This is a genomic window from Moritella sp. 36 (genome assembly GCF_018219415.1).
GTDB lineage: Bacteria > Pseudomonadota > Gammaproteobacteria > Enterobacterales > Moritellaceae > Moritella.
This window is the reverse complement of record NZ_CP056120.1, coordinates 1,672,475-1,730,145: the sequence shown is the minus strand read 5'-3', so window position 1 is coordinate 1,730,145 and position 57,671 is coordinate 1,672,475. Positions and strand designations below refer to the sequence as shown.

Below are 57,671 nucleotides of genomic sequence, written 5' to 3'. Positions count from 1 at the left end.
TTTTCACCACCGGAAATAAACATATTATCTTGTCGACCAAGAATAAATAATTCATCCGCTAACGCATCACCTTGCGCTATCATGCCTAAGTCCCCTGTGACAAGCCAACCGCTTTCGTCAGTAATGGGACTTAACGCACCTTGATAATAATAACCCATCCCTAAACTTCTACCTCGCACCTTAATTTGTTTATCAATCAAGGACAAACAGCGATGTGCGAGTAAAGTACCAACGCCTGCACTATCATCCGCAGGTTTAGCGGTGACAGTAGAGGCCATTTCAGTCATGCCATAGCCAGACCAGCAATCAATACCGAGGGATTTCGCTTTATCCGTTAATACGACGGGGATCACTGCACCACCTAACAAGATACGTTTAAGACTAATAACCTCTTGATCTGCACCCAATTCATTAAGGTAGCGTCGCAATTGAGTTGGTACTAAAGATGCGTGCGTTACTTGTGATAACTGTTCAACAAGACTATCTGCTAACGGTAACACCAGCTGCCCACCAGCAGATAACCAACGCCACACAATCGCTAAGCCAGATACATGAAACAAAGGTAACGACAATAACCAACTGTCTGACGCCGTATAACTGAACACTGATAACAAACCCGCAGCAGAATACAAATGATTTTCACCGCTATGTGCAACCGCTTTAGCTTTACCAGTTGAACCGGATGTAAAGACGATACTGGCTAGCCGCTCTGCTTGCCACTCCAGCTTAATACTATCCTCAGTACTCACGTATTTGGTTGCCGCTGTTATAGAAATAGTCGACCTTGTTGATGAAGTTTTCTCCGAGGGTGCAAGGGAGAGAGTAAACACTAACTCTCTCGTGTTATTAATACTTTGCAGACCTTGTGAGCGATTAAATGCAGGTGCTGATATCCAAATAAACTGTGCGGCGAGTGCTTCAAACTTGTCACTTAACTGTTCAGCACTTTGTTTCGGATCTAGTACCACACAGCAAGCACCGAGTCGTAAACAAGCTAAGTATAACCACAATACACCAGGGTCATTAACGCTCACAGCAGCAACAATATGATCTTGTCGTACACCTTGTGTATTTAACTGTTCGGCATATTCATCCACCAGTGAATTCACATGCTGCCAAGTAAATGAGTACTCACCATATACCAAGGCAATACCATCCGGATTAAGTGATGACCAATGCTGCCAAGGCCAACAACTAAAACTGACATCATGACACTCTATGTCATCAATTATAACGTCTATCATTTATAGGCTTCCATAATACGATGCTGCTTTGTATTTATATCTTGATATCTTATTATCTGTAACTTGAAAATAGGTACGACAAGGTAATGCAGTTAGTGCTAACAAAGACAAATTACAGCCCGGATAAGGTATTGCCACTTGCTGCTTAAAAACATGCATGGTATCTAATCCGGGGGTCGTATCAGGTGTTAACCACTGCGATAAACGAGCCAGTTGCAGTAAACCAAAACTAGATTCAAGACTTGAACTAATCACCACAGTTAAACCCAATTGATATGCCAGCTCAATCAAGTGACGGCAGTGAGTAATGGTGCCAGCCAGCATAGGTTTAATCACAATAGCGGCAATTGATGCGGTGTCAGAAGCATGACATTCAGCGATTGTAGACTTCAGAAACTCAACATCTCCCCGGTTTTTGCAAGCATCCCGTAAGCTTTCATCCCATGCGATGGCAATCCCAGTTTCACGCGTAAACAGGTAACTATCGCTTGAGTTATGACACGGCTCTTCGATGAAATCGATACGCTGGCGTAACGCCACGGGGATCTGCTTGGCAAACGCTAACGCATTCACAAGGTTCCAACGTCGGTTGGCATCTAAACGTAACCGTAATTGAGGGTATCGCTGTAGTAACTGTCGGGCAATCTCGCCGTCATGACAGGCACCTTTCGCAGTCGGTTGGGTCGCAATTTTCAACTTACATAAGGAACTCGCGGCAAGTTTTGCATGGTTACGGTTTATGATTCTAAGATCAGCAGCCAATAATAGCGCGCTGTTAATGTGATGATGACTATTACCGTTATGAAGCTTGTCGTTATGAATATCGTCGCAATAAGTCATTTGCGGTAGCTCGTCGTCTAGCTCCAAAAGAGCCATGCTAAAACCAAACGCCACTGAGGGGCAGCACGTACTCAGATCTACTGCGCCCTGCTCTAGCCAAATGTGGATCATGCTTTCGAGTTGCTGCTTTGCTTGCGTTGATGTCTCATCACTAAAGCCAGGTAAAGGCGCAATTTCGCCACGCCCTACTTTATTAACTTGAGTGCTTTTACACTGCTCATGCAACTCAACATTTTCCAATAATTCAGCATCCTCCTGCAATTCAACCCTTTCTTGCAATTCAACAAGCCAACCTTCACGAACACTAACAGACTGACCACGTAATATCATGGCACAGTCCAAAGGCAACTGATAATGGTACAACTTCACTTGACGTTGCATTAACAATATCTGCTTACTGATTAAGGATTACGTGGAAACTTAGAGAAATCAGGACGGCGTTTTTCATTGAAGGCATTACGTCCTTCTTGTCCTTCGTCTGTCATGTAGAACATCATAGTGGCATTACCCGCCAACTCTTGTAACCCAGCTTGACCATCACAATCCGCATTCAACGCTGCTTTCAAACAACGTAATGACATTGGGCTGTGTTGTAATACTTCACGACACCAACGTACAGTTTCACGTTCTAAATCTGCCAGTGGCACAACCGTATTCACCAACCCCATATCCAATGCTTCTTGTGCATCATAAAAACGACACAAGAACCAAATTTCACGCGCTTTCTTCTGCCCAACAATACGCGCCATATACGATGCGCCCCAACCGCCGTCAAACGAACCGACTTTAGGACCTGTTTGGCCAAATTGCGCATTGTCTGCTGCAACAGTTAAATCACACATCATGTGTAATACATGACCACCACCAACAGCATAACCCGCCACTGCCGCTATTACAGGTTTTGGGCAAGTACGGATCTGACGTTGAAAATCCAACACATTTAAGTGATGCATACCTTCATCATCTTGATAACCGCCATAGTCACCACGCACTTTCTGATCTCCACCAGAACAAAACGCATGCTCGCCAAGCCCGGTTAGAATAATAACGCCCACGCTTGAGTCATAACGAGCATCTGCTAAGGCTTGCATCATTTCTTGTACTGTTTGTGGACGGAACGCATTGCGTACTTGAGGACGTGCAATGGTGATTTTAGCAATGCCATCTAAGGATTTATGAAAATGAATATCTTGGTATTCACCGGTGCAATCTTGCCATTCTACGTGCGCGTATAGTTCTGCTTCTGTAATACCAACGGTTGTTGTCATAATAATTCCTAATCTGTTAAGTTTTTATTTAAAACGCGTTTAAGCCGCCTTCTTGTGCGTGGCTTTGTTAACCGCTATCTCACTCACGAAATCTCTCACTAACTGAATGAACTCATGTGGCTGGTCTGCATGTACGTTATGCCCAGCTCTTGATACCAGGCGATAATCCAATTGACTTGCTTTGGTTAACAGCACAAATTTAGGGTCTAATTCACCACAAACCATGCGCACAGGAAGTTCAGATTTTTGTAATTGTGGTAACAAATAACCTTGCTTAGATAATGAGGTCGCGGCCAACATTTTGCTTATCTGCATACCGCCGCTGAATCCATTTTTATCTGCTTGAATTTGACAACGCGTTTTAATTAAAGCGTTTTTTTGAGCCTGAGTAAGCGATGCAAATACCCCTTGCTGGTACCAATCAATAAGCACAGTAGGTAATGTGTCGTCGCTAAAACGTGTTACCCAACCCAAGTCATGTAATCCACGCTGTAATTGTTCAGCGCTACTGTTCAAACCTGGATTTCCACTTTCTAACAACACTCCATCGAGGGTATACGGCCAATTAGACGCTTGATCACTCGCGATCGTCATGGCAATCCGCGCCCCTAACGAGTAACCGACCAAAATAATATTATCGAGTTGATACTGGGCAAGCGTCGCTATGATTAGTTGTTGAACATGCTGAAAGTCATTAACAGTAACGGCTTGGCTACCCGCATGCCCTGGTAGGTCAATACAGATACACTGGTAATCCAGTGATAAGTCCGCAATTATCAGTTGCCAATCTGCCGTTGAACCAAGTAAACCATGCAAGAACACCAAACTTGGTTTCGCTGCGGAGCTTTGAACACTATGATTAGCAGGCTCAAATGAGACTGAATATAGAGGTGATTGCGTCTGTTTCGAGATAATCATATTAGATAAAACTTGCATTTTTCACCTCGCTAAACAACTGCTTGAGTTGCTTGGCAGCTTCCCCAGCTGGCGTTACTATTTCTACCAACAGCGTTCGCATCTCCCCAGCCACTTCACGCATTTGATTTAATCCATGATCAATAGCAGACAGTGCATCCGCCAGCGTTTTAGGTTGAACGTAATCCAGCCCAAACATCGCAGCCGCATGTTCAAATTTAAGTCCGTGTGGCATACGGTAAAGCTGTTCTTTTTGTTGCCCATTAACAGGTAACATATCGAAAATTGCACCACCGTCATTATTCAGTACCACAATCACACTCGGATATGTCGGATTAGAAAATAACGCCAGTGAATTTAAGTCATATAACAAAGACGTATCACCCAATAAACAAAGCATGCCTTGCTCCTGCCCTGCTTGCACTCCAGCAGCCGTCGCCAACAAGCCATCAATACCCGAAGCACCACGATTACTAAATACAGGCACATTCGGTAATGTTACAAACATATCAAGTAAACGAACAATCAAGCTATTACCAATAAATAAACTCGTTGGATTAGTTAAAGGCGGCATAGTCAGGCAAGCATCTAACGTGATAGCAAAACTAATTTCCGTTAGATTATCAATGTAACGCTTCTCTACCAACTGACGTACTTTACTGCTAGCAAACGTTAACATTTTAGCCCACTCATAACCGTTAGCATCATGATGACAAACACCAACATCTGCGAATATGCGGCTATTTGCTTCGAACGAGTAATTAGTTGATACCAATGGTTCGCTTAACTGACTATTTAAGTGGCCTTCAACAAAAGATGTTAACCAAGCCGAGATAGGACTAATGAATTGTTTACAAGTATGATGATAAGGGTCTAACTGCCCCGCTTGTGCTGCAATTAACCAATAGTCTTGCCAGTCATGCTGTGCGATAAACTGACCTAAACGCTTTGATACCAACCGCGCGCCAAATTGCACCAAGATCTCTGCTTCCGCTAACTTATCGTGACACGCTTGATTTTGTAACCAGACATCATAATGCGCCCATTCACTACTGCCACCAGCTTGCGGATCAACCAATACTGGCCAACCCAAAATAGCCGCCCATTGTTTGATCGCTTGCATCTCTGTAATTGCAACTGCGCCAATAACAACAAGTCCTTTTTTGTTTACAACGGGCATGCTGGTATAAGTAGCGGTATATAAGTCGGCAGACGCCTTCAAGTCTAAAGAATGACAATGTACGGAATGGCTATCGGACAAGTAAGTGTTTAGCCCATTAATGTCAATTGAATTGGTTCCTAATGAATTAATCGACAAATACGTTTTCTGTGAGGCTTTCCATCCTGCGATCCCAGTAAGGTAATCACTAAAATCAGCGTCGCCGCCATACAAAGGTTCAGGGTAAGGGCAGTTGATATGAACCGTACCACCCACTTGCTGCTGCACCGCTAAACTTTGGTCTATGGTACTCAACAACCACTGCGGTGTGATGCCCAGACTCGGGCTAGGTAATAATAATTCATGACAAACATGGCTTGAGAATAAGCCTGATTGTTGAATGGCCTGATTAGCACCACAATTAATTTGTTCGATGGGCCGATCGGCAGTTAATAGCACTAGTTTTTCTTTAGTTAAACCACTTTCGACCACAGCTGGTAATAGATTTGCCACCGCTGTACCTGATGTAACAATCACAGCAACAGGCGCTTGTAATGATTTAGCTAACCCCAGAGCATAGAAACCAAGTCCACGTTCATCAAAGTGGCAATGTAAGATCAGATTCTCATTCTCTTCAGCCGCTAAAACAAGGGGGGTTGAGCGAGATCCTGGTGCAACACACACATGACGAACGCCTAAACGACTCAATTCATCTAACATTAAGCTTGCCCATAAACGGTTTAATGGAGCTTGCATGTTTAAAAGAGACTGGTTTGTTATCATGCGCGTTGTAACTCAGGTAAAAATGAATTTAAGCGAATATCATCGCAGTCTATATCACAGTTAACAGTCGTATCAGGTTCAAGTAAGGTTAACAGTGTCGCGGTTTTACGTTCTAGCTCTTGCCATTCACTTACAGGGCTAGAGCCTGGTACAATGCCCGCCCCCGCAAAAAGCTGTACCTCATGCCCTAAAATTCGCGCGCTGCGGATCGCAACACAAAACTCACTTTGCTGCAGCCCAACATAACCAAGCGCACCGCTATACCAACCCCGTGTAAATGGTTCATTGTTCGCAATAAAATTTAATGCTGGTTGACGTGGTAATCCTGCTATCGCAGCGGTTGGTTGTAAGTTAGCTAATAACTCTGCATCATCAACATCTGTAGCAAGTATCCCTGAGATGTGATGTTTTAAGTGCTGAACTTTACGCAGTTTCACTAATTCTGGTTTCACAGATACCTGTAATGAATCACAACGAGGGTCTAAACGCGCCATTAAATCATCCACCACTAAACGGTTTTCATAACGATTTTTGCTGTCATTTAATAACCAATTGGCTAAACCACGGTCTTCCGCAGCATCATCACTGCGTGCCGCTGTACCCGCAAGCGCCTCGGTATGTAATTGACGTTGTTTTCGCGAAAATAATAGCTCTGGCGTAGAACCAACAAAATAGTCGTTAGCCTGAAGCGCAAATATAAAGTGGTAACACTGCTGATTAACCTGGCGACTTTGCTGTAAAAACTGAGCAGCAGAAATTGGACGATTTAGTGTTAATGCTGTCTTCCTCGCTAACACCACTTTCTCAAAATCTTGTTGTTCGATCGCATTTAAAGCTTTGGTGACAAGATGAGACCACTGGTTAAATTCAGGGTAATGACTGCGCGCTTCAATCTTATAAGATAACGGGAGAGGTGTCGGCGCAGGTGTAATTAAACTGGCGAGACTTTCAAGCAATGCAGCTTTGTCATAGGTTTGATCTGTACGCTTTATTCCAACATTCTCATGGATTGGCGCTGAATGAGCAGGCAAATTCACCGATAATAGCCAGTTATTGTTTTTACGTGTTAATTCAACTTGCGGTAAGAAATAATGATCTTGATGTGAAAATGCGCATCCGCCCCAGATCCGTTGCTGTTCGTTAAGCTGGCTTTTAGCCGTATCAAGATCATGAAAATGGCAACACTGACCTAAGGCGACGACTTCTTCATCACCGTCTCGAGATTGCCAATAAAATTGCGGGAATAAAATTTGCGCATCAAACCATTCAATTAGTTCGGTGGCATACAAGGGCTGTAATTCGACCGAAAGACGAGTTTGCTCTGGCTGAGCATGAATAATCAGTTGCTGTAATGCGTTAATCGCAGTTGTTAGTTTTAACAAAGCGGCCCCTTAGTAAACTACTACTTAGGGGATGAAATTAACATATTTTAGATAGAGCCTGTTACAAACCTATACTAAATGAGTACTTATTCGGACTATTCATAGCCTAGATCAATAAAATGTTCGTTTTAGAAAAAAATAAACTTCGAACCAACACCCAGTAATAACAAAGCAAAATACCGTTTTAGGATATGACTTGGTAATGAGTGCGCAAGTTTTGCACCTTGTTTAGCAAACACAGTACTGGTAATAATAATGCCAAAGAAAGCGGGTAAGTAAATATAACCCAAGCTGTACTCTGGCAAATCAGGATTATTCCAGCCCGTAATAATATAGGTGCACACGCCCGCCACCGCAATCGGCAAGCCACAAGCAGAAGACGTCGCAACCGCATTACGCATTTCCACACGACACCAAGATAAGTAAGGTACGGTGAGTGAACCGCCGCCAATGCCAAATAAAGCAGAAATAGCACCAATGACACCACCTGCAACACTCAAGCCAGCGCCTTTTGGTAGTTCATGCTCTGCTTTTGGTTTTAAATTAAAGCCCATTTGAACCGCAACAGTTAATGCATAAATACCGATAATAATTTGTAATGTATTACCCGGTAAATAATCAGCAAAAATACTACCAGCAACCGCGCCAATAACAATACCGATAGTCAGACGTTTAACCAAAGACCAATCAATTGCCCCTTTACTGTGGTGGGTTTTAATCGAACTAAGAGAGGTAAAGATAATCGTCGCGAGGGAAGTACCAATCGCCAACTGGGTTAAAACTATTGGCGAGAGTTCTTGCAAGGAAAAAGAGAAAACCAGTGCTGGTACGATAATTAAACCGCCACCAACACCAAACAAGCCAGCGATCAAACCTGCCGCAGCGCCTAATATTAAATATAAAACCACAATCATCTAAATAAGCCTTTTTACAACATACACCTATCTTTTAAGGTGAGGGTTTCAAGTTAAACATTTTAAGTGTCTAATTAGAGTATCAAAATTGTGGTTAAAATACTAAGAAAGTGACAACACACCTGTTGATAACAGATAAACCGCACCTGCAGCACCTGCTAATAACACGAATGAATAAGCATAATCTTGCTTGCTAAATTCCAGCTGTTTTTCAGCAAGTGCTTTCTTATAAACCAGTACACCCGGTAAATACAATAATGCACATAACAACATATACTCAGCACCAGCTGCATATACGAGCCAAGCACCATAAAATGATGATATTAATGCAATAACAAGGTCTTTCTTACGACCTTCAGTTACGCTATAACCTTCACCGCTTAACGCGACTTTCACACCATAAGCGCCCACTAAAAAATACGGTAACAAGACAGCCGAAGTCGCAATGTTTACCAAGGCTAAATACGAGCTTTCTTGTAATAACGTTAAGATTAGAAAGAATTGTACCAAACAAGATGAGAACCACAGTGACGTTGTTGCTGCACCTTTACTGTTTTCTTTCGTAAATGCTTTCGGGAATAACCCTTCTTTTGCCGCAATGAAAGGCACTTCAGCACTAACCACTGTCCAACTCAATAACGCACCGGATACCGAGATAATCAAACCAGCATTAATCAGCATTGCTCCCCAAGGACCAACGATCACTTCTAAAATATTCGCCATTGATGGATTTTGTAGTTGCGCAACTTCAGGTTGAGTCATTACACCTAAAGTAAACAAGCTAACAGCAATATAGAGTAATAATGCCGAGAACAGCGCAATACCCGTTGCTTTCGCCACGTCGCATTTATCTTTAGCACGGTTAGATAAAATAACCGCACCTTCAATACCAATGAATACCCATAATGTCACCATCATAGTGGCTTTAACCTGATCTAATACCGAGCCTAATTCAGGTGTTTTTTCACCCCAAAAATCAAGGGTAAACTTATCAAAACTAAACGCCATCACAACCAAACAAACGAAGGTTAGAATAGGGATTATTTTCGCCACCGTCGCAAATACATTAATCAACGCAGCACGTGTCACACCACGTAATACTAACGCATGCATAAACCAAATTAATAACGAACCACCCAACACTGCAATTGGCGTATTACCCTGTCCCATCATTGGGTTTTCAGGGGTATCAACAAAGTAGCCAATCGCACTAAAAAAGACCACTGCATACGATACGTTCGCTAATAAGTTACAGATCCAATAACCCCAAGCCGACATAAAACCAATGTAGTTACCAAAGCCTGCTTGGGCGTACGAGAAAATACCACCGTTTAAATTAGGGAAGCGAACCACCAAATTACGTAATACCGTCACGAGCGCGAGCATACCGCAGCCCGTGATCAACCAGCCTAGCGTGATTGCACCGGGTGCAGCTGATACGGCAACGTTTTGCGGGAGACTAAATATTCCAGCGCCGACCATGGTACTGAATACCAACGCAACCAACATACCTAGTCCAAGTTTGTTTTCCATCAATAATTCCTTAATCAAGCCAAATGTCGACATAAAATGCCACACCAACCATCATTTCAGCTTGTTAATATAAATAATTTAGCGAATTGTATTGCATTATTATATATATGCAAGAATATTCACTAAATTTGCATAAATCCAACGGCAAACACAAAGTTGCTGATAATCTGAGCAGAACCGCTCATCACCCGACTAAACTTATCTTTTTTCTTACATCTTGTGCGTCATTCAGTTAAAATATGGGGTTCGATTTCTTGCAAAATAATGATAATGACTGATTCTTCACAACAATATCTTTGTCGCACAACTTACCTTATTGATAGCTTTTGGCCGGGTAAATTACTTGAGTTAAATAACACGGGTAATATTAAAGTTGCGGGGACCAATGGTGCCGGTAAAACGACACTACTTAAACTGCCTATGCTGTTTTGGGGTGCGCGACCTGGACGTATTGTTGAACGAAATGCCAACAAGAAATCATTTGCCGCGTATTATTTGCCGCGTAAAACCAGCTACATCATTTTTGACTATCAACGTCCGAACGGCACCGACACACCGCAATTATGTCATGTATTAATTAAAAGCGATGGCGATAAACTGCTATATCGCTTTATTGATCACCCGTTCGATATCAAAATGTACCTGGATGAAAGTGGCAATATTTTTGGCGATGACGAAATTAAACGTAATTATCGAACTCAACATCGTTGTGAAATCAGCAGCCTGTTAAGTGTCGATGAATATGCAAAAGTCATTCAGAATCATCGTGATCTCGGCGGCAAGAAATCACTGCGTACACTACAACAACGTTTTTCAATGAGCCAATCACCGATTAAGCACATTGAAAAAGTCGTTACCTCGGTATTTAATAAGATCTCTAACTTCGACGTGATCAAACAAATGATCATCGAGATCTCGCAAGACGCGATCAGTTCAGAAATGCTCAGCCACAATGTGACTGACATGGTTAACATTGATAAAACCGATATTGATAGCTGGCTAGCCGACCTGCATTCATCACAAGCCATTCTCAATCTAGAAGACAAGATCCTATCGTCATTAACTGACATTGATTCACTTATTGAAATCAAAAAAGATCTACAGCACCTACATCACCTTGCTGATATCTACCAACAGAAGTGTAGTCAAGATCAAGACACTGCAGGTACACGTTTAAAAGATGTATTGCTTGAGTTGACCGACTTAAAAGAAGCACACAGACAGCAAGTATTAACGATTGAAGATGCCTGTCACGATGAAGAAAAAGCCCATCGTGAAATTAAACACGATCTTGATAAATTAGAACAAGAAAAAATTGATTTTGAAGATGATGAAGCCGCGACCTATGAGCAGCGCGGTTCTGAGTTATCTGATTTTACCTTACGCTTAATCAATCTGAACAACGAAAAAACCCAGTTAAGTGAAAAGTCTGCCGATCTTAGTCGCACGTTTACCGAACAGCAGCAAAAACAAGAGCTTGATTTTAACAAGCACGAGCAACAACTAACGAACGAAATCAGCTCTCAGCGTCAACAGTTAACAACCGCGTTAAGTGAAAACAAGTTACGCTATGCAACGTTAGAAAGTGAATTAAGAACGCAAACACAAACGCTGATTGATCAGTTAACCGAAAAGAAAACACCGCTTGAACATACTAAGATCTCACTTAACCTACAGCTGAAACAGCCGCAGATTGATCCAGAACTTGCTGACCAATCTCTGCAATTACAACAGAATCTAAGCCAGTGTCGTCGTCGTATTAGCGAGCGTCAAGAAGCCTACAACCGTGTTAGCAGCGAGTCTCAAAGTTTACGCCAAAAACAACATCAAGCGCTGCAAACCAACGATCGCTTAAAAATCGAATTAAACCATTTAGCGCAGCAGCAGCGAGATGTACAAACACTATTAAGCCCAGCCAAAGGGTCATTACATGCCTTCCTTGTTGAGCACGTGCCAAACTGGCAAAGCAACATTGGTCGTGTCATTAACCCTGAGCTATTAAAACACCTGCATCTTGAACCAGAGTTATTAGCCGCATTTACTGACGCAGCGAAACAATCCGATACCGAAACAGCGCTAACCCAAGTTCAAGATTTTTATGGCATAAAAATCAACCTTAATGCCCTAGAACACGTCTCGTTCACAGACAGCGCACTGGCAGAAAAAGAACAGCATATTTCAGCGCAAATTGGGGCTAAAAAATCGGAACTAGAGCAATTACAACAAGCATTAGAGCGGCTCAATAAAGACGTTGAAGAGCTTGATAAACAATTAATGTCGAGCAAGCAATTACTGTTTAAACAAACTCAATTACTCACTAGCCTAGTAAATGAAGAAGATGAATTAAATAGTAAATTAGAACAACATAAAACCTTAGCTATTGCGCGAGTGCAAACTGAATTAGCGGATACAGAACTACTCTTAGTTCAAGCGCAACAAGCATTAAGCCAAGCAAAGGTTGATTATCAAAGTCGTCATAACGAGCTAAACAACGAACGTTTAAGCGTACATTGCCAGCTAGAAACTGACTATAATCAGCGTATTGATAGCTACCAGTCATCACTCGACAATCTGCGCAATGAAGCACAAGTTGAAGCGCAACGCATTGCCGATGCACTCCAAGCCGCATTAAGCGACGCAGGGATTAATGCCAGCATCTTCAACGCCCTTGAAGCTAAAATAAAACAAACGATGAAAGCCGTTGAGAATGCCAAAGTATTCCAACAAAAAGCGGATAAATATAATAGCTGGTTAGAAACATCATGGTCGCAAGTGGAACCAGGCCGTGAACGTTTACGCCGCTTAGATGCCGCTATCCAACGTTTCCAACAGCAATTAAAAGATAAACATCAAGATTATCAGCAGTCAACCGACAAGCTAGAGCAAGAGAAAACCCAGCTCGATAAGCTCGTTACTGACTTAGTATTACAATTAAAAGGCTTAGATAACAGCCTTGTAAAACTAGCAGACTATCCTGTGATTAAACATGATGATTTACCAGAATACACCGTCAACAACATCTCTAAGCTAACGAACAGCCAAATAAGTCTGTTAGGTAAACAACAAAGTAATGTATTAAGCTCTGTGAGTAAAATTAGCAGTGAATTAAAACGTTACTCAAAAAGTACACTGCAAATTGGTTGGTTAGAAAACCGCATTGAAAGTGACCCTGAGATGGTGAACTACCGCCTTGAAGAAGCAATCAACAGCGGCGAACAGCTGAGTTATGTATTGAAAAATGCAAAACTATTGCAAACATCGACCACGCACGAAGTTGAATTACGTGCTAACGATATTTTATCTATCTATACCCATTTAAGTAACTTTGATCGCAACATTACCCGTACTGGCCGTAAACTGTCTAGCCACATGAATGGTAAACAATTCTTCACTGCCCTCGGTGATATTAAAATTGCCATTCGTACTAAGATGGACAAGTTAGGTTACTGGAAGCAGCTTGAAAATGTAAACGAGGCGTTTGAAGCATATCAAGCTAATACCGAACTCACGCATGATCGCAGTATTCCACAAAACTTAATTGATAGCTTGGATGAATTATCAGCGGTATTACCGAAAAACAATAACATGCAGCACAATGAGCTATTTGATATTGAATTTACCATTGTTGAAAACGGTCGAACGACTCGTGCAACAACACCAAAAGAACTGGAAGATGTCTCATCAACGGGCCTATCTTACTTAGCCTTAATTACTTTCTTTACCGGTTTAACAACCATGTTGCGCCCCGATGCAAGTACCGTGATCACTTGGCCAGTCGATGAATTAGGTGAATTGCATTCTGAAAACATTCAGGCAATGCTCGAAATGCTAAATCAACACGGTATTCAGATCATTACAGCATCACCGTCAACCGATAAATCAGTATTGCAGTTATTCGATCACCTATATGAAATTGATAGCCGTAATAAACGTCTGATCCAGATGAATGTTGATGACGATCCACTCATGGCTCTGTTAAATGGTGATGCCAAAAAAACCTTAGTATCAGAACCAGAATTAACATCGTCGGTGGAAACAAAGACGTCGTCTACAAGTACAACATCAATCATAGCTGCAGATACTACGCCAGCAACTATGCAAGAAGAGGGTTAACCCATGTTTCAAACTACCGTTGAATTATTGTTACAGGGTCATACCATTTGTCAGGTCAGTCAACCTGATGCATATCGCTACCTGTCTGAGCAGAGCTTATTTGAAAAGGTAAATGATTACCTGCGTTTGATTAACCGTAAAGTAAAAGTGATTGAGGATGGTTTAGCCTTTGTCGCTTGCTACTGCACAATTGAAGAAGAGAACCGCACAGATATTCGTCAGCAGCTACGCCAAGTACGTGATATCTTCCGCCCATTAGTTAATTTTTTAGATCTCGCCATGACAGCCCTTGTACATGATTGCGCCATGCGCGCAGGCGATACTATCCGCTTGTCTGAACTATTACGTGGTATTGAGCACGAACCAACGTTAAAACAACAGTTAGCGCTATTAACCAATAAAGGTATTTTCAAAACTAGCCGTAATGATATCTCGGAACAGCTTAACTTTATCTTAAAAAAGTTAGATGAAGCTGGCTACGTACAACGTTTAGAGACGGGTAGTACCATTTATCAGATCACCGCTAAAATGAACTATATTCACGAGTTAATTGATTTTATTAATGACAGCGAATCGTTGAAATTAGAAACACAAAATAACCATATCTTCGATGACTCACAGTCGGAGATGTTTTAATGTCACAGCTGCAAAGCGCTTCTGAAGTCGAAAAAATTGCCCAGATAATACGCACTTCATTTGCTAAAACAAACAGCAGCATGTTGGCCCAAGCCTATTTCGATGGCAGCATTATTGATAATGGCGAGAATAGCGCCTTATTAGAAATGCTCACCAAGAATGGGCTGATCCGTCCAAGTGAAGAAGATGGCACCTATATGCTGGCCATCAACTTAAAGCGTATTTTAGACAAACTATTATTACGTCATGCGTCTTACCGTAAACGTACTGATATCGCTAAAGTCATGCAACACATTGATGGTGATATTAAGTCATATAAACGCGCGTTATTAACTGGTCAGCACAATGAAGTTTCTTTCTATTTAAGTCAAGTTGACGAAGAGCTTTACGGCATTGTTTATGAATTAGAAGACAGTGTCAGTGGTTTGTTCGCAGCAATCACCAGTAAGTTCGGTTTTGTGGATAGCTTAGAAAGTAAGATCCATGAAAATGAAAAAGCCATCGCTTATACCGAGGGCTTACTTAATGCGTTAGCCGATATTAATCTTAATGACGTATATAGCTGGTTAGATTGGGATGATGTGCCTGCAGAACTCAGCCGCAAAGTTACTTTCTTTATTGATGGTTATCGTCGTATTAACCGTCAGTTAGAAGGCGCAGTTCATCGCATGCGTCAATTGCTAATGACCCTGCGTAAGCAAAATGAACAAGTGGCCCGTCTTAAAGCCATGTCTAAATTTCTAAAAGACAATCCTATTTGGGAGTTAGACGACTACGCTGAACGTGAACAAGTACCGGCTATCTTCAATCGCGTTGCGCCACTGCAATTATCAGCCAGTGTTGATATTAGCAATCAGGTACAGCAAGAAGAACTCACCGACATTTACCACTCATTACGTAAAGAAAGTAAGTCAGATTCTGAAACCGTTGATTTCCGCAGCAGTGGTCGTATTGATGACTTACAGCAAAAAGCGCGTCAACTCGAAGCCGACTATGTATTGTCACAGTGCGAAGCGTTATTTACCCGAGTATTGAGTAATAAAGGCGACCCCTTCTCTGCCCTGCACTATTGGCAGCAAGACAACCAGCTCACCGAAATTTTACCGAAACACTTATGGTTAAGTATTCTTTATAATGAATACTACAAGTGCGCGCCCGCCGTACGAAAAGTGATGGCGATTGATTTCCCTGACGCCAGCACGACTGAATTACCGGGTTCGATATTGATTTCGGGGAATTTACGTGTGAGCGATATTCAACTACAGCGCCCTTAATATTCTTTACAAACAGGTACCAATTTTCCTATGTTCGCACTTAAAAAAATCATTGGTACCTGGTTAATGCCACTACCATTACTGCTCACTGCTTTTATCCTTGCGGCACTACTATATAAACTCACTCGCTATAAACGCAGTGCCCAAGTGCTGTTTTGTAGTAGTTTTATTACATTATTTCTATTAAGCCTTGATCCTGTCGCTAGCCGTTTAGCCGCTACATTAGAGTCTCAGTACCCGAGTTACCAGCAGCAAAGTGTTGATTATATCCACGTATTGGGTAACGGTCACACCACGGTAGACAGTTTACCTATTACTAGTCAGTTAACCCCAACAGCCCTTGCTCGAACCACAGAAGGCGTGCGTATTTATAAACTAAACCCCACGGCAAAGTTAATCTTCAGTGGTTATAGCGGTGGTGACATTAACAGTAATGCGAAGATGAATGCGCGTTTAGCTATCGCATTAGGCGTACCAAAATCAGCCATTATATTATTAGAAGATCCTCGTAACACCATAGAGGAAGCCATTGATAATAAAGAGATTACTCAAGGTAAACGTCTCGTACTAGTCACCTCCGCAACGCACATGCCACGGGCGATGACAATATTCCGACAACAAGGTCTATCCCCTATCCCTGCACCAACGGCGCATGTCAGTAAACCGGTAAATGGCATGCAACCATTACAGTATTACTTCCCTCGTGCTCGGTATCTCGCGGTAAGTGAAATAGTGGTCCATGAATGGTTAGGACTGGCTTGGTTGTCGCTAAAAAATAACCAATAAGTTTTCCATTCTGTAATTAACACTGCATTTAGGTCTAAATTGAGTAAGTAAACGTGGCTCAAGTCACAGTTACCGTATTTTATGTAGTTTTATTACCAAAAATTGTCTTGTGACAACTTGCCCTGACGCTAGATGACTCTATAATCATCCCATGTTCTCAACTTAAGCGACTTTAGTCATTGTTACTCAAGTCAATTAGGTTGAAGAAAAATAGCTTTAAACCATATCGGAGATAGACATGAGACAAGCACTAGTAATGGGTAACTGGAAACTAAACGCAACTAAAGCATCTGTAGAAGCTTTAATTAACGGTTTAGTTGATGCGGCAAAAGACAATGCAACTGTTGAAGTTGCTGTATGCCCTCCTGCTGTTTTTATCCCACAAGTTGAAGCATTAACAGCTGACACTGCAATTAGCTACGGCGCACAAGATTGTGACGTTAATACCGCTGGTGCATTCACTGGTGAAAACTCAGCAGTTATGTTAAAAGAATTCGGTTGTAAATATACACTTGTTGGCCACAGCGAACGTCGTGTTATACACGGTGAATCAAACGAAGTTGTTGCTGACAAATTTGCTGTTGCACAAGAAAATGGCCTAGTACCTGTACTTTGTATCGGTGAAACACTAGCGCAATTCGAAGCAGGCGAAACTAAAGCAGTTGTTGAAGCGCAACTTCAAGCGGTTGTTACTAAATCTGGTATCGCATCTCTAAACAATGCAGTTATCGCATACGAACCAGTTTGGGCAATCGGTACTGGTAAAACAGCAACACCTGAAATTGCACAAGACATTCACGCTCACATCCGTTCATGGTTAGCAGAGCAAGATGCAGCAGTAGCAAACAAAGTTCAAATCCTTTACGGTGGTTCAGTTAAAGGCGCTAACGCTGCTGAATTATTCGGTCAAGCAGACATTGATGGCGGCCTAGTAGGCGGCGCTTCACTAGACGCTGTTGAATTCTCTAAAGTTATTGCAGGTGCTTCTGCATAGTACCTATCAAAATCTAATATAGAGCGATGTTCAGCTCTGAATTAGGAATAACAGTGTAGTAATACAGATTACTTAATAATGATGTATTACTGCGCTCCTTTCTTATTAAACTTATATTGTAAAAAATAAACTTGCACCAAGGCATTATTTTATTTTTCGAACGAAAGTTTCATATGAAAGAATGGCAACTATTACTTTAGTAATAAAAATAGTCACAAAGACACAGAAAAGAAGAGAATACATAGTTATAATAAATTAATAAAAAGTGATTATTATAACGAGAAAGTAACAGCAACAGATAAACTAAAATTGGTGTGCTAAATAAATTAACAAGCGTGCTATCACTTGCTGAAACAGTACTCTACCTAGATAAGTACAACACTCTACCTAGATAAGTACAACACTCTAACCCAATAAATAAAGTATCATCGACTGATATATTTGAGGCTTCAATGATTAAAAGAATAGGTGTTTTAACAAGTGGTGGTGATGCACCAGGCATGAACGCTGCAATCCGAGCTGTTGTGCGTGAAGGCTTACATCTTGGTTTAGAAGTTTATGGTATTTACGACGGATATGCTGGTTTACACCAAAACCGTATTGAAAAACTAGATCGTAAATCTGTTTCTGATGTCATTAACCGTGGTGGTACTTTCTTAGGTTCTGCACGCTTCCCTGAATTCAAAGAAGAAAGCGTACGTCAAGAAGCAATTGAAAACCTTAAAAAACACGATATCGACGCACTTGTTGTGATCGGTGGTGACGGTTCTTACATGGGCGCAAAGAAGCTAACTGAAATGGGCTTCCCATGTATCGGTATTCCAGGAACAATTGATAACGATATTCCAGGCACCACTTACACCATTGGTTTTGATACTGCACTTAACACGGTGGTTGACGCAATTGACCGTTTGCGTGATACCTCAACATCACATCAACGTATCTCAATTGTTGAAATCATGGGTCGCTACTGTGGCGATTTAACCATGGGTGCAGCAGTTGCCGGTGGTGCAGAATTCGTTGTAATTCCTGAAAAAGGTTATGATGAAGCTGAACTGTTAACCCAAGTCAAAGCGGGTATCGAAAAAGGCAAAAAACACGCAATCATTGCGATGTGTGAACATGTAACGAATGTAGATGCGCTGGCTAAACATATTGAAGCTGAAACAGGCCGTGAAACACGTGCGACTATCCTAGGCCATTTACAGCGCGGTGGAACACCAACTGCCCGAGACCGCATTATGGCAAGTCGTATGGGTTCTTTTGCAGTTAAGCTTTTATTAGAAGGCGAAGGCGGCCGCTGTGTGGGTTTAATGAACTCACAAATGGTTCACCATGACATTATTGATTGTATCAACAATATGAAACGTCCTTTTAATCAAGAGTTATTTGACCTGTCTGATTCGTTATTCTAAGCAGGCATGTGCCAGTTGGTTTTAACAATCGGCTGTCGGTAAACCACTTTGATAGAACAATTTAGATAAAATAAAAAGCGAAACCGACTTAACGTTATTTACAGTCATTGGTTTCGCTTTTTCGTTTCTATTAACTTAGCTGTTCACGACTATTGAATTAATTGCTCACGCAGTTTAGCCACTTTATCGCGTGTTTCACCGGCTTTTTCAAACTCTAAATCTTGTGCGTATTTATACATCTGCTCTTCTAAGCGCACGATCTCTTTACTCAGCTCTGCTGGAGTAAACACTGCATAGGTCGCTTTCTGTTCGGCAATATGCATCATTTGTTGCTCTGGTGTTCTACCTATATTTAAACCATCACCGACCTTCTTCTTCAGTCCTTTTGGTATAATGCCATGCTTCACGTTATGTTCATGCTGCAAAGCACGGCGACGCTCAGTTTCACTAATGGCTTTATCCATCGATTTGGTGATGCGATTAGCATATAAGATAGCTTTACCTTCGAGGTTACGAGCAGCACGGCCAATGGTCTGGATCAGCGAGCGTTCAGAGCGTAAAAAACCTTCTTTATCGGCATCTAAGATAGCAACCAAAGACACCTCAGGCATATCTAGACCTTCACGTAGTAAGTTAATACCAACGAGTACATCAAATACACCTAAACGTAGATCTCGAATAATCTCCACACGCTCAACAGTATCAATATCTGAGTGTAAATAACGCACCTTCACGCCATGATCGGCAAGGTATTCTGCTAAGTCTTCAGACATACGCTTAGTTAATGTCGTTGCGAGTACCCTTTCGCCCTTTTCTACACGTATATTAATTTCGCTGAGTAGATCATCAACCTGCGTATCAACCGGACGTACTTCAATGATTGGATCTAATAACCCTGTCGGTCGTACGAGCTGCTGAACAATTTCACCTTCGCAACGATCCAGCTCATACTGACTCGGCGTTGCTGATACGTATAAGGTTTGCGGTGAGATAGATTCAAACTCTTCAAACTTAAGCGGTCTATTATCTAATGCCGATGGTAAACGGAAACCAAACTCAACCAATGTTTCTTTACGTGAGCGGTCACCTTTATACATAGCACCAATTTGCGGTACGGTTACGTGGGACTCATCGATAACCAGCAAGCCGTCATCCGGTAAGTAGTCCAATAAGGTTGGAGGCGCATCACCTGGAATACGACCTGATAAATAACGAGAGTAGTTTTCAATGCCCGAGCAATAACCAAGCTCTTGCATCATCTCAATATCAAATTGCACACGTTGGCTAACCCGCTGTTCTTCAATTAACTTGTTTGCTGATAATAACTGTTTCTTACGTTCTGACAATTCTACCTTGATGTGTTCAATTGCATCTAAGATCTTTTCTCTTGGCGTAACATAGTGCGTCTTAGGATAAATAGTCGCGCGCTCAGACGTCTTTTCGATAGCACCTGTTAATGGATCAAAATAGCTAATACGTTCAATTTCATCATCAAACATTTCGATCCGAACCGCATGCTTATCTGATTCTGCTGGATAGACATCGATAACTTCGCCACGTACACGGAATGTCGAACGTTTAAAGTCCATATCATTACGCGTATATTGCAATTCAGCTAAGCGACGAATGATACTGCGTTGGCTGATAATTTCACCCACGGACACATGTAACATCATTTTTAGGTAAGATTCTGGATCGCCCAAACCATAAATAGCAGAAACAGACGCAATAAGGATCACATCACGACGCTCTAACAATGCTTTTGTTGCTGATAGACGCATTTGTTCAATATGGGCATTTACAGCTGCATCTTTCTCAATAAAGGTATCAGTACTTGGTACGTATGCTTCTGGCTGATAATAATCGTAATAAGAAACAAAATACTCTACCGCATTATTAGGAAAAAACTCTTTCATCTCGGCATAGAGCTGTGCGGCAAGCGTTTTGTTTGGTGCCATGAGTAATGTAGGACGATTTAATTTCGCAATCATATTAGCAACAGTGTAGGTTTTACCCGACCCTGTAACACCTAATAAGGTTTGACTGGCGACACCAGCATTAAAACTATCAACCAGCTGTTCAATTGCTTGAGGCTGATCACCACTCGGGGTATATTCAGAACATAAATCGAATAAAATCGTCATTATTTAAGATCACAACTCGGCTTTTAAATATATATGTTACCCATAATACCAATTTACACTTATCGCGCCATAAGAATTATCTATCCGCACTGAGAGTTTGATGGATAATGCGAATAGAAACTACAACAGGTAACATAAAAAACAAAATGTCAAGTAGTTATCAACAGGAATTGAAAATACTGCATTTTCATGGTCACTTTTGATACAAGCATTTGAATGCATAAGTTATCAACAGATTTAAACACAAGACTAAAAACCTAAAGCACTGATTTAATGGAGAATGAGCTAATATAACTTATATCAACATGCGCTTTTTAAAATCCCTAGATTAGTTACTCTTTTACTTTTACAGATTTAATCAACAGAGTTACCCACAGATTTAGTGGATAACTTAATTAAAAATGTCATATTCACAATGCTCAATAACAAAAAGACATATTGTTATGTATAAAATTTAAATTAAACTTGTTTGTGATGGCCCATATTTGTAAAAGCCGTTTCGTATTATTAAAAATCTCTGCTATATAGAAAGAAACTAGCGATATAAGATAGGTTCGGTATTGCTCTTCTATAGTAAGACCCAAATATTTACATGCTTGTCGTACAAATCAATTGTTTACTTAAACTACGCTATCAATATTTCTTAGGCATCATCGGTCAGTTATTCGACAAAAAAAAGGCAAATAACAGTTTTGGCCGTTTTATTATTGACAGTAGAATCATCTGACTTTAATATTCGCTCCGTCTTCAACACAAAGACAAGTAATTCCCCTTTAGTTCAGTTGGTAGAACGGTGGACTGTTAATCCATATGTCGCTAGTTCAAGTCTAGCAAGGGGAGCCATATTTTCTTTCTTTAACAGAGAAAGTAACAGTCAGTGATTTATTACACGTATCAATATACGGAGTTTGAATCATTGGTTGGCTTCACAAGAAGCACACAATTTATTAGCTTCAAGAGAAGCAAAAAGAATAATTCCCCTTTAGTTCAGTTGGTAGAACGGTGGACTGTTAATCCATATGTCGCTAGTTCAAGTCTAGCAAGGGGAGCCACATTTTCTTTCTTTAACAGAGAAAGTAACAGTTAGTGATTTATTACACTGTACTAACATACACAGTAATCATCATTAATTAGCTTCACAAGAAGCACACAATTTATTAGCTTCAAGAGAAGCAAAAAGAATAATTCCCCTTTAGTTCAGTTGGTAGAACGGTGGACTGTTAATCCATATGTCGCTAGTTCAAGTCTAGCAAGGGGAGCCATATTACCTAAACTGCTTATTACATAGCTGTTTATGAAAACGAATAATTCCCCTTTAGTTCAGTTGGTAGAACGGTGGACTGTTAATCCATATGTCGCTAGTTCAAGTCTAGCAAGGGGAGCCATATTACCTAAACTGCTTATTACATAGCTGTTTATGAAAACGAATAATTCCCCTTTAGTTCAGTTGGTAGAACGGTGGACTGTTAATCCATATGTCGCTAGTTCAAGTCTAGCAAGGGGAGCCATATTACCTAAACTGCTTATTACATAGCTGTTTATGAAAACGAATAATTCCCCTTTAGTTCAGTTGGTAGAACGGTGGACTGTTAATCCATATGTCGCTAGTTCAAGTCTAGCAAGGGGAGCCATATTACCTAAACTGCTTATTACATAGCTGTTTATGAAAACGAATAATTCCCCTTTAGTTCAGTTGGTAGAACGGTGGACTGTTAATCCATATGTCGCTAGTTCAAGTCTAGCAAGGGGAGCCATATTACCTAAACTGCTTATTACATAGCTGTTTATGAAAACGAATAATTCCCCTTTAGTTCAGTTGGTAGAACGGTGGACTGTTAATCCATATGTCGCTAGTTCAAGTCTAGCAAGGGGAGCCAAATTCTTTATTATCAATATAAAGAGTCATAGTATGTTGTATAAATAATCACAACATATTAGCTTTGTAAAAAGCACACAATTTGTTCCCCTTTAGTTCAGTTGGTAGAACGGTGGACTGTTAATCCATATGTCGCTAGTTCAAGTCTAGCAAGGGGAGCCACTTCTTTTAATATCTAATAATCCCACCTAATAACAAGATCTATAATAATACTCTTGACGAGTAAATTAATATTTATAACTAGAACACCTCTCCGACTAAAGTTTAATTTTTACTAAAATAGTGCCCGTTATCGCATAATCTATATCCGACTACCCCTTATACGTATTTTTATTGATCTAAACAGGTTAATCTAGCCTAACAAGGATGTAAAAATATTATAGGGATAATGAAAATGACGGATTATTTTCGCTGCAACCTTTCTATCACATTTGTTTTTTTATGTATGTTGATCAGTTCATTAGGGCTTGGCTACCATTCATTAAATTCATCATTGTCGGTACAAGGCAGTATTGTTAATGATGCATTGAGTCAAAGAATAAGTCTTGATTCAATTACGGATAATAATACGAAATTATTAACAGAACACCTCGGACTAAGCCAATTATTCATTCAAACAGAATCTATATCTTCGAGTTGGGACTCCAATATCAACTACCCTATCCTGATCCAGTTGCTCTTCCCTCAACTCGCTAAAAAGTTTTCAGGTGCCACAGATTTATTTAGTTATAAATTTAAGCTCAGATTTAATGACAAAGATAACGCACAAATTAAATTACTAAGCACTTTTATTATTTCACTCTTTATCGCCTATTTATTATGCCTTGCGTCCGTAAAACGATTATTAGTTAAGTTAGAAAGGAATATCTTGAAGGAAATGGGTAACACGGAAAAACCAAAATACCATGTATTTCCAGCTATCACCCGCCGTCTTGCCCAGCATAAAGCAGACCATCATAAAGAATTACAAGATCAGCATGATAAAATTGAAGCCCTATCAAAACAAATTAATATGGATAATTTAACTGGTTTATACAATCGATTCTACTTTCGTGGTGAGCTTGTAGATGTATTGTCGGAAAAAAATAAACCCCAATCAGCCATTCTCGCATTAATTCGCGCAACGGCGCTTGGACATATCAATAAACACAGAGGGTTTCAGCGCGGCGATACTTACCTAAAAGATATATCTAATATTCTTAAGCAATGTACAAAACGTTATCCCGATAGTCGATTATACCGCGTTTCAGGCCCTGATTTCGCCATTATCATACCTAATATGACTGCAGCCGTCGCACATAAATTGGCACGAGAAACCAAAGCGAATCTTGATGATTATCAATCACTTAACGATCTAGAAAATGTTGCGTATATAGGTATAACGACAGTTCATTCTGGCCAGCAGCCTGAACAAGTATTAGCGCGTGCGGATACTGCATTAGCGAAAGCACAACTCGAAGGACCTAATTATTGGGCATTCCAACAGCAAGATGCCCAGCAAGAAAATCAAGGACAATCTTATTGGAAAGATGTGATTGAAGAGATTATCAATAAACGCAGCCTGATGTTACTCAGTCAACCAGTACAACCCATCCACCGTAACATGAAAAACTACCAAGAAATTTATACTCGTTTTATTGGTAGCAACAATGCCATACTGCCAACTCACACCTTATTTGCAATGGCTCAACGCTTGGATTATACCGTTAAGCTTGACCAAATAATTATCGAAAACATCATCAGTAATAGCCGGACACAAATGGATGGTTCCAGTCGGTGGGGAGTTAATCTAACCTCACAGTCCGTGCAAAGTAGCGCATTTATTGTCTGGCTAGAACGCTTATTATTACGCGAACCAAATATCGCGACCAATTTAGTTTTTGAAATTGATGAAGTTATTCTAGAAAGAAATATCGTCTCAAGTAAGCGAATAGTCGATATGCTGCGCCGCGTTGGTAGCCGCTCAGCAATTAGTAAATTTGGGCATGGTATTAGTTCATTCAAACTCTTTAGAGAACTAAAGCCAGATTACATAAAAATAGACAGTGGTTTAATTCAATCAATTACAGATGATAATGCAAGTCAGCAGTTTTTACGTATGATTGTTGACGTGGCTCATCGCATGAGTTGCCAAGTAATTGCCGAGGGCGTTGAAGACTTAGCGCAAAAGCAATTACTCGAATCCATGTATGTTGACGGGATCCAAGGTTATCTCATCTCAAAACCTGCTCCATTAAGTAAAATAGCCTGTTAAACAGCAAAAACCTTAGCTAGCGTAAGGATACTAATTAATTATTAGCCTTTTTACGTTATCAATTTACTTATTTTCTATTGTAACAATGATACAGATACCCGATAATATGGCCTCCCATAGTAACTGTATTACTCCATCATGACCGAATATCTTTTATTGCTAGTAAGCACTGTTCTTGTAAATAACTTTGTACTAGTCAAATTCCTTGGTTTATGCCCGTTTATGGGTGTATCGAGCAAACTAGAAAGTGCGATTGGCATGTCATTTGCGACAACGTTCGTACTGACGATTGCTGCCATGTCTTCATACCTTGTTGAAACCTATATTTTAACACCACTCGGTTTAGAGTATCTCCGAACGCTTAGTTTCATTCTTGTCATTGCCGTTGTCGTTCAATTTACCGAAATGGTTGTGCATAAGACTAGCCCTACTCTTTATCGTTTGTTAGGTATTTTCTTACCACTTATCACGACTAACTGCGCGGTACTAGGTGTTGCACTACTCAATATTAATGAAAAACATAACTTTATAGAAAGTGCCGTGTATGGTTTTGGTGCTGCAGTTGGGTTCTCATTAGTGCTTATATTATTTGCCGCTATGCGTGAACGGATCGCAGCAGCAAACGTCCCGGCCCCTTTTAAGGGTACTTCAATCGCCATGATCACAGCAGGTCTTATGTCACTTGCGTTCATGGGTTTTACGGGCTTGGTTAAACTTTAACTATTGATAACTATGACTACTATTCTTATTGCAATTATTACCCTTGTTATTCTCGCCGCTTTATTTGGGCTCGGGCTCGGCTGGGCAGCTATTCGTTTTAAAATTGAAGGCAACCCTGTTGTTGAACAGATCGATGCCGAGTTACCACAAACACAATGTGGCCAATGTGGCTATCCGGGCTGCAAGCCTTATGCAACAGCCGTGGCTAACGGTGAAGAAGTAAACTTATGCGTTCCAGGTGGTGCTGATACTGTCGAAAAACTTGCCGATATAATGGGAGTTGAAGTCAAGCCTATTGCAGAGCAAGAACACGACGCCAGTATCAAAATGGTTGCGCGAATTATTGAAGAAGACTGTATTGGTTGTACTAAATGTATTCAGGCCTGCCCTGTTGATGCGATTGCAGGTGCAACACGCGCCATGCACACAGTGATCGTCGATGCTTGCACAGGCTGTAAATTATGTGTTGCACCCTGTCCTACCGATTGTATCGTGATGGAACCAGTACAAGCTGCATGGAAGTGGCAATTAGACTCTATCCCTGTAGTGAATATTAAGTAGGTCACATGATTTCATTAATCGAACAAATTAAAAATGGTAAACTGTGGCGCTACTTTGGTGGTGTACATCCACAAGAAAATAAGGCCCAGTCAACGCGCTTAACAATTACGACGGCGAGTATCCCTAAACACCTGATAATTCCTGTTAAGCAGCACATTGGCCAAGGCGGTCAGATAATTGTTGCTCCAGGTGACAAAGTTTTAAAAGGCCAACCGCTAACAGCATCCGACTCGTTTATGTCTGTGCCGGTTCATGCCCCAACGTCAGGTACGATTGAGCATATTGCACAATATCCAAGTACTCACCCATCAGCAACGCCTGAAATTGCAATAAAACTAATTTGCGATCAAGAAGATCGAACACTCGAAAATCAGCCAGCACTCGATTATAAGCAGCTATCAACAGCTGAATTGCAACAACATATAAGCCTAGCCGGTGTTGCTGGTATGGGTGGTGCAGGTTTCCCAACGGCTGTAAAATTAAGTGATAAGCAGCCAATTGAGTTCTTACTAATCAATGCTGCTGAATGTGAACCTTATATTACTTCTGATGATGTGCTCATGCGTGAACGCGCTGATGATATAATTCAAGGTATTGAGATATTACGTCACATGATCAAACCTGTACTTTGTGTCATCGGAATTGAAGATAATAAACCTGATGCCGCAAATGCGTTAGAAACAGCGATTAAAACAGCCAATCTAAGTGCTGATATCATCGTACGTAAAGTGCCGACAAAATACCCGAACGGTGGTGAAAAGCAGTTAATTAAAGTATTAACGGGTAAAGAAATTAGTAAAGGTCAGATACCTGCACAATCAGGGGTCGTCATGCAAAACGTCGGTACTATTTATGCCGTCAAACAAGCAATCATAGATCGCCAGCCATTATTAAGCCGTATTGTTACCTTAACCGGCAAAGCATTCCCACAACCACGCAATGTAGAAGCGTTAATTGGTACGCCAATCAGTGCATTACTGGGTGAGTTCGAGTGCGATGAAGAAAAAGCCGCTGCGATTATTTATGGTGGCCCTATGATGGGATTTACATTACCGCACGGTCTGTTTTCACTGACTAAAACAGGTAACTGTATTTTAACGCCAATCAAAGATGAAATACCGCAAGTAAGAGAACCTGATGCGTGTATTCGTTGTGGTGAATGTTCTGAAGCTTGTCCAGTCGATTTATTACCACAGCAATTACATTGGTATAGCCAAGCAAAAGACGTCACTAAACTTGCCGATTATAATCTAATGGATTGTATCGAATGTGGCGCCTGTAGCTATGTTTGCCCGAGCCAAATACCACTTGTTCATCAATACCGTATTGCGAAAGTTGAAGTACGTGAAAGTGATGCAGAACTTGCTGCGGCTGCGATTGCTAAAGAACGTTTTGAGAAACGTAATGAACGCCTAGCATTAGAAAAAGCGCAGCGTGAACAGCGTCAAAAAGAAGCTGCAGAAAAACGCCGTGCAGCAGCAAAAGCGACGACGGGTGAAGATCCTGTTAAAGCCGCAATGGAACGTATCCAAAAAGCCAAAGCTGCAGAACAAGTTACAGCCGATGGTAACACAAATAAAGGTTCTGCAGTTGCGGATGCAATTGCTCGCGCTAAAGCCAAGAAAGCCGCTGCCGCATCCACTGATACTAGGGTTCCAGATAATACAGCTGTCATTGCAGAACGAAAAGCGAGAAAAGCAGCTGCTAAAGCTAAGCGAGAAGCCGAAGGTTCACAACCTGCAGAAACAACAACAACTAGTCCAGCGATTGAAGCGAAAAAAGCAGCGGTTGCCGATGCTATCGCTCGTGCTAAAGCCAAGAAAGCAGCTGCGCAATCAGGCGAAACCGTAACTGACACACCAGCGCCTGCAGTTGATGCCAAGAAAGCCGCCGTTGCTGCTGCAATTGCTCGTGCTAAAGCCAAGAAAGCAGCTGCGCAATCAGGCGAAACCGTAACTGATACACCAACGCCTTCAGCTGATCCTAAGAAAGCCGCCGTTGCTGCTGCAATTGCTCGTGCTAAAGCCAAGAAAGCAGCTGCGCAATCAGGCGAAACCGTAACTGATACACCAACGCCTTCAGCTGATCCTAAGAAAGCCGCCGTTGCTGCTGCAATTGCTCGTGCTAAAGCCAAGAAAGCAGCTGCGCAATCAGGCGAAACCGTAACTGACACACCAGCGCCTGCAGTTGATGCCAAGAAAGCCGCCGTTGCTGCTGCAATTGCTCGTGCTAAAGCCAAGAAAGCAGCTGCGCAATCAGGCGAAACCGTAACTGATACACCAACGCCTTCAGCTGATCCTAAGAAAGCCGCCGTTGCTGCTGCAATTGCTCGTGCTAAAGCCAAGAAAGTGGCTGCACAGTCAAGTGAAACAGCAACTGACACTGACATACCAGCGCCTGCTGCGGATCCTAAGAAAGCCGCCGTTGCTGCTGCAATTGCTCGTGCTAAAGCCAAGAAAGCGGCTGCACAGTCAAGTGAAACAGCAACTGACACTGACATACCAGCGCCTGCTGCGGATCCTAAGAAAGCCGCCGTTGCTGCTGCGGTTTCCCGCGCAAAAGCCAAGAAAGCAGCTGCGCAGTCAGGCGAAACCACAACTGATACACCAGCGCCTGCAGCTGATGCCAAGAAAGCCGCCGTTGCTGCTGCGGTTGCTCGCGCAAAAGCTAAAAAAGCCGCAGCGCAAACAAGCGATTCACCCGACGAGGCTCAACCAACCGAGCCTGTCGATAAGAAAAAAGCAGCTATTGCCGCGGCAATAGCAAAAGCGAAAGCAAAGAAACTAGCCCAACTTGGTGACAAATAACATGGCATTTAGATTAGCAAGCTCCCCCCATAATCACAGTGGTAGTAGCACCAGTAACCTGATGCGTACCGTTATTCTGGCGACAATCCCAGGTATTGCCGCACAATGGTATTTTTTTGGTGCAGGTAACCTCATCCATATCGTTTTGGCCTGTATGACAGCCATTATTACTGAAACCGTAATTTTGAAGTTACGTAAGCAACCAATACTAAGCCGAATACAAGATAACAGTGCTTTGTTAACTGGTTTATTAATCGGTATTTCAATACCCGGCTTTGCGCCTTGGTGGATCAGTGTCATGGGGGCAATATTTGCCATTGGTATTGCAAAACATCTTTATGGTGGATTAGGTCAAAATATCTTTAACCCTGCAATGGTCGCTTATGTGATGTTACTTGTTTCATTCCCGCTACAAATGACAACTTGGCCCCCTGTGAGTGAAATAACAGGTTATGAATTATCATTATGGGATGTCTTTAACGTTATTTTTTCAGGCGTTACCTTAGACGGTCATACCGCGCATCAGCTGATGCAAAATATTGACGGTATCACGATGGCAACCCCGCTTGATACCTTAAAAACAGGTCTGGCTATGGGGCATACGGTTAGCGAGATCCAAGCCAAAGAACAATTTAGCTGGTTATCAGGTTTAGGCTGGGAATGGATTAATTTAGCCTTCCTTGCAGGCGGTATTTATTTACTGAGTAAACGCGCGATCCTCTGGTATATCCCAGTAGGTTTGTTAGGTGGTTTATTTGTAATAAGCTTCATTGGCTACCTGTGGGAACCGGATGCTGTAGGTTCGCCAATATTTCACCTGTTCTCAGGTGCAACCATGTTAGGCGCATTCTTTATTGCCACCGACCCGGTATCAGCATCAACAACACCAAAAGGCCGACTCATATTCGGCGCATTAATTGGTGCATTAGTTTATATCATTCGAACTTGGGGCGGCTATCCTGATGCAATTGCGTTTGCAGTACTACTCGCGAACATGTGCGTACCGTTAATTGACTATTACACTCAACCCCGTGTTTACGGTCATAAATAGGAGATCACCATGTTAGTATCAATGAAAAAAAATGGTGCGATACTCGCCTTATTTGCTTTTGCTTGTACCTCTGTTGTTGCGATCACGAATACGGTGACAAAAGACCGTATTGCAGAACAAGAACAAACCCAATTACTGAAAATCATTAACCAGCTATTGCCAGAAAATGGTCATGACAATAATATTTTTCAAAGTTGTAAATTAATGACGAATGAAGCACTACTTGGCACATCTGAACCGCAACGTATTTTCACGGCAACAAAAAATAATGAACCTGTAGGCTACGCAATTGAAGGTATTGCACCAAAGGGCTATAGCGGTAATATTAAACTCGTTGTCGGTGTTGATACCGTCGGTAAAGTAACGGGTGTACGTATTCTTGGACACAATGAAACACCAGGATTAGGTGACAAAGTTGAATACCGTAAATCAAACTGGCTAGATGACTTTGTTGACCAAACGCTAACTAAAGAGAATGCACATACTTGGGCCGTGACTAAAGATGGCGGTGACTTTGATTCATTCACTGGCGCCACTATTACACCTAGAGCAGTTGTGAGTTCAGTGAAAGATATACTTACTTTTTATCAGTCAGATCAATTTTCTGAACTACAAAGCGCGCCTTCTTGTTGGAGTAAATCATGAGCCAATATCGAGATATTATCTATCAAGGGTTATGGAAAAATAATCCTGGTTTAGTACAAGTATTAGGGCTTTGTCCCCTACTTGCCGTAACGGCAACCGTCACGAATGCGATGGGACTAGGGTTTGCGACCTTATTAGTACTTGTTGCTTCGAATACGACAATTTCTCTGATACGTGAATACGTGCCAAAAGAGATACGTATTCCTATTTTTGTCATGATTATTGCCTCATTTGTAACAACAGTACAATTACTTATGAATGCCTATGTTTATGAATTATATCAATCTCTTGGTATTTTCATTCCGTTAATTGTAACCAACTGCATTATTATTGGTCGTGCTGAAGCATTTGCATCACGTAATAAAGTCTTACCTTCTGCGGCTGATGGCTTCTTTATGGGTCTTGGTTTTGCCAGCGTATTAATTGTATTAGGTGCTATTCGTGAAGTATTAGGTCAAGGTACTCTCTTTGACGGCATGGACCTACTATTAGGTGACTGGGCGAGTGTATTGCGTATTGAAGTCTTTCATGCGGATACAAGCTTCTTGTTAGCAATTTTAGCGCCCGGTGCATTTATCGGTATGGGATTTTTGATGGCTCTGAAGCATGCTATTGATGAACAACTAGATAAACGCCGTAAAGCACAGCCTGTTAGTGTATCTGAGCCTGAGTCAGTTTCAGATACTGAATCGACAGCGAATTAATCAACACAAACAGTTATTAAAACAACTTAAGCCATACTAATTTATAATTATCAGTATGGCTTTATCCAATTTCATTAAATAAGTGATCATCTATTTATTGTGATTGGTATCATATATAGGATCAAGATATGAACAAGGATAAACGCCGCATTATTTTAGAGCGTCTGCGTGATAATAATCCCCATCCTGAAACTGAGCTAAACTTCTCCTCAGCATTTGAGCTACTTGTTGCAGTTACGCTGTCAGCCCAGGCTACAGATGTGAGTGTAAACAAAGCGACTAATAAACTTTTTCCTGTTGCAAATACGCCACAAGCGATCTTTGATTTAGGTGTTGAAGGGCTAAAAAGCTATATTAAAACGATTGGTTTATACAACACCAAAGCTAATAACGTCATTAAAGCCTGTCAGATTTTATTAGAGAAGCACAATGGGGTTGTACCCGAAGATCTGGATGCCTTAGTTGAACTACCAGGTGTTGGCAGAAAGACCGCGAATGTTGTATTAAACACTGCATTTGGTTGGCCGACAATCGCTGTTGATACGCATATCTTCCGCGTCTCAAACCGCACTAAGTTAGCCATGGGTAAAAACGTTGATCAAGTAGAAGCAAAGCTACTAAAAGTGGTACCTGCTGAATTTAAAGTAGATGTGCACCACTGGTTAATTTTACTCGGTCGTTATACTTGCATCGCCCGTAAACCGCGTTGTGGATCTTGTTTAATTGAAGATCTTTGTGAGTTTAAAGACAAAATATACCCTGAAGAATAGCGACTCGCTAGAATGATATTTAATGTAAAGTATACCGTTTCAATATTGACTTTAAATATCATTAAACTTACAATCCGCTCGAATTAATCAAACAAAGGAAAATAATATGGAAAGCGACCATTGTAGGAGAGCCTATATATAGAGACTTGGATTTAACATTATAAAACGACTCCCTCCTCTATTTATACTCTCTCATTTTATAAAGCATAAATAATCTGAAATAATAATTATTATTCAGACGTATTTGCTATTCACTACAAATACCCCTTACTTTCGATAATTAATCGGTTATGGTAAGTAAAAGTTTAATCAATATTAAATTGAATCAAGTGTGTTTAAATATTAGCTATATGTAATAAGTAACGATTGTTAATCATTACGCTACAGCAGACATGGCTACATACAAGCACTTGATTTAACAGGTGATAAAATGGAAATTGACATTCCCCCTAGTCCACTACTAATCCCAAAAGCGATATGTAGTGGTAGTGTATTTAGACTTTAATATAATTAAAGCCTAAATTAAATAACGTAATTAATATACCCACCTTCGCTGCTATTAATATTATCAAATATATTTAATCCTATTATATTGGAGGACTTCTCATGTCCAATAATACAGCGCTAAAAAATAATACACACCAACCAACATCAAATGACAACGTAAACTTAAATTTTAATGATATTAATAATTCATTTGATTTATGGAGTGATGAAACGAAGAATAAATTAATTATGTTTTTCAAAAATAATTCAATAGAAGATATTCGTCATTGGTTTAGTAATAAAACATTAAATCAATACCATCAAATAAAAAAATTATCGTTAGAGGATATTGGTTTAGATTTAAAAAAATTATTACCTGCTTGGCTACTTGCCGATATTGAGATTTTAAGTTCGGTTAACAGTCCAGTATTTTCTGTTATGTCACCATCTACCCCCCTGCTGCTAAATTCTAATATGTCAGTTGCAGAGACAGTAAAGCACGTTAAATTAATGGAAAAAGGTCTCCACTCTAAAGCTGCAATAACTGTTGACCAACATGGGCGTTATTATGGTTTATTGGAATTACAGATGCTGCTCCAACATGATAATGATGTCTTATTAGCAGATATAGCATTGCAAGTTGAACCTTGCCATCTTGGGGAAGATCAAGAGTATGCAGTCAGCCAATTACAAATGAGCAATACAGACTATTTACCCATTGTTGATATACGCGGCCATCCAGTTGGGTTGTTTCAATGGCAGCAAGCCTCTCAAGTGATGCAGGTGGAGTTAACGGAAGATGTAAATCTACAAATGGGTATTCAGAGCAACCTAAACGAGCCAAGTTACCTTGATATGTCAGTAACAGATCATGTGCGTAAACGCATATTTTGGGTGTTGGGTTTAGCTGCTATCGGGATCTTCTCTGGCATGATTATTCAGAGTTATGACGATGCGATTGCCGCATTAACAATACTCGCTTTATACATGCCTATGATTGCTGACACTGGCGGCAATGCTGGAAGTCAATCTGCAACTGTAATTGTACGTTCCTTAGCATTAGGGGAACTGAAAATTAAAAACTGGCTCACTGTTGTCTGGAAAGAGTTAAAAATAGCGAGTTTAATCGGTTTAGCGTTAGCAGTCGCTTCATTTATAAAGGTCTATTTTTTATCGGGTAGCACCGAATTACCGGGCAATATAACGTTGACATTACTAGGTTCAGCGATCGCATTAGCATTGTTTTTACAGGTACTGACGGCGACCGTTATTGGTGCAACTTTACCGTTAATAGCGAAGTCATTTCGATTAGATCCTGCCGTTGTAGCAAGTCCTGCTATTACTACCTTCGTTGATATTACGGGGTTATTGATTTATTTCTATATCACCACGACCTTACTTGGTATTACGGCTTAATTCTCTGTATTTAAATAGTAAAACTATATTGTTGGTCTTGGTGGCGATTTACGAGAAAAAGGGATTAATTAAAAACACGCGATATTGGCTATCAAAAAGGCGCGTTCAAATCATTGAACGCGCCTTTGTAATATTCATGTTTAATCGCTCTATTTACCTATTATACAAAACAGGCTTCGCGATTACCCATTATATAAAACAGGCTTCGCGATTATTTAAAAACAGGTTTGCCAACAGGCATAACTTCACGGCCGAACTCGCCATTTAGTATTTGTGCCATGCTGAAATACATCGCACTTAAACCGCAGAAAATGCCAACATAACCAGCGATTACACCAATTACAGCACTGCCACTAAAATCACGAATAGCTAGCAGGAAAAATAATGCTGTTAATGAAGCAAATATGATTTGTTTTGCTCGTGGGTAGCGTAATGAACCAACGAATAGACCCGCAGTAAATAAGCCCCATAATAACAAATACCATGCCATGAATGGTGCAGGGCTTGCCGCTACGCCCATTTTAGGCATTAAGATCAGACCAACTAATGTTAACCAGAAAAAGCCATAAGAGATGAAGGCAGTTGTGCCAAACGTATCATTACGTTTGTAGCATAAAATACCCGCTATAATTTGGCTAATACCACCGTAGAAAATACCCATTGCAAGTATCATTGAATCCATAGGGAAAAAACCCGCATTATGGATATTTAATAAAACGGTAGTCATACCGAAGCCCATTAGGCCCAGTGGTGCTGGATTAGCTAGTTGTGTAGACATTACATATAAAACCTGTCGAATTTAAAGAGGCCGCGATTGTAGATTAATAATTCTAACAGGGCAATTTTTAATAGTTTAAAATATCAACAAAGCTATAAATATAATTTAATTCTAACGTTAAAAACGATAAAAACAAATTTAAATAAAAAGTTAACCTTTTTAACAAGTTGAATAAAAACAATAACACCACGATACAAGCCATTGATATTAAAAGCTTGGGCACATGTTAATTGTTAAATAAAAATATAGATAAGAATGTTTACATTTTATTTTCATTGAAATAGAACAACTAAAATTAATTTAGCAAGAGTTATTCTCTTTATTCATAAAGAATCATATATGTATATCAATCTGTTATATGATGCAGTTTTTATATATTTAAAAACTAAAGGAAGTGTTTAATATAACTTTATAGTATATTAAAGTTAAATAGTAGTAAGATTAAATTAATGTGACTTATTAACGATGATAAAATTTAATAAATCACACTAATAGCGAGTGATTGCAACCCAGTAATGACTTGTTACCATTCACCAATATTTTGCATTGAAGCCCAAGGTTCTTGTGGTGCTAATTTATCGCCTTTTTGTAATAACTCGATAGAGATGCCATCCGGTGAGCGGATAAATGCCATATAACCATCACGTGGAGGACGGTTAATAATGACACCAGCGGCCTGTAAATCTGCACATGTAGTATAAATATCTTCAACTTCGTAAGCTAAGTGACCAAAATTACGACCGCCTTCATACTCTTCTTCATCCCAATTGTAGGTAAGTTCAAGTGTTGGGCTAGATGTTTTTTTCGCTTGTTCTGCATCGCCAGGAGCAGCTAAAAAGATGAGGGAAAAACGTGCAGCTTCATAATCATTACGTTTAACTTCGATTAAACCAAGTTTATTACAGTAAAAGTCTAAGGATGCTTCCAAATTTTTGACACGAACCATTGTATGTAAGAATTGCATAACACGTCCTATACAGCTGAGTGATATTGAAGAATTGCTTATACTAATGATATCACAATAAAAAGGCGCTAAGAGTATCGTTCTTAACGCCTTTATATCATAGCTATACTAAGTCAAGCTTAAGCCTGAACAGATTAATACTAATTTACTGGTGTGTATAAGTTATTCTTATAAGCTAAACTACCCCATAGTGCATTAGCTTTAGCCTTAATGACCATATCTTTCGATACTGGCTTACTGGTCAAGTTCGTAGTGTTTGCATCGTAATGGTAGCTAGATTCTGGCTTTTCAGGCTGGAAAATAACGACATCATTATTATTGTCCATCCACGCAAAGTTTTTATAGAACTGCATCATCGCACGTAACTTCGATGGGTCAATGTTTTGTGTCATATCGTGACCAATCATTGGCGTCACACTATCAATGCCAGCCAGTGACAATAATGTTGGTAGCAGATCGATTTGACTTGTTAAGCGATCATCCTGACGCGGCTTCACATCACCACCAAAGATCACAGCTGGAATACGGAAATGGTCAATCGGTACTAATTGGTTTCCGTAAGCACGTGAATCATGATCCGCAATCACCACAAAAATAGTGTCTTTCCAATACGACGACTTTTTCGCTTTATTAATAAAGGTTCCTAATGCGTAGTCTGAATATTTAGCTGCATTTTCACGTGTTTGCTTCGGTGTGTTATACGCTGTAATACGATTATCAGGATAATCAAACGGGCTATGATTCGATGAGGTAAACACTAAACTGAAAAATGGCTTGTCTTGCTTAGACAACATGGCGAATTGCTCGTCCGCTTTATCGTACAGGTCTTCATCTGACGCCCCCCAAGATCCTACAAATTTAGGGTTACTAAAGGTTGGGAAGTCTTGCATATCAACAAAGCCATTACCTAAGAAGAAGCTTTTCATGTTATCAAAATAGCTCTCTCCACCATAAATGAACTGAGTGTGGTAACCTTTTTTCTTCAATGCATTTGCTGCCGTAAAGAAGTTAGTTTGGCTTTTACCTAATTTAACAACAGAACGAGCAGGCGTTGGGGAGAATCCCGTTACTACAGCCTCAATGCCTCGAACTGAACGCGTACCAGTTGCATACATACGATTAAAACTCCACGCTTCTTGTATGAGAGCATCAAGATTTGGTGTCAGTGGTAATCCCCCTAAAGCCCCCACATATCGCGCACCTAGACTCTCTTGCAACAAAATCACAATGTTCTTTGGTTTACCTTGGTAAGTTGCTTTACGCATAGCAAGAGTGGGCTGTTCGTTTGATGTAAACTGCTCAGGAGAAAGACTCGTCGATTCACGGATCAATTTAATGATTTGTTGTGTATCCATCTTACCGTAATATTTAAACGCGTCATCTTCAGACTTCATTTGCTTCACCGCGAATAGCAATGAATAAGACGAGTTTAACGCAAGGTCATTCATCAGAGGGTCGCTTGAAAACGCAATCATTGCAGGATTCATCGGACGATGCCCCAAAGTAGAACGGGCCCCCATCACACAAACAGCTACCACACACAATGCTAATATAGGACGCCAGTACCAACGAGGGAATGTCAGCCCTTTAACAAGATGACCACTTAATTTCCACCCTCCCAGCACGGTTATAATTGACGCAACCATACCAATAAATAACTCGAGCTTGTAACCACTCCAAAGCATGCCAAACACTTCTTTCGGGTAAATCAAGTACTCGACAAACAGACGATTCGGACGAACATCATACTCCATAATAAATGAAGGTGTCGCTAGCTCCATATACATCACGAACCACAAGCCTGTCACTATCCACAAACGAAGTATTACATGCCAAATTCGCCCAACCAGACCATCGTTAGAAAGAAAACACGTCAGCATTGCTGGTAATATCAACAAATAAGACAAACTCGCGATATCGATGCGTAAACCACTAAGAAAAATCGTCCCCCAACCGCTAACGTCAGTAACACGATCTGCCTGCCAGAGGCTTAATCCTAGTCGAGAAATGTTTAATAGAATGAGGCAAATAAAGAATGTAGTAACAATGGGGTAAAGTACACCCAATCGTCGTTTTGAAGAGTTAAGCATTAAATATCCTTTAGCTAAAAACGTCGTTCCATTTCTATGTGGAACAATTAATTCAGCTGATTATAAAGTACACAACTAAACCATAAAATGGTTTATTACAATGGCTTACAAATTAATACATTGTCTTACAGGTAAAACATAGGTTAATTCATATAAATAATACCGGTAGTTTAGTAAAAGACTCTGCGTAGTACTTTATTTATAATGATTTTGTACAGACAGTCTATATTGAGAATATCAATATAGACTAAGAAATGAATGCGATTAAAGAATGGGTTGCCCTAATGATATCACAACGCGTTGATTTTTTTGTCGTTCAATAATATTACTATTCGATGCTATTTGGCTTTTCTCGCCATAACCATTGGTTTCGATTTCTAGGTTTTTAAGGCCACTGTCTAAAAAATATTGCTTAATATTTTCGGCACGTAACGAAGATGTTTGTAAATTTTGTAACTCGTCGCCATAGCTACCAGTATAACTATCAACAACAACAACATTAATGTCTGGACTGTATTGTAAAAATTCACTGATCATCGCTAAACGTTGTTGACTTTTCTGTGTTAACTCATCACTTGCGGTATTGAAATCAAGTACCGAATAAGCAATATCATCCAAGCTATAGGGTAATAGGTTACTCACGCATTCTAGAAATTCTTGGTATTTATTTTGGAAGTTAACCGAAGACAGACCAACGCTAATAAACTCACCGCCGCGGTACCAGTCTCGAAAGTAGAATGTGGGATAGTCGCCAGAATCTAATGCATCAAGCATGCGCCAAGCAGGCTGCTCACTCACATACCCCGTAAATTGGCGGTACAGTTTAACATCAGCAAGATCTTGGGCTGCACTCCCCGGCTTCCAGCTTGGTGGAACAGAACGTAATGAAGCCATTTCAGCTTGCGCAGGTAGACGTTTCATATCTAATTCAAAATCAAGGTTGATTAATTTCGAGGCGCGACTAGTAAAAATGGCTTGCCCGTAACGAGGAATATCATGCTTCAAGCTACATTGTACAGGCGTAGAACGACTATTTTCCCATTGAGAGAATTCGTAATTGGCCGCATAGTTTTTTATGTTAGCAGAAGCACTTGCTGAACCAAAAGCAACAAGTGAAGCAATTATAAAATGTTGGCAGTTGATCATACGGTTCAAAATCCTGTTTATTCGAAGCCCATATTAACTTATCGGTATTAAGTGAAATAACTTGAGTTACTTTTCTATAAATATCTAAAAAATAAAAAGTGCCTAAAATTGATTCCTTGTTGGTTATGCCGACAACTAGCAATAAATTAGTAAAGTTGATTAGAGGACAAGCAATTATTATGGCATAATCCTATCCAAGTCAACATTAATTAATGATCACATGAGCACAACTGAAAAATCAGCTTTTAGCCAACGATTCCGTGGCTACTTCCCTGTTGTTATCGATATCGAAACTGCGGGATTTAATGCACAAACAGATGCGATGTTAGAGATCGCCGCTTCTATCCTAGAAATGGATGAAGATGGTTATCTTAAAATTTCGCATACCTTACACTTTAACGTTGAACCATTTGAAGGTGCTAATTTAGAGCAAGCAGCCTTAGACTTTACCGGTATCGACCCAACTAATCCATTACGTGGTGCAGTGCCTGAACGCGAAGCGATCACCGAGATCTATAAAGCTGTGCGCAAAGGCTTAAAAGATACAGGTTGCCATCGTGCAATCATGGTTGCGCACAATGCGGCATTTGATCACGGTTTTTTAAGTGCTGCATCGAATAGAGAAAAGATTAAACGTAATCCTTTTCATCCTTTCGCTACATTTGATACCACGACACTTGCTGGTCTAGCCGTTGGTCAAACAGTACTTGCTAAAGCATGTATGGCTGCCGGTATTCCTTTTGATCATAAACAAGCGCATTCTGCTAAATATGATACAGAACAAACTGCGCAATTATTTTGCTACATAGTGAATAAATGGAAAGATATGGGCGGTTGGCCACTACCTGTTCCAGAAGAAGCAGAACTAGAAACGGTAAGTGATAGCACGTTAAACGCTGACACCGAATAAATCATTATGCCCCTTTGTAACAACAAGTATCGCGAACCTTCGTGACCCGTAATGTTGTAACTGTATAGGGGCAAAATATGAATATGAGTATTGCTACTTAAAACTTCCCCTTAATACCGATGGTCGTAGTACCTGTATCACTTTCATAATGAAAATGTAACACTGTCGCGCCATAACTTGCTCCAGCCAGACACCCTAATATGTTTGCCACCATGTCGTTTTTACTAAACTCATTCCCTTCCTGGCCCGCATCATAGGTTTCCTTCAAAACTCCAATAGATAAACCAACGAGTATCGTCTGCCACCAACTTTCTGTATACATCATGGTTGTACCGCAAATTACCGTCTCGGCAATAAAGTGTTTCTGTTTATCATGTTCTATATCTCCGGCATTTACGGAAGTAGAAATCAACATGAGTGAGACCCAAAATATACGTCGACACTGCGGCGTCACTCGCTCAACCAATTGATGTATAATTCGGATAGATTTATTCATATAAGCCGAATAGGGAGTCGTCTTAAGGGTGAAATACCGATGAAAGCGAGTTCTGATTACAATAGTATTGATTTTATTGTTATTTATTTTAGCTAAATTAATCATAAATTATTAAACACCATAAAAATCTAACAATGCTGCCTAAACACCGACTCTAATTCGAAAAATTCACCATAAAAACTTAATAAGCACAGATTTATTTTACAACAAAATTCCGCACAATTTAGGTGCCATCGCTAGAGCTAGCTGATAAAAACCCTATAAAGGACCTTAAAGAGCAAGAATTAAAGAATAAAAACCCAAGTGTATAAAGCAATGCTAGCACTCAAAATGCTCTTCGCAACAAATGATAAATATAAAAATAACTATCAAATAGTTAAGGTTTTTCATTTTTAACGGCAATAATTCACTACATCTGCATAATTACCCATAAATAGACTTAAAATTCACTTATCTTATGTAGTATAGTTTTATATACTACCTTCAATAGAATTATTAACATTGGAAAGTAGATAAATGAATCCTGTAGTTATCGCAGTGCTAGCTATGCTAATCCTCAGTTTTATGCGGATTAATGTGGTTGTAGCACTAACAATTAGTGCCTTTTTAGGTGGTTTAATTGGTGGTTTACCTTTAGAAGAAGTTATTTCGGCCTTTAACTCAGGTTTAGGTGGTGGTGCGTCAATTGCCTTAAACTATGCCATGTTAGGTGCATTTGCCGTTGCAATATCAAAGTCAGGTATTACAGACCTACTCGCAGCTAAAATTGTTAGCCGTCTAGGTGATGGTAACTCACAACGTCAAATTAACGGTTTTAAGTACGGTTTGCTCTTCACCTTACTACTTGTCGCGATCTCATCACAAAACGTTATCCCTGTTCATATTGCCTTTATTCCTTTACTTGTTCCCCCGCTACTTGGTGTGATGACTAAATTAAAATTAGACCGTCGTGCTGTCGCTTGCGTGATCACTTTTGGTCTAACTGCAACGTATATGTTCCTACCTATCGGTTTTGGTGGCATCTTCTTAAACAACATTCTACTTAAAAATCTAAATGATAACGGTGCGAATGTTGTTGCTGAGCAATTACCAACGGCAATGGCTTTACCTGTATTAGGTATGGTTATTGGTTTAATTACGGCCGTGGCATTTACCTATCGTAAACCTCGTGAATATTTGGTTGAAAGCGAATTAACCGCTAAAGAAAATAAACCGGTTGAATTTAACCCTCGTCACATCATTGTGGCTATGGTTGCGATTGTTTCAGCATTAAGCTTACAGTTAACTTATGATTCAATCATTCTTGGCGCACTCACAGGCTTCATTATCTTCACGCTTGGTGGTGTTATAAAATTCCACGAAACACAAGATATGTTCACTCGCGGTGTACACATGATGGCAATGATTGGCTTCATTATGATCGCGGCATCAGGTTTTGCTGAAGTAATGAAAGCAACAAGCGGTGTTGAATCATTAGTGAGTTCAATCGGTGGTGTCATTGGTGACAATAAAGGTCTGGCTGCATTGCTAATGCTAGTAACAGGTTTATTGGTAACGATGGGGATTGGTTCATCTTTCTCTACAATCCCAATTCTTGCGACTATCTATGTACCTCTTGCTTTGCAGTTTGGTTTCTCACCATTAGCAACAGCATCTCTTGTTGGTACTGCTGCCGCGCTTGGTGATGCAGGTTCACCAGCATCAGACTCAACATTAGGTCCAACATCGGGTCTAAATGTTGATGGCCAACACGATCATATTCGTGACTCGGTGATCCCAACGTTCATCCACTATAATATTCCGCTTATTATCTTTGGTTGGATTGCTGCGGTTACTCTATAAAAATAGCAATCACGTATTTTAAAGGGTGAAGCTTATGCTTCACCCTACAATCTGTGCATAATGCCCACATTATTTTACATATTTTATGTAGCCAATGAATGTCAAATATTCTTTTTTAGACTCTTCCGAGAGGTGTTTTAGATTCATAAAGTCCTGTGCGGAACCATCAAAAATACCCGGTAATTTTGATGTGTTTTGGCCTTGGAAAAATTGTTTCCAGGTGCCATCAGTAAAGGTACTTCCCCCTGTTGTATTAAAATGATGATTCCATTTAATGTTCGTCCCACCATTGTATGGTTCAACTTCTTTAGAGTGCCCGCCTATTGCCTCCGTTACTGACGCGCACATTCCTCGTCCAATCCATTCATTACCTTGAACCCCCTTATCAGCCATGGCTTGTATATTATTAGTGTACATACGATTTAATGTATACCCATCCTTTTTTAAGTCACTAACCAATATTTTTCTTCGAATTTTCTGTAGTCTTTTATCCGATAGGTCACCCTTTCCAGAAAGATTTACTTGCTCATCCACTGCTTTGTTACATTCATCGATACCTAATGGCAAGTTATGGCTAATTATTTTCTTGTAATCATGTATCGTATCCGCATACTTCTTATTTTTCTTATCCGCTAAAACTGTATCTAACTCTTTGTCTAAACTGGTATAATCTTTAATCTCATAAGGATTTCTCACTAATTTGCTTATTTTTTTCCCTACAATACTCAGTTTGTCATTCTCTTTTTTGAATGTACCTGTAGTTTGCTTATTCCACGCTTTCACATGCGCCTGATTAAAATATAAATCTTTACTTTTATCCGGACTTCTACCGTCTTTATCCCGTAAGGTAACCGGGTTATTCCTCACCATCCTATACAGGTTAAGTCCATCAATCGTCCAAGCAGGATCCGGATTTAACCAACGTCCCATCCACGGCATATAATAACGATAACCATAATAATACAGCCCTGTCGCATCCCGTTCCTTACCAGAGTAACGTACCGTTTTGTATTTGACCTCAATGCTGTTTTTGCCACGCCAAAGCGCTGAGCCACCAAACGGGTAATACTCCTCTTGGGTTAAAATAGCCGCGTGTTCGTCCAATTCTAGATTACAGCTACCCAAGTGATTATCTAGGTTGTATCTAAGCTGATTATTTGATATATCAGTCGGCTTTCCTTTCTCCCAATGTAACATTCGAACCTTGTTATGCCCCGTGTTCGTCATTGAGACCACTTGTAATGCTTCTATCACAATCCCATTTTTACGCATAACTCGCAGCTCTAGTCCCGGTAAATACACCACCTCTGACTCATCGCCCGTGTTACTGTCTGATAAAAATTTACGAAGGCGACTGCCTAGTCCCGAGTACTGATACACTTCTTTTTTTAAGTTCGTTAACGAGACTTGCTTTAACTGATCTGTACGTCCCCAAATTAAATTTTTACTGTGTTCAAGTAGTTTGATATTACCATGCGTATCAAAGTAACTGTCTACAGCCCCCGCCATAATGCTATTGTCACTGTTCTGCTGAATAACCCGGTTACTTTTATCCGAAACTGCCATTTTCAAGGTATATTGACTGCCATTATTGGCGTGATGGACAATCATGTGAAGATTTCCCCCTCGGTCATAACGATAAGTGCGGCTGTAGTTAACATACTGCGCACTATCATTAAGCTTAGGCAGCGATGCCACTTGAGTTGGCGCCTTATCATTTTCACGCCCCGTGGCCGAGATCAATTGATACAATGCATCGTAGGTATAGGTTTGTTTCGGTAGTACACGCTGATTTTTATAAAATCGCGGCGCCTCTGCACTGTCATCAACCGATAAAATATTCCCAACTCGATCATACTCATAATGCAAGTGCTGCAATTTTGCTGAACGGCCTGACTTTTCCAACCTTGTCGTTATCGTCTGCTGTAAACGCCAGTCTTGCTCATCATACAGATAAGAGGTGTTCACGCCATTACCTGCAGTTTCAGAAATAACTTGTCCATTCGCATTATGATCGATATGCGCTAAAATACTTTGCTCATCGTTAGAGCCTGATACTTGGAAATACGTGGCATTAACAGCCCCAGTTACATCATATTCACTGCGCTGTCGATTACCTTTGGCGTCTAACTGCATTAATATCATGCTCAAGGCATTATATGCACACAGGCTGGTATAAACGGTCGCATCCAATTTGTTTTGCCAATCCTGCACCACGTCACCCGACCAATGACTATCATCAACCTTAGATTTCAACAGCTGACGCGTTTGCACGAGTGGTTGTCCAGCCAGACTCATACTGCTTGTCTGAGCCAAGCCAGCATGATCATAATGACCAATTAATCGCATATTCAGATTTTTGTCAGTACTCTCTACGGTACCATCACCATAAATAAAACGCTCTGCCACCAGCTCAGCACCATCACACACACTGTCTCGCTGTATGTAAGCCGCAACAGGTCGATGTAACGCATCATCATATTCATAGCGACTCTTTGTCCCTTGCTCATCCCACGTTTTATGCAGTGCGCCTGTCACATCCGCTAAACGTATGCGAATGCCCGCATCAATACTGTTAACACGTAACTGTTCACCAGCCAAATTCGTAATATAGGCCATATTATGCTGAACATCTGTGCTTGGATTTATCGCTAACGCCGTGAAAAAACGAGGATCAATGCTGCTTTCAAGGTAACCTGCCGCATTATAAATATGGTGAGTAATCTGCGTATCTAACGCTTCATGATCTCTGGTACGGTTAAATTCAACAGTTCGAACAGCCAGTCCACAGTTATCTGTAACTGTAATGGTGGGCGTCCCACTGTACATATTTGGGGTTGCTGCCATTTAATTTCCCTTTATGTAAAAAAGCATTCCCTTGCTAAAGGCAATGCTTTACCTATCTATTTCACCTGAGTATCTGCCCAAGTATCATTCTCATCTTCTGACACCGAGAACCAAGGGGTGTAATACTGGCGGCGCTCATGTCCTTTCGCTGTGACAACTTTGATCAAACGACCCAGCGCATCATAATAATGCGTGTCCGCATACCCTTCCATGCGCATTGACACATCAGTAATATACCGCCAATCATCGATAAAATAAGGTTGATACTGCCGAACAACGAGACCTTTATTGTTATATTCTGTACGCCCAGATACGCGCCAACGAGTGTTTGAGTGCACGCAAATAAGCTGCTTATTTGCATCAAGAGCAAGTATGCCAGTATTGGTACGTTGATAAGCCTTACCTGGTGGCACTTTCTCCATTTTCTGTAACTCACGGCCAAACCCATCACTGTACATCACTTGGATCTGAATCTGCTGTTGTTGCGCCCCATTCGGATAATTATCTGCAGTCAACATCACTTCGTGGATAGGACACTTATCTGCCATCCAACTAAATCCATCCCTTGCAAATAGAGTGGATTGTTGCTGCACATTATTATTGGCCTGTTCAATCAAAGAGGACACACTCAATACAGGGCTGGAAATCCCGACATCCGAAAATCCAATCGCATCTCCATTTTCAGTACCATAAAAAGTGTTCATCGCAGGAGAGCCTAATGGCGTAACAGATACCGCTTCTGTATTCTTATTGCTATCTATAATTTTATAAGCATTCAATTGCTGGTAATTCGGCTCATATGTTACTGAATTACCCAATGGGTCGACAGTTTCAAGTACAGACAAACAGTAATGATCATAGCGGAGTTCCATTTTCCCTGATAAGACATCGCTCTGCATTCGTTTTGGTAAAAAGAAGTTGTCTGCCTCGTTATATTCGGTAAACGCCTGCTCTTTGATCCAGACATCGCGCTCTTTAGCCGAGTACGCAGATAACAAACGCGATGTTTTTTTATAGCCCGCCAGCCTAAGTTCACTCTCCAGTTGTGTCGGTGTCAATACATCCCGATACGCGACCAATGCATTATCATCAAAGACAGCGATATCTGTATTTAACACCCGAGGCGGAAACTGAACCTCACCCATAGCATTATCTAATAAATAATGGCTTTGTTGCTGTCCTGTAAAGTGACGAACTGCGGCTTGAGATAACACTGAGTTCACTTCTAAAAGGCGCTCAAAGCAAAATCCCCCTTGAGGCACGTTCACATCACTGCCCATTATCACATTCGTACGCGTTTTTACTGGCAATCCTATCAGACTGTAGATATCCGCATTATTCTGATGAATATATTCATTATACGTTTCATGAATTTTCAGTATCGTTTGTTGCGCATCCTTGTCAACGTCTCCTGCCAATGCATAAATATTCCTCCACACATTATTAGATATATTCTGCCGACGAGGATAGCTAATCGAAACACTGTGCGTTGGCAAAGAAAATTCGTCAAAAGCAAGCTGGACAGTCTGTTTGCACAGCGGATCATCACTCACGCGTTCATATTGATAGTAAAGCGACTCTAATTGCTGAACACGCAATATTGGCATTTCTTCATGCGCAGCTAAAACCTGCACGAGTTCAACACGATAACGCACACTCTGCACAGTATAAGGCGTATTTTTCAACACCGAATTATCCAAACCGTACACTTCTTCACGCAGTAATGAACCACTCAATGCAAGGTTTAGCCATCGTTGCATTTCAGCTGAATATTGTGTGATATTTATAACCCCATCACCATCGCAGTAGTAAGTATCATTAAGATGATATGTGGCTTTATCACCACGCCAGAAATTAGATTTTTTTAGTGTACCCGGCGCACCAGTATGGTACCAACGACAAGTTTTTAATGGTGGTGTGTCAGTATCAGCCGCATGATCAGAAACATGATCAGTATCTAATGTTTCAACATAACTAAACCCACGAAAAACCTTAACGAAACCATCATAAAAACCACCTCGATACGCATAGTGTTGAGTAAGCTGATTTCCCGTAATTTCATCATATTGTGTGGACGCCTTCATCAAGTAAACGGGCACAGGCAAGTGACAAACCGCATTCGCATCCTCGGCCTTCTCATCTAGCCACTCCTGCCCTGATAAACGATAACGAACTTGGCTAATGGCACCGCAATTATTGTTAATTTTCGTCAATAAATAAGGCTTATTTGCAGTCAAACTTAATACATAATGTTGAGCATCCTTGTGCGACCGACTAAATACAACAGATAGCCCTCCAGTACCGAACCAGTCAACAAAGGATAATTGGCAAGTATCATCAAAATTAACACCATCGGGTAAAGCAATATCAGTTTCTTTTACAAATCCATTGCCCGACTGATTCTTGTAAAGCGTCATTTTATCCGCGTTAACATACACGAGATCTGTGGCTCCAGAACCGTCTACATCGACCAAATATAATCGATTTGGTTGAAATGGTGTCGTACTATCAAAATTCCATGGTAATTCAATGCAATTGCCAAATCGTCCCTTGCCTTTATTAGGCCAACAATAAACCACCTTGTCCGTAACTTCGATAAGGTGTGCTTGACCCGACCCCAGTACATCGCCAAAAGCCACCAAGGTGCGATCATCACGCCCCCTTATAGGCAATGGACGATTTAATGATGTAGCATCTACCGTTTTTGCTGGCGCAAAGCCTTTTCGAGTATTCGGATAAAAACGCACACTGTTTGGACCAATAACCACGACATCAGACAACCCCGCCCCTGCAATATCAGCAAATATACCCTCACCACTCAATAATTCCGAAGGAATGGCAGATAACGGACTAAACGATTGCCAATTACCGTCATCGTTTAACGTGAAAAAGCCATTCAGTCCGGGTTGCATCGACACCCAATCCAAACGCGCATCGCCATTAATATCAGTAAGCATTTGTGTCCCGTCTTGCAAAGAAGGTACTTTAGGTACATTCTTCCAATTACCGAACTTTATTGCATCAGGATTATCTGTTATTGAACAATCTCTTACTGGTGAACGGTATTTCCAATCCTGACCATTTTTGTAAAGTACCCCTGATAGCCCTTCACCGTATAAGTCCACAAATTGATAAAAAGGAGCATCATTAATACCAGGGGTCGAAGGTAATTGACTCCAGCAGGCACCAGACGCCAACTCATCATTTTGGTACTCAAAAAGAAGTGCTGGCTGAGATTCAATATTTATCTCTTTTTTTGCTTGCCCATACGCCCAATGTTGAGCCCCATCCAATGTAGTTAAAACAGGGTTTTCATTATAGTTAAATAGCAAGCGACAAACACCAAGCGGCGCGGCACTTACTCTGTCAGAAAAACCATCAGGGTAATGGTGAAACAAGATAACCTGTCGACACAAGCGATGACAGCGAACTTCAAAACCGTAGCTATAACTTGAAAAAGAATCACTCCTGACTCCCCAAGGCTGTTCTTCTGACCGCCATGCTGGAATAATATCAGGATCAGCAGCGCGCTGCCCATAATCGAGTGCGACACTAAACAGCCAGTCGTGCTGCTTGTCTTGCTCTTTTTTGCTTAGACAATACAAGCTCGGATCTGGATGTAGGTTGCCATAAAAAACATGGGTTAAATAAGATAATGCACCGCGTTCTCGCACATTTTCAGACTGTGAATCAACCACGCCCTCGTTATTTTCACTCGTATACTCATAGTGAATATGTTCACCGTTGGGTGATACACTTTCCTCTATCGACCATTCAGCAATATCATTTTCGTCACCCGTTTGCGCAACACTACTCTTACCTAAACAATGTAGAGTGCCATCTTGACCAAACACCAACCAGAATATTTTATGCAATGCGTCAGTCTGCTGCCATTGCTCATAGCGTTCATAGCCATCCGCTACGTTAGAGCAATACGTTGTCACTTTATACGTAACATCAAATGATATAAGCCCCAGCTTATTACGCTCTTTCGTAATGACAGCCCCACGCTTGTCTCTTAGGGCAACAAGTATCGCTCCAGCAGGACCAATAAACAGATCGGTATCATCATAATTAGGTACCCCTTTTCGTGAATACCTTTGTATGGACATCAAGGGTAAGTTCCACCCAACACCAAAAGCACCATTCCCCTGACTGGTTTGATAACTTAATGATAATGACGGTGCAAATCCACGCCCTTGACTCACCGGAAACGGAATAGAAAAAGACATATCGCCTGTCGGGCCTGCATGCCCAGGTGTCGTTTGTGCCGACATGATAGCCCCACCTTGTTTCGGCAATTGGGGGGCATTAATGACAAGATCACTGGTTTGTTGTGACATCAAAAACTCCAATAAAAAATAAATTCAGGTTTCAAAACCATGAACAAAAACGAATAAAGTAGTTATCCTTTCAGAGGTTCGTGTTAACCACGAACCTCGTCTCAGGCGATTGACTCAATACACGAATTATTGACTAATCGTATACCGAATATGGAATACAATATCGTTTAGGCTTTCCAAAATGGCTTGTTGCTTGCTCGTTGCATTCGGGAAGATCAGGGTCAAACACGAATTTTCATCATCCCCTGCGATTGGCAGTCCTTCAAATGGTAGGTATTTACTATCCTTGAAATCAAGCTGAAACTGACCACTGTCATTAATACCATGCGAAATAGCCGACTGACGACAACTGACATGCATATTCGTATTCGTTCCCGTGTAAGACAACACCGCTTGAATATCTTGGTACGGTGCAAGCAACGCAGGTAAGGAAACACTAATTTGCTTAATTCGCTTATGCTTCCCTAAAACACCACAGTCGTCTGGGTAATCACTTTCTATATTTAATGCAGCTAAATTCAGCTTCGCACTGAATTTGTCTCCGTCCAGCTTTAACTCATGTTTAATCACGCCGTTCGTTTGGGCCCCCTGAAGTACATCTTTAACCGCGTTATTAAAATCTTCTGTATTTGAGTCCATTTCCGTGGCCATAGAGACTGTGCGACTCACTTCTAAAGCCCGCTGATCCCAGTCAAGATAACTCGATTCCATTTGCGCAAGGTTAAGCATTAACGCTTCTCCACACAATAATCCTGCGTGATTACTGTCCCATGCACCTGGCTGAATAAAGGCCGCTTTATCAGATGTTTCCCATTGATAACCCCGTTCAGCTTTTAAGCAACGCGCCACTGTCAAATCATAGAACTGATAAAATATTGACGAAAGTCGCCCTTGCATCCAACTATACAAGGCACCGTTGCTGAATTTTGTATTAAGAAAATCAAGCTGAGTCTGCGTTTGAAGCTGCTGTGTTATCAGATAGTCTTTTTGCAACACAGCGGCTTCAACTTGGATCTTCAAACTGTCTTGCTGCGCCATAAGTTGTGCAACTTCATGCGTGGCTGTATCTAGTTGAATAGTCCATTCTTGTCCTCGGCGACGATATTGCTCTGATGTTGTGCGCGCTTCTGCAGCAATATTCAACCCTGCAGCGCTGGCATCCATTCCATATGCAATAGCACCAGGCACAGCGCCCCATCGAGAACCACCACATGCCATACCAAATAAATTTGGTGCCATATCCAGCGCTGCGGCCGCTGTTCGCATTGCGTTAGCAGTAATGGCAAGGGCGCCTGATGCAATACGCTCATTTATCGCTTTTTGCTCTTCGTTACTCACACCTTCATCTAACAACGCCTGATAATGATCACGGCGAGTCTCTGTACCCTCCAGATTTTTAGATAAAACGGCTTGTTCTGCCCACATTTGCTTAATGCTCACATCCTGCATTTTCACACTGCGCTTCATCAAATCTTTAGCCTGCGTCTGCAATAACGCATTTAACCCTTCCGCATCTTTACGCTCCAACACGGAGGCAAGGGCGTTACCATATTGCATCAACTGATTAACCATACCTTTAGCGCTTTCTAACATAATAGGAAAACGCTGGATCGCAATAGTAATATTGCCCGGCAATCCCCCAGTATTACCAGCACTACTAGCAACGGTGGCACTTTGAAGTGATTTAGGAACGGTTGGCGAAGTATAAATAGGTAGCATCAGTGGCTGGCCATTAATACTCAAATTATGACGTAAATTATGCAGACGTAACTGCAAGGTTTGATAATATCCCTTGAGTTTTTCATTTTCACAGGGCAAAAACAAATCTGTCAACGACGTGCTGGCTCGAGAATCCCCTCCAACATCTAGATTGAGTAAACCCGTAGGATCCAATAACGGCGCTTGGACTGTTTTACCTACCGCACTAAGTAGTGTCGGCTCATTCCACGATGCATCCAAAGGTAATTTAGGCTCATCACCCAATAAGTTCTCTGCAGTCACGTACCATATTTTAGCTTCTGCTAGGCTGTCTCTTTCCAGCTGACGATACGCCATATCTCCACGGGCAATCATAAGGTCCAGTAACTTCATGTAAGTTGCCACTTTATAGTGCATAGGATCACTCTGGGCCACCACATCCGGATCTGTGGTATCTGTCTGAGTCACATCCCATGCTGTATCTTCTTGCAGTGGACGCGCATTCCATTGTCGTTTACGCACATCCGTATAACCCTGTGGATTAAATATGAATTTTAGCCACCGATCTGCATCTTCAAAGGATTGTGCGTGAAGCAGTTTATCTGCAACCAACATTGGGGTGTAATAAAACAGTTCCCATAGATACAAACCATTCGCCCCATTGAAATCCATCGGTTCATCGTGAAGAGTCGCCATTTTCTCGCTGCATACCAAGCCGGGGACCTTTTGGCTATTCTGGACGAGGGTGACACTGTCTTTATTTTCGTTATAGAGGAAGATAACCGAATTTCCATCACCCGCACGATAATGTACTTTCTGGTATTCAACCTCTAAATGTACTTGCTGACCATCGCGATTACCTCTATCTCGGTAAGGATAAAACAATCGTACGGTTGTTTTTTCTGTTTCCGACAATATACCTTCATATGCTAAAATACTGTCATTTTCCGTATAGAAATTAGCATAATATAATTTAAACCACTTACTTTCACCATTTACGGCAGGGCTGTACTCATCTAAAATCACATTGCAATAAAAGCCCTTACCTAATTGTGGTTCAAGTAATTGTTGTGTATTCCAAGTCAATACATTATCAACACCCGCATATGCTCTTTTAACCAACTCTTTAGCAAACTGGGTATTAAGCCGTGTTTGACGTGGTTTGTTGGTGAATTCCAGATAACATGCACCATTCGTATCTTTTACAATACGTGCATTTTCTTTCCGATCACTCGAGTCCGCATCTTTTACTGTCACCTCTAAAGAGAAGGTATTTCGATATATCTCTTCCTGACCATCATATACAACAAACGTTCTTTTTATCGTCTCTGCCGAACTACCAAGAGGTTCTTTAAATGACTGAAGCACCTTAGTCTCAGAAAATTTAGAGATGTAATGCTGTTCTGGTTTAGGGTCCATATCCCAACCACTGTGAGACACTTTTTCCTTTAGGATGACTTGACACAATCCTGTTTGTCTTTGCCAACCATGTAACTCGATCAATAAGTCATAGGTAGGTAGCGCATCAGGTGATACAAACTGGGGAGCCTTTATTTTCAATTGATTATTTTCAAATCTATGGGTATAAGAACCGTGTTCCCTACTTGAGAATAAATATGCACTGATTTTATAATCACTCAGATACCTGCCCGGTAAGATCTTAAATGCAGGCTTGATCCACCCCTCACTGTCGATCTCTGTTGCTTCGAAATCGATCTCAACTTTGATTAACATTTCAAAATCTTCAGGGATAACAACAACACAATCCCACCCTTTTTTGTGATTATTTATTACCACTGCTGCATCACAGTCATATTCCAAATGCGGGGGGTATACATCATTATTTATGTGCATTGAGACTTCACTCTGTACACTTATATCCTCGCCTGTTCTGTCATTTTCATCACAGCTTACTTGTACATTATGACAAACTTCCTGGAGTAACCTAATCACATAGTCGTGATTCTCATAGCCTAAGTTACCTTCGAGCACGTTTATAAATACATCGGCATCTTGCTCTGTACATTGCATATTAAAGTCTATCAAATACGCTTTCGCGTCTGTTGGTTCGTCACGTTTTTCCGGTTTATAGACATAAGCAAGGAGACACTTATTTTTATCTGTGAATGTAATATGCAATTTTGATTGCGTATCAAACTCAATAGAATAGCTGTTTTCTGGCGACCAACTTCCATCGATTTTTCGATAACTAAGCTTTAATCTATACTCCGTCTTCATGAGAGGTGCATTATTGCTTGGTTGAGACTGCACTGCTTTCTCTGTGCTTTCTATCCAAGCAATGTAAAGTCGGTTATTAAACATCACGGGTCTAACGTCATCATTAACTGCGTTAGTAATAGGGGCTTCAATTTTCTCCCATGCACTCCACGCTGAAGCTTCATAACCACCGCGCCCATCACTCATGTCATTATTCAGACGACGCCAGTAATATTGAACAGGCTGACTCGCACTACGCGCAACAAAATAAGTATGTCCTTGAGATAATCTCGGTGAGTCATGGTAACCGCTCAGCACCTCTAAATTCGCGATTTCTTCAAAACTACTCAGATAGCTTAAATAAGCATCCTCAACCAAATCATGATTAAGCTTACTCTGGCTAATTTTTGATAGCAGTGCCTTTTGTAAATTAGTTTGGTTATAACGTAATGAAGGCTCAACATAATTCTCTGGATAATAAGCCAATTTTAATGCACTTGCCCAACTGCTATAACGTTTATTATACTGCTCCCATTCAACAAAGAACCGACTTAAAAACATGTCCGTGTCAATGTTAAACTCCATGCCTTGTAGGCAACGGTTAATATACAATTGGACACTTGATACCGCTTCTGCAATTCGTGTTGTCTGAGTTTGTCCGCTAACTTGGTTATCCAACAGTAAATATTGATATATACCATTACGATTTTCACCACCAAACAAGCGCATATCTGTGACTTCATTTAATAAGAAATAAGCACACAATGCCGAACTGGTCGCTTCCTCTTGCTGTTCTCGATGTATTTCCTTTTGATGCTCAGCCAATGCGGCTTCAACGCTATCTGCGACCTGTTTAAAATCCAACGCTGAAGATACATTACTTAACGTAGAAAGCTGCAATAAACTATGCACAGACAAATTCAACGCATGCGTGTATTCAAGTAGGTTAATCATTTGGTCGAGCTGTCTTACCGTTGCGGTATTATCCACTTTACAACAGGCATTAAATACGTTCTCTATTTCACTCTGGGGGTATTTATCGGTTAACACGATCGCCATGTTCGCGCGCGTTAATTGCCCTTGTGTATAATAATGTAATAGCGCGTCAACAGCACTTTGACCAACCTGGCGTTCCACCGCTTTTAATGCACTAAAATCACGCAGTGTATCGACACATACATTTAAATAGTCCTTACTCCCCCCCGGTAACAAGCCTGCATTTTTCAATAACGGCGTTAGCTCAACCACTGATAAATCAAACGTTTTAACAATATAGGCAAGCTGGCTCATTAAATGCGTAAACTGAACAATATCATTTACATCTCTTTTAGAGTCAAAGAAGTCATTAATGCCTGTTGAATAGTTCATTATCGAATGAATATTAAGATCACTACCACGCGCAACTTTTTCTGCCCAATCCATCACACAGTGAGCCAGTTCGTGATCCTGTAGTCCTAAGCCCGCTGCGATACTCGGTGCAATCACATCTTGTCGATTAACGGGGTCTACATTTTGTCCTGCGTGATATAAAGTTCGCAAAAAATGTTCAATATCAGGCGTCAGTTCCGTTGCAAATCCGCTTGGTTTCATTGTCATCGATTTTAGTGCAACAACACTGATATCTTGCGCGACTAACCATTTACATACTTGTGTAATGCTTTGATGGCAAAGATAGAAGTCATGCAGTTTAGCACTGCTAAGTTTATCTGACAGACCGATTAGATTAACGATACAAACTAATTCTTGTGGTAGTAACTGATGAATACGTGCCAGCATAGCAACACGATAAAGTTGACTGATATTAGCCAGACCCAGTCTTGAGTTTGCCCCACAAAGAATGGAAAGCATCTGTAATCCAGCGTCATCAACCCCAAACGCACGCTGAAGAACACTGCGTTCGTAAGCCGTCTCAGAATGCGTAGGGTCAAAAGAAATTGCCCCCTCTGAATCACGGACAGAGAACACTTGATCACCCAAGCAAGGGTTATTAAATAAACGATCAAATTGGCTTAGCTTTCCCGCAGGCGCGTAAACATTGATATCGCCACCAAGTAAAACCGTCGCATCATCTTCACTTAAATTATGATATTTTATTAATTTTAGGGCGTGAGATGTCAGCTTAAATGTTTCATCGCTAATTTTGTCGCCAGAAAGGCGTATTAGATTATCCAGTATCGCAGGGGTTAAACAGGTAGCCTTGCAGTAACGTATCATTTTATAAAGTCTGATGAGCATCGCAGGGTCTAAACTCTGAGCTTCGTTAAAGGTAATGGTTGTTTCACAGCCCCGCAACCCCCTCACAGATGTCCCTCTCAAAACTTCTAACTTGATAGACGCCTTAGCGATGTCATGTTGAATATGAACATATTTACCGCATTGTGCTCTCGATTTTTGATGATAAATGTCTTCACCATCGACCTTAATAGCCATTTCTGCCGTACCAGGCTCATCAGCTAAAGACGATGCGACTGAAATAATAACTTGTTTATCCCCCACTGCAGGTAAAATTGATAAACTATGAACCTGTAAAGGATTATTAAATGGAGTATGCTCAAACGCCCGTGTATACAGCCTCCCATCATCAATATGAATCAGCTGACCTTTTCCCCCTTCACTCGGGGTACCTGTGTAATAAGCGCTTTCAATATAGGTCCCACTGTATTCATTGGGAGCAACAGGTTTGTCAAAGCGACTTGACGAAGAAGATGCTTTTGACTCATAAATAGCAGGGAAAGATAAATAAGAGATAAGTTCATCACGGGTAATATCTAATGAACGGCATAAATTATCGGCATCACTCAGATAACTGATATTATCAGTCCCATAGCAAGCATGAAGTGCATCATCATCGATTACAGTAGGACTTGTTAAATATTGCGCTAATGTAGGTGGCAAATTATTACTGAAAAGCCAACTGACCTCTTTTTCCACCGAGAAAGCACTCGGAGATAAAAGCTCATCTATCTCTTCAAGTTCAATCTTATTCAACGCCATTGAAGACGACAAACGGCTAAAATCTGCATGATAAGGCAATGCATCACCGATTAAAGTATTAGCGAGTTGCGTATCAAGGCCATCATCATTGATATGGGCACGAAGTACCTCATTAGATAAGGCCAAAGTACTGATCGTTTCATCCTGATTACTTTGGCTTAATACCAATGACGCAAGATCAGGACGGCGATGATTGAGGTGGGCAGGAGAACTTGTCTCGTGTAGCGTTTTTCCTTCACGGTATAGTTCTGTAAGGTAAGCAGCAGGTGAAAACATCGAGGCAACTGATCCTTGTTTTACATAAGCATCCGCACGCGAAGGGATGATATCGTCAAATCCTCGAATACCTCCAACCATGGTCCCCATCGCCATATTCATCGCATGCTGAAGTTGTGGATTGCCCCTTTTAACCGCGTTTCTCTGCTTTGCTTGTAATTGAATAGCGGCGGCATTACCACCCCGGTGCAAATCCCGAATCACGCGCAAATTCAGCGTATCTCTAACATCATTTCTGAAAGAGTTAAACTCTATCTGACCAATATCAGTTAATGAATGATACCCTTTGGACTGCAAATAAGATGCATTTTTGTCATAAAGTTGTTGCGTTAAATTAGTCAAAGTGACATTCCTTTTAGTCAAAATATATGAGTGTTGGT

General features: G+C 40.8%; 34 protein-coding genes and 9 tRNA genes (1 of these 43 cut by a window edge). 26 read left to right on the top strand and 17 right to left on the bottom strand.

What is annotated here, in order from left to right:
• The 8 genes from menE to HWV03_RS07775 all read right to left on the bottom strand — a co-directional run.
• Positions 1–1,244, bottom strand: the 5' portion of a protein-coding gene (gene menE, locus HWV03_RS07810; protein WP_211679197.1) for an o-succinylbenzoate--CoA ligase. Its footprint begins 283 nt before the window's first position; only the first 1,244 of its 1,527 coding nucleotides appear in the window; its start codon is at positions 1,242–1,244; its stop codon lies off the left edge, out of view.
• Positions 1,245–2,465: an o-succinylbenzoate synthase gene (gene menC, locus HWV03_RS07805; protein ID WP_211679196.1), complete on the bottom strand. Its 1,221-nt coding sequence runs from the start codon at positions 2,463–2,465 to the stop codon at positions 1,245–1,247.
• Positions 2,466–2,485: 20 nt separating this feature from the next.
• Positions 2,486–3,352, bottom strand: coding sequence for a 1,4-dihydroxy-2-naphthoyl-CoA synthase (menB, locus tag HWV03_RS07800; RefSeq protein ID WP_211679195.1), 867 nt, complete (start codon positions 3,350–3,352; stop codon positions 2,486–2,488).
• 39 nt (positions 3,353–3,391) lie between these two features.
• The gene (gene menH / locus HWV03_RS07795; protein ID WP_211679194.1) at positions 3,392–4,288 is read right to left on the bottom strand and encodes a 2-succinyl-6-hydroxy-2,4-cyclohexadiene-1-carboxylate synthase; all 897 of its coding nucleotides are present in this window, start codon (positions 4,286–4,288) and stop codon (positions 3,392–3,394) included.
• Positions 4,272–6,146: a 2-succinyl-5-enolpyruvyl-6-hydroxy-3-cyclohexene-1-carboxylic-acid synthase gene (menD, locus tag HWV03_RS07790; RefSeq protein ID WP_255547116.1), complete on the bottom strand. Its 1,875-nt coding sequence runs from the start codon at positions 6,144–6,146 to the stop codon at positions 4,272–4,274. The genes menH and menD overlap by 17 nt, the downstream gene beginning before the upstream one ends.
• A gap of 59 nt (positions 6,147–6,205) precedes the next feature.
• The gene (locus HWV03_RS07785) at positions 6,206–7,591 is read right to left on the bottom strand and encodes an isochorismate synthase (protein ID WP_211679192.1); all 1,386 of its coding nucleotides are present in this window, start codon (positions 7,589–7,591) and stop codon (positions 6,206–6,208) included.
• A 128-nt stretch (positions 7,592–7,719) separates the two neighbouring features.
• Positions 7,720–8,505: a sulfite exporter TauE/SafE family protein gene (locus HWV03_RS07780; protein WP_211679191.1), complete on the bottom strand. Its 786-nt coding sequence runs from the start codon at positions 8,503–8,505 to the stop codon at positions 7,720–7,722.
• Positions 8,506–8,607: 102 nt separating this feature from the next.
• The gene (locus HWV03_RS07775) at positions 8,608–10,038 is read right to left on the bottom strand and encodes a basic amino acid/polyamine antiporter (protein ID WP_211679190.1); all 1,431 of its coding nucleotides are present in this window, start codon (positions 10,036–10,038) and stop codon (positions 8,608–8,610) included.
• Positions 10,039–10,308: 270 nt separating this feature from the next.
• Here HWV03_RS07775 and HWV03_RS07770 point away from each other — a divergent pair, with 270 nt between their 5' ends.
• From HWV03_RS07770 to pfkA, 6 genes are all read left to right on the top strand, one after another.
• On the top strand, positions 10,309–14,151 hold the full coding sequence (locus HWV03_RS07770) for an ATP-binding protein (protein WP_255547115.1): 3,843 nt from the start codon (positions 10,309–10,311) through the stop codon (positions 14,149–14,151).
• A gap of 3 nt (positions 14,152–14,154) precedes the next feature.
• The gene (locus tag HWV03_RS07765; RefSeq protein ID WP_211679188.1) at positions 14,155–14,787 is read left to right on the top strand and encodes a condensin complex protein MksE; all 633 of its coding nucleotides are present in this window, start codon (positions 14,155–14,157) and stop codon (positions 14,785–14,787) included.
• Entirely contained in the window at positions 14,787–16,061 is a 1,275-nt protein-coding gene (locus HWV03_RS07760; protein WP_211679187.1) for a hypothetical protein, read from the top strand. Before HWV03_RS07765 ends, HWV03_RS07760 begins: the two co-directional genes overlap by 1 nt.
• Positions 16,062–16,091: 30 nt before the next feature.
• Complete coding sequence (gene elyC, locus HWV03_RS07755) at positions 16,092–16,847, top strand: envelope biogenesis factor ElyC (protein ID WP_211679186.1); 756 nt, start codon at positions 16,092–16,094, stop codon at positions 16,845–16,847.
• 238 nt (positions 16,848–17,085) lie between these two features.
• Complete coding sequence (gene tpiA / locus HWV03_RS07750; protein ID WP_211679185.1) at positions 17,086–17,841, top strand: triose-phosphate isomerase; 756 nt, start codon at positions 17,086–17,088, stop codon at positions 17,839–17,841.
• Positions 17,842–18,293: 452 nt separating this feature from the next.
• Complete coding sequence (gene pfkA / locus HWV03_RS07745) at positions 18,294–19,256, top strand: 6-phosphofructokinase (protein ID WP_211679184.1); 963 nt, start codon at positions 18,294–18,296, stop codon at positions 19,254–19,256.
• Between the two features lie 149 nt (positions 19,257–19,405).
• Here the strand turns inward: pfkA and uvrB are convergent, their stop codons facing one another.
• Positions 19,406–21,400, bottom strand: a complete 1,995-nt coding sequence (uvrB, locus tag HWV03_RS07740) for an excinuclease ABC subunit UvrB (protein ID WP_211679183.1) — start codon at positions 21,398–21,400, stop codon at positions 19,406–19,408.
• A gap of 767 nt (positions 21,401–22,167) precedes the next feature.
• On the opposite strand from uvrB, the gene HWV03_RS07735 reads away from it, so the two are divergent.
• The 18 genes from HWV03_RS07735 (at position 22,168) to HWV03_RS07650 (ending at position 34,690) form a co-directional block, all read left to right on the top strand.
• Positions 22,168–22,243: transfer RNA gene (locus HWV03_RS07735), tRNA-Asn, on the top strand.
• 133 nt (positions 22,244–22,376) lie between these two features.
• Positions 22,377–22,452, top strand: a tRNA-Asn gene (locus HWV03_RS07730).
• A gap of 134 nt (positions 22,453–22,586) precedes the next feature.
• A tRNA-Asn gene (locus HWV03_RS07725) sits at positions 22,587–22,662 on the top strand.
• Positions 22,663–22,709: 47 nt separating this feature from the next.
• Positions 22,710–22,785, top strand: a tRNA-Asn gene (locus tag HWV03_RS07720).
• A 47-nt stretch (positions 22,786–22,832) separates the two neighbouring features.
• Positions 22,833–22,908 (top strand) — tRNA-Asn (locus HWV03_RS07715).
• Between the two features lie 47 nt (positions 22,909–22,955).
• Positions 22,956–23,031 (top strand) — tRNA-Asn (locus HWV03_RS07710).
• Positions 23,032–23,078: 47 nt separating this feature from the next.
• Positions 23,079–23,154: transfer RNA gene (locus HWV03_RS07705), tRNA-Asn, on the top strand.
• A gap of 47 nt (positions 23,155–23,201) precedes the next feature.
• Positions 23,202–23,277 (top strand) — tRNA-Asn (locus HWV03_RS07700).
• A gap of 85 nt (positions 23,278–23,362) precedes the next feature.
• A tRNA-Asn gene (locus tag HWV03_RS07695) sits at positions 23,363–23,438 on the top strand.
• Positions 23,439–23,670: 232 nt separating this feature from the next.
• Positions 23,671–25,530, top strand: coding sequence for an EAL domain-containing protein (locus HWV03_RS07690; protein ID WP_211679182.1), 1,860 nt, complete (start codon positions 23,671–23,673; stop codon positions 25,528–25,530).
• Between the two features lie 138 nt (positions 25,531–25,668).
• A complete protein-coding gene (gene rsxA, locus HWV03_RS07685) occupies positions 25,669–26,250 on the top strand; it encodes an electron transport complex subunit RsxA (RefSeq protein ID WP_026006230.1) in 582 nt (193 codons plus the stop codon).
• A 12-nt stretch (positions 26,251–26,262) separates the two neighbouring features.
• Positions 26,263–26,811, top strand: a complete 549-nt coding sequence (gene rsxB / locus HWV03_RS07680) for an electron transport complex subunit RsxB (RefSeq protein WP_211674788.1) — start codon at positions 26,263–26,265, stop codon at positions 26,809–26,811.
• Positions 26,812–26,816: 5 nt separating this feature from the next.
• Positions 26,817–29,618, top strand: a complete 2,802-nt coding sequence (gene rsxC, locus HWV03_RS07675) for an electron transport complex subunit RsxC (RefSeq protein WP_211679181.1) — start codon at positions 26,817–26,819, stop codon at positions 29,616–29,618.
• Between the two features lies 1 nt (position 29,619).
• Positions 29,620–30,669 carry an electron transport complex subunit RsxD gene (rsxD, locus tag HWV03_RS07670; RefSeq protein ID WP_211679180.1) on the top strand — a complete coding sequence of 350 codons (1,050 nt, stop codon included), beginning with the start codon at positions 29,620–29,622 and terminating at the stop codon, positions 30,667–30,669.
• A 9-nt stretch (positions 30,670–30,678) separates the two neighbouring features.
• On the top strand, positions 30,679–31,314 hold the full coding sequence (gene rsxG, locus HWV03_RS07665) for an electron transport complex subunit RsxG (protein WP_211679179.1): 636 nt from the start codon (positions 30,679–30,681) through the stop codon (positions 31,312–31,314).
• Complete coding sequence (locus tag HWV03_RS07660; protein WP_211679178.1) at positions 31,311–32,018, top strand: electron transport complex subunit E; 708 nt, start codon at positions 31,311–31,313, stop codon at positions 32,016–32,018. The genes rsxG and HWV03_RS07660 overlap by 4 nt, the downstream gene beginning before the upstream one ends.
• Positions 32,019–32,146: 128 nt before the next feature.
• Positions 32,147–32,788: an endonuclease III gene (nth, locus tag HWV03_RS07655; RefSeq protein WP_211679177.1), complete on the top strand. Its 642-nt coding sequence runs from the start codon at positions 32,147–32,149 to the stop codon at positions 32,786–32,788.
• Between the two features lie 606 nt (positions 32,789–33,394).
• Entirely contained in the window at positions 33,395–34,690 is a 1,296-nt protein-coding gene (locus tag HWV03_RS07650; protein ID WP_211679176.1) for a magnesium transporter, read from the top strand.
• 211 nt (positions 34,691–34,901) lie between these two features.
• Here HWV03_RS07650 and HWV03_RS07645 read toward each other — a convergent pair whose 3' ends face one another.
• The 4 genes from HWV03_RS07645 to HWV03_RS07630 form a co-directional block, all read right to left on the bottom strand.
• Positions 34,902–35,468 (bottom strand): acetate uptake transporter, encoded by a 567-nt coding sequence (locus HWV03_RS07645; RefSeq protein ID WP_211679175.1) that lies wholly within the window; start codon positions 35,466–35,468, stop codon positions 34,902–34,904.
• A gap of 523 nt (positions 35,469–35,991) precedes the next feature.
• Positions 35,992–36,432, bottom strand: a complete 441-nt coding sequence (gloA, locus tag HWV03_RS07640) for a lactoylglutathione lyase (protein ID WP_211679174.1) — start codon at positions 36,430–36,432, stop codon at positions 35,992–35,994.
• A 140-nt stretch (positions 36,433–36,572) separates the two neighbouring features.
• A complete protein-coding gene (locus HWV03_RS07635; protein ID WP_211679173.1) occupies positions 36,573–38,522 on the bottom strand; it encodes an LTA synthase family protein in 1,950 nt (649 codons plus the stop codon).
• 264 nt (positions 38,523–38,786) lie between these two features.
• Positions 38,787–39,668: a flagellar protein MotY gene (locus HWV03_RS07630; protein ID WP_211679172.1), complete on the bottom strand. Its 882-nt coding sequence runs from the start codon at positions 39,666–39,668 to the stop codon at positions 38,787–38,789.
• A 220-nt stretch (positions 39,669–39,888) separates the two neighbouring features.
• Between HWV03_RS07630 and rnt the strand changes: the two genes are divergently transcribed.
• Positions 39,889–40,578 (top strand): ribonuclease T, encoded by a 690-nt coding sequence (rnt, locus tag HWV03_RS07625; RefSeq protein ID WP_211679171.1) that lies wholly within the window; start codon positions 39,889–39,891, stop codon positions 40,576–40,578.
• 97 nt (positions 40,579–40,675) lie between these two features.
• On the opposite strand, the gene HWV03_RS22540 is transcribed toward rnt, so the two are convergent.
• The gene (locus HWV03_RS22540) at positions 40,676–40,993 is read right to left on the bottom strand and encodes a hypothetical protein (protein WP_255547114.1); all 318 of its coding nucleotides are present in this window, start codon (positions 40,991–40,993) and stop codon (positions 40,676–40,678) included.
• 597 nt (positions 40,994–41,590) lie between these two features.
• Here HWV03_RS22540 and HWV03_RS07615 point away from each other — a divergent pair.
• Entirely contained in the window at positions 41,591–42,916 is a 1,326-nt protein-coding gene (locus HWV03_RS07615; RefSeq protein WP_211679169.1) for a Na+/H+ antiporter family protein, read from the top strand.
• Positions 42,917–42,985: 69 nt separating this feature from the next.
• Here the strand turns inward: HWV03_RS07615 and HWV03_RS07610 are convergent, their stop codons facing one another.
• From HWV03_RS07610 to HWV03_RS07600, 3 genes are all read right to left on the bottom strand, one after another.
• Positions 42,986–45,763: an RHS repeat domain-containing protein gene (locus HWV03_RS07610; protein WP_211679168.1), complete on the bottom strand. Its 2,778-nt coding sequence runs from the start codon at positions 45,761–45,763 to the stop codon at positions 42,986–42,988.
• Between the two features lie 56 nt (positions 45,764–45,819).
• Positions 45,820–50,106 (bottom strand): SpvB/TcaC N-terminal domain-containing protein, encoded by a 4,287-nt coding sequence (locus HWV03_RS07605; protein ID WP_211679167.1) that lies wholly within the window; start codon positions 50,104–50,106, stop codon positions 45,820–45,822.
• A gap of 126 nt (positions 50,107–50,232) precedes the next feature.
• A complete protein-coding gene (locus HWV03_RS07600; RefSeq protein WP_211679166.1) occupies positions 50,233–57,633 on the bottom strand; it encodes a Tc toxin subunit A-related protein in 7,401 nt (2,466 codons plus the stop codon).
• Between the last annotated feature and the right edge of the window lie 38 nt (positions 57,634–57,671).

Coding starts and splice junctions, on each gene's coding strand:
- menC (WP_211679196.1), bottom strand. CDS start 2,465: ATGCAACGTCAAGTGAAGTTGTACCATTATCAGTTGCCTTTGGACTGT.
- menB (WP_211679195.1), bottom strand. CDS start 3,352: ATGACAACAACCGTTGGTATTACAGAAGCAGAACTATACGCGCACGTA.
- menH (WP_211679194.1), bottom strand. CDS start 4,288: ATGCAAGTTTTATCTAATATGATTATCTCGAAACAGACGCAATCACCT.
- menD (WP_255547116.1), bottom strand. CDS start 6,146: ATGTTAGATGAATTGAGTCGTTTAGGCGTTCGTCATGTGTGTGTTGCA.
- HWV03_RS07780 (WP_211679191.1), bottom strand. CDS start 8,505: ATGATTGTGGTTTTATATTTAATATTAGGCGCTGCGGCAGGTTTGATC.
- HWV03_RS07775 (WP_211679190.1), bottom strand. CDS start 10,038: ATGGAAAACAAACTTGGACTAGGTATGTTGGTTGCGTTGGTATTCAGT.
- HWV03_RS07770 (WP_255547115.1), top strand. CDS start 10,309: ATGACTGATTCTTCACAACAATATCTTTGTCGCACAACTTACCTTATT.
- HWV03_RS07765 (WP_211679188.1), top strand. CDS start 14,155: ATGTTTCAAACTACCGTTGAATTATTGTTACAGGGTCATACCATTTGT.
- HWV03_RS07760 (WP_211679187.1), top strand. CDS start 14,787: ATGTCACAGCTGCAAAGCGCTTCTGAAGTCGAAAAAATTGCCCAGATA.
- elyC (WP_211679186.1), top strand. CDS start 16,092: ATGTTCGCACTTAAAAAAATCATTGGTACCTGGTTAATGCCACTACCA.
- tpiA (WP_211679185.1), top strand. CDS start 17,086: ATGAGACAAGCACTAGTAATGGGTAACTGGAAACTAAACGCAACTAAA.
- pfkA (WP_211679184.1), top strand. CDS start 18,294: ATGATTAAAAGAATAGGTGTTTTAACAAGTGGTGGTGATGCACCAGGC.
- uvrB (WP_211679183.1), bottom strand. CDS start 21,400: ATGACGATTTTATTCGATTTATGTTCTGAATATACCCCGAGTGGTGAT.
- HWV03_RS07690 (WP_211679182.1), top strand. CDS start 23,671: ATGACGGATTATTTTCGCTGCAACCTTTCTATCACATTTGTTTTTTTA.
- rsxA (WP_026006230.1), top strand. CDS start 25,669: ATGACCGAATATCTTTTATTGCTAGTAAGCACTGTTCTTGTAAATAAC.
- rsxB (WP_211674788.1), top strand. CDS start 26,263: ATGACTACTATTCTTATTGCAATTATTACCCTTGTTATTCTCGCCGCT.
- rsxC (WP_211679181.1), top strand. CDS start 26,817: ATGATTTCATTAATCGAACAAATTAAAAATGGTAAACTGTGGCGCTAC.
- rsxD (WP_211679180.1), top strand. CDS start 29,620: ATGGCATTTAGATTAGCAAGCTCCCCCCATAATCACAGTGGTAGTAGC.
- rsxG (WP_211679179.1), top strand. CDS start 30,679: ATGTTAGTATCAATGAAAAAAAATGGTGCGATACTCGCCTTATTTGCT.
- HWV03_RS07660 (WP_211679178.1), top strand. CDS start 31,311: ATGAGCCAATATCGAGATATTATCTATCAAGGGTTATGGAAAAATAAT.
- nth (WP_211679177.1), top strand. CDS start 32,147: ATGAACAAGGATAAACGCCGCATTATTTTAGAGCGTCTGCGTGATAAT.
- HWV03_RS07650 (WP_211679176.1), top strand. CDS start 33,395: ATGTCCAATAATACAGCGCTAAAAAATAATACACACCAACCAACATCA.
- HWV03_RS07645 (WP_211679175.1), bottom strand. CDS start 35,468: ATGTCTACACAACTAGCTAATCCAGCACCACTGGGCCTAATGGGCTTC.
- gloA (WP_211679174.1), bottom strand. CDS start 36,432: ATGCAATTCTTACATACAATGGTTCGTGTCAAAAATTTGGAAGCATCC.
- HWV03_RS07635 (WP_211679173.1), bottom strand. CDS start 38,522: ATGCTTAACTCTTCAAAACGACGATTGGGTGTACTTTACCCCATTGTT.
- HWV03_RS07630 (WP_211679172.1), bottom strand. CDS start 39,668: ATGATCAACTGCCAACATTTTATAATTGCTTCACTTGTTGCTTTTGGT.
- rnt (WP_211679171.1), top strand. CDS start 39,889: ATGAGCACAACTGAAAAATCAGCTTTTAGCCAACGATTCCGTGGCTAC.
- HWV03_RS22540 (WP_255547114.1), bottom strand. CDS start 40,993: ATGTTGATTTCTACTTCCGTAAATGCCGGAGATATAGAACATGATAAA.
- HWV03_RS07615 (WP_211679169.1), top strand. CDS start 41,591: ATGAATCCTGTAGTTATCGCAGTGCTAGCTATGCTAATCCTCAGTTTT.
- HWV03_RS07610 (WP_211679168.1), bottom strand. CDS start 45,763: ATGGCAGCAACCCCAAATATGTACAGTGGGACGCCCACCATTACAGTT.
- HWV03_RS07605 (WP_211679167.1), bottom strand. CDS start 50,106: ATGTCACAACAAACCAGTGATCTTGTCATTAATGCCCCCCAATTGCCG.